The sequence below is a fragment of the Rhizobium sp. Nf11,1 genome (assembly GCF_050587665.1).
Lineage (GTDB): Bacteria > Pseudomonadota > Alphaproteobacteria > Rhizobiales > Rhizobiaceae > Rhizobium.
This window is the reverse complement of sequence record NZ_JBOBHU010000031.1, coordinates 1-57671: the sequence shown is the minus strand read 5'-3', so window position 1 is coordinate 57671 and position 57671 is coordinate 1. Positions and strand designations below refer to the sequence as shown.

The 57671-nt window shown below is 60.0% G+C and carries 48 protein-coding genes, 1 tRNA gene and 1 pseudogene (1 of these 50 running past the window's edge); 22 read left to right on the top strand and 28 right to left on the bottom strand.

Features of this window, described 5'->3' with window-relative positions:
* A protein-coding gene (gene metG, locus ACQ7C1_RS29430; protein ID WP_097599355.1) for a methionine--tRNA ligase crosses the window boundary here: on the bottom strand, positions 1-17 show its 5' end (the start). 1534 nt of this gene lie to the left of the window's left edge; only the first 17 of its 1551 coding nucleotides appear in the window; it begins with the start codon at positions 15-17; the stop codon falls past the left edge of the window.
* A gap of 231 nt (positions 18-248) precedes the next feature.
* On the opposite strand from metG, the gene ACQ7C1_RS29425 reads away from it, so the two are divergent.
* On the top strand, positions 249-1037 hold the full coding sequence (locus ACQ7C1_RS29425; protein WP_183706673.1) for a sulfite exporter TauE/SafE family protein: 789 nt from the start codon (positions 249-251) through the stop codon (positions 1035-1037).
* A 27-nt stretch (positions 1038-1064) separates the two neighbouring features.
* On the opposite strand, the gene ACQ7C1_RS29420 is transcribed toward ACQ7C1_RS29425, so the two are convergent.
* From ACQ7C1_RS29420 to ACQ7C1_RS29405, 4 genes are all read right to left on the bottom strand, one after another.
* Positions 1065-2087 carry a DNA polymerase III subunit delta' gene (locus ACQ7C1_RS29420; protein WP_430960845.1) on the bottom strand — a complete coding sequence of 341 codons (1023 nt, stop codon included), beginning with the start codon at positions 2085-2087 and terminating at the stop codon, positions 1065-1067.
* Positions 2080-2760 carry a dTMP kinase gene (tmk, locus tag ACQ7C1_RS29415; protein WP_430960844.1) on the bottom strand — a complete coding sequence of 227 codons (681 nt, stop codon included), beginning with the start codon at positions 2758-2760 and terminating at the stop codon, positions 2080-2082. Before tmk ends, ACQ7C1_RS29420 begins: the two co-directional genes overlap by 8 nt.
* Positions 2761-2975: 215 nt before the next feature.
* Positions 2976-4169, bottom strand: a complete 1194-nt coding sequence (locus ACQ7C1_RS29410) for a D-alanyl-D-alanine carboxypeptidase family protein (RefSeq protein ID WP_430960843.1) — start codon at positions 4167-4169, stop codon at positions 2976-2978.
* A 71-nt stretch (positions 4170-4240) separates the two neighbouring features.
* Positions 4241-5341 (bottom strand): septal ring lytic transglycosylase RlpA family protein, encoded by a 1101-nt coding sequence (locus ACQ7C1_RS29405; RefSeq protein WP_430960842.1) that lies wholly within the window; start codon positions 5339-5341, stop codon positions 4241-4243.
* 501 nt (positions 5342-5842) lie between these two features.
* On the opposite strand from ACQ7C1_RS29405, the gene ACQ7C1_RS29400 reads away from it, so the two are divergent.
* From ACQ7C1_RS29400 to ACQ7C1_RS29380, 5 genes are all read left to right on the top strand, one after another.
* Positions 5843-6664, top strand: coding sequence for an Ig-like domain-containing protein (locus tag ACQ7C1_RS29400; protein WP_430960841.1), 822 nt, complete (start codon positions 5843-5845; stop codon positions 6662-6664).
* A gap of 167 nt (positions 6665-6831) precedes the next feature.
* Positions 6832-6921: transfer RNA gene (locus tag ACQ7C1_RS29395), tRNA-Ser, on the top strand.
* A 316-nt stretch (positions 6922-7237) separates the two neighbouring features.
* Positions 7238-8638: a UvrD-helicase domain-containing protein gene (locus tag ACQ7C1_RS29390; protein ID WP_430960840.1), complete on the top strand. Its 1401-nt coding sequence runs from the start codon at positions 7238-7240 to the stop codon at positions 8636-8638.
* On the top strand, positions 8635-9276 hold the full coding sequence (locus ACQ7C1_RS29385) for a DarT ssDNA thymidine ADP-ribosyltransferase family protein (protein ID WP_430960839.1): 642 nt from the start codon (positions 8635-8637) through the stop codon (positions 9274-9276). The genes ACQ7C1_RS29390 and ACQ7C1_RS29385 overlap by 4 nt, the downstream gene beginning before the upstream one ends.
* On the top strand, positions 9273-10934 hold the full coding sequence (locus ACQ7C1_RS29380; RefSeq protein WP_430960838.1) for an ADP-ribosylglycohydrolase family protein: 1662 nt from the start codon (positions 9273-9275) through the stop codon (positions 10932-10934). The genes ACQ7C1_RS29385 and ACQ7C1_RS29380 overlap by 4 nt, the downstream gene beginning before the upstream one ends.
* A 378-nt stretch (positions 10935-11312) precedes the next feature.
* Here ACQ7C1_RS29380 and ACQ7C1_RS29375 read toward each other — a convergent pair whose 3' ends face one another.
* Together ACQ7C1_RS29375 and ACQ7C1_RS29370 are read right to left on the bottom strand one after the other, a co-directional pair.
* Positions 11313-12503 carry an IS481 family transposase gene (locus tag ACQ7C1_RS29375; RefSeq protein WP_430960837.1) on the bottom strand — a complete coding sequence of 397 codons (1191 nt, stop codon included), beginning with the start codon at positions 12501-12503 and terminating at the stop codon, positions 11313-11315.
* A 117-nt stretch (positions 12504-12620) separates the two neighbouring features.
* Positions 12621-13112, bottom strand: coding sequence for a RidA family protein (locus ACQ7C1_RS29370; RefSeq protein WP_430960836.1), 492 nt, complete (start codon positions 13110-13112; stop codon positions 12621-12623).
* 197 nt (positions 13113-13309) lie between these two features.
* Here ACQ7C1_RS29370 and ACQ7C1_RS29365 point away from each other — a divergent pair, with 197 nt between their 5' ends.
* Positions 13310-13996, top strand: coding sequence for a TetR/AcrR family transcriptional regulator (locus ACQ7C1_RS29365; protein WP_430960835.1), 687 nt, complete (start codon positions 13310-13312; stop codon positions 13994-13996).
* A 260-nt stretch (positions 13997-14256) separates the two neighbouring features.
* On the opposite strand, the gene ACQ7C1_RS29360 is transcribed toward ACQ7C1_RS29365, so the two are convergent.
* Positions 14257-15681: an MFS transporter gene (locus ACQ7C1_RS29360; RefSeq protein ID WP_430960834.1), complete on the bottom strand. Its 1425-nt coding sequence runs from the start codon at positions 15679-15681 to the stop codon at positions 14257-14259.
* 127 nt (positions 15682-15808) lie between these two features.
* On the opposite strand from ACQ7C1_RS29360, the gene ACQ7C1_RS29355 reads away from it, so the two are divergent.
* Positions 15809-16753 carry a LysR family transcriptional regulator gene (locus ACQ7C1_RS29355; RefSeq protein WP_430960833.1) on the top strand — a complete coding sequence of 315 codons (945 nt, stop codon included), beginning with the start codon at positions 15809-15811 and terminating at the stop codon, positions 16751-16753.
* Between the two features lie 50 nt (positions 16754-16803).
* Positions 16804-17028 (top strand): alkylphosphonate utilization protein, encoded by a 225-nt coding sequence (locus ACQ7C1_RS29350; RefSeq protein WP_184459645.1) that lies wholly within the window; start codon positions 16804-16806, stop codon positions 17026-17028.
* 37 nt (positions 17029-17065) lie between these two features.
* On the opposite strand, the gene ACQ7C1_RS29345 is transcribed toward ACQ7C1_RS29350, so the two are convergent.
* The 3 genes from ACQ7C1_RS29345 to ACQ7C1_RS29335 form a co-directional block, all read right to left on the bottom strand.
* Complete coding sequence (locus ACQ7C1_RS29345) at positions 17066-17872, bottom strand: transglutaminase-like domain-containing protein (RefSeq protein WP_430960832.1); 807 nt, start codon at positions 17870-17872, stop codon at positions 17066-17068.
* Positions 17873-18014: 142 nt separating this feature from the next.
* Positions 18015-18908, bottom strand: a complete 894-nt coding sequence (locus ACQ7C1_RS29340) for a transglutaminase family protein (protein WP_430960831.1) — start codon at positions 18906-18908, stop codon at positions 18015-18017.
* 485 nt (positions 18909-19393) lie between these two features.
* The gene (locus tag ACQ7C1_RS29335) at positions 19394-19552 is read right to left on the bottom strand and encodes an entericidin (RefSeq protein WP_085778213.1); all 159 of its coding nucleotides are present in this window, start codon (positions 19550-19552) and stop codon (positions 19394-19396) included.
* Positions 19553-20097: 545 nt separating this feature from the next.
* Between ACQ7C1_RS29335 and ACQ7C1_RS29330 the strand changes: the two genes are divergently transcribed.
* Positions 20098-20352, top strand: coding sequence for a GlsB/YeaQ/YmgE family stress response membrane protein (locus ACQ7C1_RS29330; protein WP_064802691.1), 255 nt, complete (start codon positions 20098-20100; stop codon positions 20350-20352).
* Between the two features lie 74 nt (positions 20353-20426).
* On the opposite strand, the gene ACQ7C1_RS29325 is transcribed toward ACQ7C1_RS29330, so the two are convergent.
* The gene (locus tag ACQ7C1_RS29325) at positions 20427-20708 is read right to left on the bottom strand and encodes a hypothetical protein (protein ID WP_085780070.1); all 282 of its coding nucleotides are present in this window, start codon (positions 20706-20708) and stop codon (positions 20427-20429) included.
* Between the two features lie 220 nt (positions 20709-20928).
* On the opposite strand from ACQ7C1_RS29325, the gene ACQ7C1_RS29320 reads away from it, so the two are divergent.
* From ACQ7C1_RS29320 to ACQ7C1_RS29300, 5 genes are read left to right on the top strand one after another with little or no spacing between them, the layout of a single operon-like run.
* Positions 20929-22821, top strand: a complete 1893-nt coding sequence (locus ACQ7C1_RS29320) for a SurA N-terminal domain-containing protein (RefSeq protein ID WP_430960830.1) — start codon at positions 20929-20931, stop codon at positions 22819-22821.
* A gap of 8 nt (positions 22822-22829) precedes the next feature.
* Positions 22830-23846, top strand: coding sequence for an anthranilate phosphoribosyltransferase (trpD, locus tag ACQ7C1_RS29315; protein ID WP_430960829.1), 1017 nt, complete (start codon positions 22830-22832; stop codon positions 23844-23846).
* Positions 23847-23855: 9 nt separating this feature from the next.
* The gene (gene trpC / locus ACQ7C1_RS29310; protein ID WP_430960828.1) at positions 23856-24668 is read left to right on the top strand and encodes an indole-3-glycerol phosphate synthase TrpC; all 813 of its coding nucleotides are present in this window, start codon (positions 23856-23858) and stop codon (positions 24666-24668) included.
* A gap of 1 nt (position 24669) precedes the next feature.
* Positions 24670-25167: a cyclic pyranopterin monophosphate synthase MoaC gene (gene moaC, locus ACQ7C1_RS29305; RefSeq protein WP_430960827.1), complete on the top strand. Its 498-nt coding sequence runs from the start codon at positions 24670-24672 to the stop codon at positions 25165-25167.
* Complete coding sequence (locus tag ACQ7C1_RS29300; protein WP_430960826.1) at positions 25164-26387, top strand: molybdopterin molybdotransferase MoeA; 1224 nt, start codon at positions 25164-25166, stop codon at positions 26385-26387. The genes moaC and ACQ7C1_RS29300 overlap by 4 nt, the downstream gene beginning before the upstream one ends.
* Positions 26388-26403: 16 nt before the next feature.
* Here the strand turns inward: ACQ7C1_RS29300 and ACQ7C1_RS29295 are convergent, their stop codons facing one another.
* From ACQ7C1_RS29295 to ACQ7C1_RS29275, 5 genes are all read right to left on the bottom strand, one after another.
* On the bottom strand, positions 26404-27063 hold the full coding sequence (locus tag ACQ7C1_RS29295) for a class I SAM-dependent methyltransferase (RefSeq protein WP_430960850.1): 660 nt from the start codon (positions 27061-27063) through the stop codon (positions 26404-26406).
* 42 nt (positions 27064-27105) lie between these two features.
* Entirely contained in the window at positions 27106-29052 is a 1947-nt protein-coding gene (locus tag ACQ7C1_RS29290) for a DEAD/DEAH box helicase (RefSeq protein ID WP_430960825.1), read from the bottom strand.
* A gap of 98 nt (positions 29053-29150) precedes the next feature.
* Positions 29151-31007 carry a CHASE2 domain-containing protein gene (locus ACQ7C1_RS29285; RefSeq protein WP_430960824.1) on the bottom strand — a complete coding sequence of 619 codons (1857 nt, stop codon included), beginning with the start codon at positions 31005-31007 and terminating at the stop codon, positions 29151-29153.
* 5 nt (positions 31008-31012) lie between these two features.
* On the bottom strand, positions 31013-31531 hold the full coding sequence (locus ACQ7C1_RS29280) for a FecR domain-containing protein (RefSeq protein ID WP_097599339.1): 519 nt from the start codon (positions 31529-31531) through the stop codon (positions 31013-31015).
* Between the two features lie 125 nt (positions 31532-31656).
* Complete coding sequence (locus ACQ7C1_RS29275; RefSeq protein ID WP_430960823.1) at positions 31657-32802, bottom strand: citrate synthase; 1146 nt, start codon at positions 32800-32802, stop codon at positions 31657-31659.
* Positions 32803-32885: 83 nt separating this feature from the next.
* Between ACQ7C1_RS29275 and ACQ7C1_RS29270 the strand changes: the two genes are divergently transcribed.
* On the top strand, positions 32886-33974 hold the full coding sequence (locus ACQ7C1_RS29270) for a citrate synthase/methylcitrate synthase (protein ID WP_221112452.1): 1089 nt from the start codon (positions 32886-32888) through the stop codon (positions 33972-33974).
* 59 nt (positions 33975-34033) lie between these two features.
* On the opposite strand, the gene ACQ7C1_RS29265 is transcribed toward ACQ7C1_RS29270, so the two are convergent.
* The 4 genes from ACQ7C1_RS29265 to ACQ7C1_RS29250 all read right to left on the bottom strand — a co-directional run bounded on the left by ACQ7C1_RS29265 (position 34034) and on the right by ACQ7C1_RS29250 (position 38254).
* Positions 34034-35662: a CTP synthase gene (locus ACQ7C1_RS29265; protein ID WP_004673124.1), complete on the bottom strand. Its 1629-nt coding sequence runs from the start codon at positions 35660-35662 to the stop codon at positions 34034-34036.
* 142 nt (positions 35663-35804) lie between these two features.
* On the bottom strand, positions 35805-36338 hold the full coding sequence (secG, locus tag ACQ7C1_RS29260) for a preprotein translocase subunit SecG (protein ID WP_430960822.1): 534 nt from the start codon (positions 36336-36338) through the stop codon (positions 35805-35807).
* A gap of 118 nt (positions 36339-36456) precedes the next feature.
* A complete protein-coding gene (tpiA, locus tag ACQ7C1_RS29255) occupies positions 36457-37227 on the bottom strand; it encodes a triose-phosphate isomerase (RefSeq protein ID WP_085778226.1) in 771 nt (256 codons plus the stop codon).
* Positions 37228-37354: 127 nt separating this feature from the next.
* Positions 37355-38254, bottom strand: coding sequence for an alpha/beta hydrolase (locus tag ACQ7C1_RS29250; protein ID WP_430960821.1), 900 nt, complete (start codon positions 38252-38254; stop codon positions 37355-37357).
* 220 nt (positions 38255-38474) lie between these two features.
* Here ACQ7C1_RS29250 and parE point away from each other — a divergent pair, with 220 nt between their 5' ends.
* From parE to ACQ7C1_RS29235, 3 genes are all read left to right on the top strand, one after another.
* A complete protein-coding gene (gene parE, locus ACQ7C1_RS29245) occupies positions 38475-40547 on the top strand; it encodes a DNA topoisomerase IV subunit B (RefSeq protein ID WP_085780072.1) in 2073 nt (690 codons plus the stop codon).
* A 607-nt stretch (positions 40548-41154) separates the two neighbouring features.
* Complete coding sequence (locus ACQ7C1_RS29240; protein ID WP_430960820.1) at positions 41155-43611, top strand: hypothetical protein; 2457 nt, start codon at positions 41155-41157, stop codon at positions 43609-43611.
* Positions 43592-43921: a hypothetical protein gene (locus tag ACQ7C1_RS29235; protein ID WP_430960819.1), complete on the top strand. Its 330-nt coding sequence runs from the start codon at positions 43592-43594 to the stop codon at positions 43919-43921. Before ACQ7C1_RS29240 ends, ACQ7C1_RS29235 begins: the two co-directional genes overlap by 20 nt.
* Here ACQ7C1_RS29235 and ACQ7C1_RS29230 read toward each other — a convergent pair.
* Positions 43887-44885, bottom strand: a complete 999-nt coding sequence (locus tag ACQ7C1_RS29230; RefSeq protein ID WP_430960818.1) for a hypothetical protein — start codon at positions 44883-44885, stop codon at positions 43887-43889. The two genes, ACQ7C1_RS29235 and ACQ7C1_RS29230, sit on opposite strands and share 35 nt — an antisense overlap.
* Positions 44886-45363: 478 nt before the next feature.
* The gene (locus ACQ7C1_RS29225) at positions 45364-46146 is read right to left on the bottom strand and encodes a hypothetical protein (protein ID WP_430960817.1); all 783 of its coding nucleotides are present in this window, start codon (positions 46144-46146) and stop codon (positions 45364-45366) included.
* 430 nt (positions 46147-46576) lie between these two features.
* On the opposite strand from ACQ7C1_RS29225, the gene ACQ7C1_RS29220 reads away from it, so the two are divergent.
* A complete protein-coding gene (locus tag ACQ7C1_RS29220) occupies positions 46577-47041 on the top strand; it encodes a hypothetical protein (protein WP_430960816.1) in 465 nt (154 codons plus the stop codon).
* Here the strand turns inward: ACQ7C1_RS29220 and ACQ7C1_RS29215 are convergent.
* From ACQ7C1_RS29215 to ACQ7C1_RS29205, 3 genes and pseudogenes are all read right to left on the bottom strand, one after another.
* A complete protein-coding gene (locus ACQ7C1_RS29215; protein ID WP_430960815.1) occupies positions 47038-47847 on the bottom strand; it encodes an IS1595 family transposase in 810 nt (269 codons plus the stop codon). The two genes, ACQ7C1_RS29220 and ACQ7C1_RS29215, sit on opposite strands and share 4 nt — an antisense overlap.
* A gap of 69 nt (positions 47848-47916) precedes the next feature.
* Positions 47917-48048, bottom strand: a pseudogene (locus tag ACQ7C1_RS29210) (transposase); the annotation flags it as partial.
* 281 nt (positions 48049-48329) lie between these two features.
* The gene (locus ACQ7C1_RS29205) at positions 48330-48704 is read right to left on the bottom strand and encodes a DUF4440 domain-containing protein (protein WP_430960814.1); all 375 of its coding nucleotides are present in this window, start codon (positions 48702-48704) and stop codon (positions 48330-48332) included.
* A gap of 606 nt (positions 48705-49310) precedes the next feature.
* Here ACQ7C1_RS29205 and ACQ7C1_RS29200 point away from each other — a divergent pair.
* Positions 49311-51881 (top strand): AAA family ATPase, encoded by a 2571-nt coding sequence (locus ACQ7C1_RS29200; RefSeq protein WP_430960813.1) that lies wholly within the window; start codon positions 49311-49313, stop codon positions 51879-51881.
* Between the two features lie 97 nt (positions 51882-51978).
* Here the strand turns inward: ACQ7C1_RS29200 and ACQ7C1_RS29195 are convergent, their stop codons facing one another.
* The gene (locus ACQ7C1_RS29195; RefSeq protein ID WP_430960812.1) at positions 51979-55446 is read right to left on the bottom strand and encodes an AAA family ATPase; all 3468 of its coding nucleotides are present in this window, start codon (positions 55444-55446) and stop codon (positions 51979-51981) included.
* A 3-nt stretch (positions 55447-55449) separates the two neighbouring features.
* The gene (locus ACQ7C1_RS29190) at positions 55450-56676 is read right to left on the bottom strand and encodes a metallophosphoesterase family protein (protein WP_430960811.1); all 1227 of its coding nucleotides are present in this window, start codon (positions 56674-56676) and stop codon (positions 55450-55452) included.
* 177 nt (positions 56677-56853) lie between these two features.
* On the opposite strand from ACQ7C1_RS29190, the gene ACQ7C1_RS29185 reads away from it, so the two are divergent.
* On the top strand, positions 56854-57671 hold an 818-nt coding region (locus tag ACQ7C1_RS29185; protein ID WP_430960810.1), incomplete at its 3' end, for a restriction endonuclease.

Below are 57671 nucleotides of genomic sequence, written 5' to 3'. Positions count from 1 at the left end.
GATGTCTTGTCTGTCATGGCGGCCAAGGTCCGGCTTATTTATCAATGGTCAGCCGCTCTTAGCGCATGTCACCGTCGAGCGAAACATCAAGTTTCGCTGCCGCCCATGAATTCCAGGACACGGGGTCGTGAGCTTGACTCCGTCTCGCACGCAATTTACCGGTCGTCAGAAAGAGAGGCGGGACCCAACGACGTGCCAGTTTTCACCCACCACAATCCCCGTGGCCGGGCGCCGTTGGAGGCGCTTGCTTGACATTCGAGCCTCTCTATTCGATTTCGGGACTGTTTGTCGGCGCCCTTGTCGGCATTACCGGCGTAGGCGGCGGTTCGCTGATGACACCCCTGCTGGTGCTGCTCTTCGGCGTCCATCCGGCAACTGCCGTCGGCACCGATCTTCTCTATGCTGCGATCACCAAGACAGCGGGCACCGCTGTTCACGGCGTGCATGGGCGCGTCAACTGGAAGATCGTCGGCAGCCTCGCCGCCGGCAGCGTCCCGGCCGCCTTGCTGATGCTCTGGTTGCTGGCAGGTGTCGATCGCAAGAGCATCGGCGTGACCAACACCATTACATCAGCCCTCGGTTGGCTTCTCGTCATGACCGCGATCATGCTGATCTTTCGCGGCCCGATACTTCAATTGGCGCGCCGCGCCATCGGCGAACGCGTGCCGCCGCGAGCGACGACCATTCTTGCCCTCACCGTCATTCTCGGATTCTGTCTCGGCGTGCTTGTCACCTTGACCTCTGTTGGCGCCGGTGCGCTTGGGGTGACGATCCTGCTCGTGCTCTATCCGAGGCTCGATGTGCGCGAAATCGTCGGCTCCGACATCGTCCACGCCGTACCCCTGACCCTGATCGGCGGCACCGGCTATTGGCTGATCGGCGAGATCGATTGGGCGATGCTCTTTGCCCTGCTCGTCGGCTCGATTCCCGGTATTATTCTGGGAAGCCTTCTGGCGCCGAAGCTGCACGAGCGCATCATTCGCATTGTCCTGGCCGTCACCCTTGCGCTCGTCGCGTGGAAGCTGCTGGCCGGCTGATCCGCCCAACCTTGGCTGAAACCTTGGCTAGAGTCTGGGCTGCTTGATGTCAGCGAGAATACTGATGATCGTCTGCTTGCGGTCGAGATTATAGGCGTCGGAAACGGTAAGCCGCTCGATAACCTCCGAGTAGAGCCGCGCCAGCCGTTCGGCCGCGGCGATCTGCCCATCGCCTGCCGCCGCGCGAGCGCGGCTCATGATGTCGTCGCCGACGTGGCTGACGAAAAAATCGAAAATCGTATCGCTTTCCTTGCCCGAAAGCGCCTCCGCCAGCCGGTGCATCGCCTTGCGGGCGGATGGTCCCTCGGCGGAAAGCACCTCGTCATAACCGGCGATGATTTCGCTGCCGCCATAGTTCAACAGTTTCAAGGCTTCGCCGACGCTGCCCTTGGCCGCCGAAAGCACGCTGCCCTCGCCTGCTATGCCGAGATGGGCAAGGGCCGCCACGAGTGCCTCGTCGGGAAGCGGCGCCAGTTTCAGCGGCAGGCAGCGTGAGCGGATCGTCGGCAGCAGCCGGCCCGGCGCGTGCGAAAGCACCAGGAACAGCGCCCGCTTCGGCGGCTCCTCGAGGATCTTCAGAATGGCGTTGGCCGCATTGCGGTTCATGTCGTCGGCCGGATCGATGATGACGATTCGCCAGTTGCCGGTGCCCGAGGTCTGCGAGAAGAACTTGCCGGCGCGGCGCACCTCGTCGACGGTGATCGCCGATTTCACCCTGCCCGTCTTTTCGTCCACCGGCCGGGCGAGATGCAGGAGATTATGCGAGGCGCCGGAGGCGATCTGCCGGCTAACGGCCGAGGCAGGATCCGGATCGCCGATCTTCTCCGGCGCCGCATCGGGATCGGGATGCGAGAGGACGTGGTTGGCGAAGCGGAAGGCGAGCGTCGCCTTGCCGATGCCCTCCGGCCCTTCGATCAGGACGGCGTGGTGACCCTTGCCGGATCGGTAGGACTGGGCAAGGAAGGATTCCGCCTCCTCATGGCCAAACAGCCTGGTATTTTCGGCGGGCCAGATAGCGCCGTCCAGCAGTCCCGGCCGATCTTCACTCATAATGGGCGGCTTCCGGCATCCGCGCGCGATCTGCGGGCGACATCAGCCGCTTGACGATCGCCAGGATTTCGGCGGCGATCGCCTCTTCCGTCTGCATGGCATCGACCACGTGGCAGCGCGCCGGCTCGCGGGCGGCGATATCGAGAAAGGCCTCGCGCCGCTTTTCGTGCGTTTCGAGCCGCTCCTTCTCGAAGCGATCCGGACCGTCCGAAGCGCTGCGCTTCTGCGCCCGCTCCAGGCCGACCTTTGCGGGAATATCCAATATCAAGGTGCAATCCGGCATGACGCCGTTGATGGCGACGCGCTGCAGTGTCTCGATGAAATCGGGCTCAAGATTGCCGGTGATGCCCTGGTAGACACGGGAAGAATCCATGAAACGGTCGCAGAGCACGATCTTGCCGGCGGCAAGGGCTGGCCGGATCACCTCTTCGACATGGTCGTTGCGCGCCGCTGCGAAGAGGATAGCCTCCATCCGCGTCCCGAAGGCCTCGGCAGCGCCCGACAACAGCACATGGCGCACGGCCTCCGCGCCCGGCGATCCGCCCGGTTCCCGCGTCACCAGCACCTCGTGACCTTCGCCCTTCAGCGCCTCGGCGAGGCGGCGGATCTGCGTGGATTTTCCCGCGCCTTCCCCGCCTTCAAATGTAACGAACAGTCCCGTACCGGATGACAATGACAACTTCCCGCATTCCGGACGCCGCACGCACGCGCGCCCCGCCTCTTCTATCTATCCGAAGACATCGGGAAGGAAAACCTTTCGCGGCGGCGACATAATCACCTTCCCCGCAAATTGTATCAGAAGGTCAGGCATTCAAGTCTGGAGCATGGCTGTGCAGCAACGGCACGCGGGAAAAGAAGAGCTGTGAGCAAGAGCCTCATCCCGGGCGTTCAGCCGGGGGCGGACTTGTCCCAGAGCCAGGAGAAGAACAGCGATTCGCCGAGTTCCAGCACTGCGTCGACCGCCCGGCTGCTGAGTGAGCCCTCCCCGACCGCCTGCGCGGTATAGAGCGGCACTTCCCTAAGCAGCCGGCTACCGGCGAAAATCTTGAGCGTGCCGGCCTGATAATCCGGCTTCACCGGCGCCGTCAGCGGCCAGTGATAGACGATGCGCGCCGAAAGCCGGTCGGGGTTGCTGATCGGAATATAGACACTGACCGGCACCTTGGCGACGAGATCGACGGTGCGCGCCGAGCCGCCATAGACGCTGGCTGCGCCGATCACTTCATGCTCGGTGAAGATCTGACGGCTCTCGAAGGCAGTCAGCCCCCATTCGAGCACGCGCTTGGCCTCCTCCGTTCGCTCTTTGTCGGACGCGATGCCGGCAAGCGCCAGAAACAGCCGCCGGCCGTCGCGCTGGACCGACGCGACGATCGAGTAGCCTTCTCCCTCGGCAAAGCCGGTCGCAAGCCCGTCGGCGCCGAGATCGAGCCCGAGCAGCGGATTGCGGTTGCGCTGGAAGATCTTGTTCCATTCGAAATCCAGCTGCGCGAAATAGGGATAGAGATTGGGATAGGATTGCTGAAGCGCAGCGGCCAACGTCACCATCTCGCGCGCCGTCACCTTGCTCTTGCCGTCCGGAAGGCCGGTGGAATTGCCGAACACCGCCTTCTCCATGCCGAGTTCGCGGGCTCGGCGGGTCATCGACTGAGCGAATTGCTCCTCGCTTCCGGCCATCCCCTCGGCCAGGATGATGCAGCTGTCATTGGCGCCCTGGATCGCGACGCCCTTGATGAGATCCTCGACGCGCACGCGTGATTTGAGGGCCGCAAACATCGTTGCCGTCCTCGACGGCGCGCCGCCGGTGCGCCAGGCATATTCGGAAACGGGATATTCGGTATCGAGCGTGATCTGGCCCTTGGTCACGGCATCGAAGACCAGATCCATCGTCATCAGCTTGGCGAGCGAAGCCGGCGAAAAGCTCTGATCCTCATTCTTGGCGAGAAGCACCGTGCCGGTGGAGGCCTCGATCATATAGGCCTGCGCCGCCTTGGTGGCGAAACCGGCTGCGCCCCCGTCGGCGGCATGTGCGCTGGCGGCGAGCGGCATCAGGCATGCAAGCAGACGAAGCACAGGCCTCAGCATCGCAATTCCCATCGGTCAACGGCGTTTTTGAGAAGGTTAGAGCGCGGCGAAATTCGATGCAATCGCCATGCTCAACGCGCTGCCGATTTTGCCTGCTGGCGCCTGGCCGAGGCAAGGATGGAAGCCTGCGTCAGCCCGTCATTGCGCACCATCACCGCGTCGAAGGCGAGATCGACCGTTACTGTCTTCACCGCTTCGTTCTGATAGCCAAGCGCGAGGGAGCCCTGCGAACCGCCATAGGGCCGCTCATAAGGCATGGGACCGAACTCCGGCAGCACCACCATCTGATCGAAGGCCGGCGAGGCAGCGGGGGAAGGAGCCGACGGCGCCACCAGAACATGGGCGGCCGGCGCAAGGCCGGGCGCCGCATTGTAGCGCGCGCTCGGCGTCGAGCCGGCATAGGAGGTCGCCGACATCGGCACCGGCACATTCGCCGGCGTCTCGTAGTCTTCGGCGTTCTGCAACTGATCGCGGGTGATCTTGCGGCTGTTGGAGGCGACCATCACGCCGGTTGCGATCTGCCCTTCCGGATTGATGCCGGGAATGCGGCTGCCCTTCGGCACGTAGGAGGCCATCAGATAGGGCATGTCATGGCCGTCCATGCGGGCGCGGCCGACATATTGCACGCGCACCTTGCCGGTGCCGCTGTGCTGCAGATCCAGCATGTCGGCCGTCTTGTTGGAGAGGTCGATGATGCGGCCTTCGTGATAAGGGCCGCGGTCGTTGACACGCACGACGATGGAGGAGCCGTTCTCGAGATTGGTGACGCGGGCATAGCTCGGCAGCGGGAACGTCGGATGCGCGGCAGATAGGTGCATCTGGTCGTAAACTTCGCCATTCGCCGTCAGCCGTCCGTGAAAGGCGGAGCCGTACCATGAGGCGACGCCGACCTTGTTATAGGCGAAGTCTTCTTTCGGATAGTACCACTTGCCCTTCACCTCATAGGGGTTGCCGACCATGTAGCGGCCGCCGCCCTTCGGGATATTGTTGCCGGTGGCGACGCGGGGGCTGGCCTTAACGCCATATTCGGATTCGGAAAAATATTCCTTGCCGTGGGCTCTTTTCTTCGGCACGGCCTGTGTCGTGCCGCACGCCGCAACCGTCGCACACATCGCCGATATCGCTAGCCACCGTGCTGTCGTTGCGATAGACGCCCCGTATTCCAGTTTCATGTGCCCCACGCCGCTCAAAGATCGTTATGGTTAAGGAACTCTGCCCCATCCTGGGTCAACAACGCCTTATCCCCGCCCGCCTAACGAGACTTTAATCTTGCTGAGTTCGTGGCAAATTTGCGAACGATTTCGCTGCGATAGCGATAATTCTAATAAATATGGTTTATAAATTGCTAACTGGAAGCTCTCCCGTTGTTGCAATCAGAGCCGAAATCGGTGTGCCGATGCGGGCCACATGGTAAACGTCGGCCTGCTTTCAAAGTCCGAGCGGTACCGGATTGAGACACCGGCACGCGCAACAGCTGCTCTTCCGACGTTGGTTACAACCGGAACCTTCCTCCCAGGGTAGCATACCAGCTGTTCCTCTCCGATATACGTGTCCCCACGGCGCCAGCATCTGGCGCCACTCCCTTACCGCGTGTAGTTTGTTGCTTGACTCAAAGTGGAGTAGAAAGTTTATTTGCGGCGTCCTTTCCACGCTCATCTTTAGGGAGACGAGCCATGGCAAATCACAAACCAATAGTGCCTGACGTGAAGGTCCACGACTACGCACCAGCGGAGGCCATCGAAGGAAACCTTCTCGACAACGCCTCGGACTCCGACGGCGATCTGCTTCAGGTTCAGTTCGTCAACGGAATGAGAATTCCCAACAAGGCGGGCGAGCCGGGATATCTTACCATCGAGGGTGAGCACGGAACGCTGACGATTTGGAGCAACGGCAGCTATAGTTACACGGTCAATGATCCGAGCGCGCTTGAACCCGGCGGGATCTTCGGCGAGAATTTTTCATTTAAGATCTCCGATGGAAAGGGCGGCACCGACGTCGCTAATCTCAACATCGGCGTCCACACTCCTCCGCAAGGACAGTATTCCATCGATTTCGAGAATGCTCCCACCGAATATCCCGGGCTGCCTGACATCGCCTCCGGCTATGCAGGATTCAAATTTGGCGACAAACTCGATGGCAACCTTTGGGCGGTCGCCGAATCCGGCGGCAACGAGTACGTCGTCACCAATCCCTATAATCCGTTTTTCGAACGCGTTGACGGCAAGCTCTTCACCATCGAGGGCGTCGATGTCGCAACCAATTTCGACCCCGCCTATGAAGGTGTCGACGCCCTCGTAACCTTCGAGGGTTATATCGGCGGCGACAAGGTGAGTGAGATGTCGCTGACGGTCTACGGAGACACCATTGCCGATGGTCAGCATATCTCGCTGGCCGCCTTGGGAGCGGTCGATTTTGTCCGCTTCGATATTCAGCCCGATGTCGAGCCGACGGGCTTTCCGCAACTCGCATTCGACAACTTCACCGTCCTGGTCTGACGGCGGCAGAGAGAAGCGGCTGTCAAAGCCGCTTCTCTGCAGAACAAGTTGACGCTGCCATCAAAGCTGCTAAAAAGCCGGCCTGTGAGTCATGGGCAGCGATCGGCAGAAACCACCGATCCTCCGGAAAGACCGAAACGGAATTTCCTCAGGCTTCCCAAATACTTGGAAGAGTGTCCGAGTGGTTTAAGGAACCGGTCTTGAAAACCGGCGTGCGGGAAACCGTACCGTGGGTTCGAATCCCACCTCTTCCGCCATAAATATTTGAAAATGTTTATCAAAATCTGTTGATGCTGGTTGCCTGCTAAAGAGGGTTCTCGGCAACAATATCAACATTTACTGCAACAATGTTGCAACTGCATATCTGTTGCAAATCATGATGTTTCCCGCAGGGCGTCGACTCCGAGCATCTAAGCTGAAAATCCCATGCTTCGAGAGTTCTAACGGACAGAAATAAGGCAGCTCAAGCATCTCCGGGTAGTGCGCACTTGTTTTTTGCAATCAGATTGCGACTCAGTGCCGCTCCCATTTAAGCTCACCTCCGCTTGACTGGGGCAAATTCGGGAGCGGGTCTTGAGGGTTCTACGGCGTATCCGGCCAACACCGGAACAAATCACTGTAATACGGCGCATACAGACCGGTACATCCTTAATTCGCGGAGCAGCAGGCAGTGGAAAAACTTCCACCGCGTTGACGGCACTGCGAGCAGCGACCGGTACAGTCGTAAACCAGTTGCGTAACGAAGGATCGTTGCCAGCGCATGTATTGGTCCTGACCTACTACAACACGCTAAAGGGCTACATCGCTGCTGTCATTCGAGAGGAAATGGCCGATTACGCCGACAGCGTCCTAATTTACGTCCTCACCTTCGACAAATGGGCATACGACACCCTCGGAATTAATGGGCCGCTCGAACTTGAGCGTTGCGAGGTTGAGCTTCGCCGTCTAGCTAGGCCGTTTCCTCGCGATACAAGCTTCATCCTGGATGAAGTGAATTACATTCTTGGACGGTTCCTTCCCGGGAACCTGGATGACTATTTGACCCGTCCGCGCACAGGTAGGGGGAACTCGCCGCAGATGGACGGAGCTATGCGAACTAGGCTTCTTGATGAGGTTGTGCGACCATACCTGCATTGGAAGCAGGTTAACAACATCCAGGATTTCCATGACATTGCAGTCCTGATGTCTCAGCATGCACCCGATTTCCTGTTTGATGTTGTGGTGGTCGACGAAGCGCAGGATTTCTCAGCAAATCAACTGCGAGCGATAATGAGGCATTGTGCTCCAAATGCCACGATTACTATCGTCACTGACAACGCGCAGCGCATTTATCCCAGGGGAACCTCGTGGGCTGAGGCAGGTGTGACTGTGACGGCTCAGCGCAGCTTTCGACTAACAGTGAATTATCGCAACACCAAAGAGATTGCAAAGCTGGCTGCGGCCGTTGCGGCTGGACTTCCAATGGATGACGATGCCAGTCTTCCTGATCCGGAGAGTTGCGTCGAAAGCGGTAATCTTCCAGTTCTGCTCAAAGGTCTCTACCGCGAACAAGTCGAATGGTCGTTGAAGCGTCTGGCGGATATCGACCTTGAGACCGAAACTGTTGGTTTCCTGCATCTTAAGGGTGGCAAGTATTTTGACTTTCTGAGGCAACAGCTTCGCTTGAGACGCTTAGCATTTTGTGAGCTTCAGGGCTCCAGAGCGTGGCCAGAAGATGAAGCTAATATCGGTCTCTGCACTTTTCACAGCGCCAAGGGATTAGAGTTCGATCACCTTTTTCTGCTCGGCCTAGCTCAGCAAGATGCAAGCTATGGAGAAGAGCCGGATGATGAAGGATTTGAGGCGCTTCGAAGATTGGTCGCTATGGGTATTGGTCGCGCTAGAAAGACAGTGGTTTTAGGTGTCAAACCTTCGGAGGCCTTGTCGCTGGTGGACGATATCGAAGCAAACCTAGTTCAGGAGATTGAGCTATGACCGTCGAGGAAATAGTTGCCGCAAGATCAATCACAGAGGTCGTTCATTTCACAACCAATCACGGGTGCTTGGGGACACTATACACTGAGCATTTGCAATCGCGGAAGAGGCTTCAGAATGACAAGATGGTCAAATATCTATTCGCTCCAAACGCCAACCTCAGAAAAGACCCGACCTACGTCGACTATGTGAGTCTTTCTGTCAGTCACATAAACACCGACTTCTTTCAGGTAAGTTCTCAGTCATGGCACAGAGATGAACCAATATTTTGGTGCGTACTCTCTTTTTCTCCGGATATACTCTCGCATGAAGGAGTAGTGTTTTCTAGTACAAACAATATCTATCCCAGTGTCATTCGTGGTGTTGGTGCACCGGGACTGGAAGTTCTGTTCGCCAATAAGGTTGCTGGAAGGTACGGCAGCATAACAAATAGATCAACCCGGTTGCCCGCGTCATATCCCACTGACTTTCAGGCGGAAGCACTTTATCCGAGAAAAATTTCAACGGACTTCCTCCAGCGGATTTATGTTGCTAACACTGCGGACCAGTCCGAGATCATCGGATTTTTGAAAGCTACATTCCATCGAGATGTCGACGTAGTGGTATCTCCAGAAAAATTTGGTGCACGACCTATATGAGCGAGATCAGAGAAAATCGAATAAGATCGTCCGCTGTATGGGCAGCCTACGGCGACGCACTGGGTTTCATGACTGAATTGGCCGACGAGGGGCGGGTTGCACATCGAACTGGCCAATCAAAGGTAACGCGCACAGTTCCGTGGCGCAGAAAGCTCGGTAGCAAGATCGGGGTGTTTGTCGACTTCCCAGCAGGCTCTTATTCCGATGACACGCAGCTTCGCTTGGCAACTTCCCGCGCAGTACGGGGAGACGGTTCTTTCGACGTGGCAGCCTTTTCAAAAGTGGAACTGCCCGCATGGATGAACTACGCGCTTGGAGCAGGCATTGCCAGCCGCGAGGCGGCTTCGAGCTTGGCGCGAACATCCGCCACTTGGTATTCGAATTTCTTCGACAACAAACGAGCAAACTATATCAAGGCCGGTGGAAACGGCGGGGCAATGCGTATCCAACCCCACGTATGGGCAGCTAGAGATATTGACAACCTCCCGCGAATTCTTTCGGACGTCATAAAGAACACCATCTGCACGCACGGTCATCCACGCGCGATTGTAGGCGCATGTTTTCATGCCTTGAGCTTAGCGAAGGCGATGAAGGTTGGACGGCCTCTTCGTATGAATGAACTGATGGACGAGCTTGGAGAACTTACGAATATTGCATCCATTATAGATAGCGATGCCGACCTCAGGCTCTTTTGGGTTGGGCAGTGGCTTGATCAACTCGGCTCGTCCCTTGAGGCCGTGATCAACAGGACAGTGAAAGAAATCGCTGATGATCTCGCACTCCTGCAAGGGATAGGAGACACGGAAATCGAGGTTGCATACATGCGAGCCTTGAATTCCTTGGGCGGATTTAGTCCGGAATCCCGTGGTTCCGGGACGAAAACTGCTGTTCTTGCTGCGTATCTGGCATCACTATGTGAGCATGCTGGTCCCGAGGAGGCGGTGATTGCGGCAGCAAATGCACTGGGATCGGACACAGATTCGATTGCGACGATGGCTGGTGCAATCCTCGGTGCTTGTACCGATGCCCCTCTGCGGCACCCACTCCAAGACGCTGATTACATTTCCTTCGAGGCATCCCGCCTAGCTCGCCGCTCGGACCAAACGGCACAGAGGAGCTTTGGCTATCCCGATTTGCGCTCCTGGAAGCCTGAACGCGTAGCTCTGGACGCGGTACTCAGGACTGACGAAGGTCTTATCCTGAACGGCATTGCCAGGGCGGAGCTTGTTGGGCGGTCTCAAATTCCTGAATCAGACGGCGTTTTCGTGAGTTGGTTACGCCTAAGTTTTGGTCAAACCATTCTCGCCAGGATTAGAGAAGTGCCTCCCTACGTAGATGACATTAGCAAGCGAGTGGTTGTGAATCGGCCTTCACAACCTCAAGCCAGACAATCAGGAGAACCTGCGATGCCTGATTTGTTCTCTAATCGCACAGATAAAAGGTCTGACCGGAAAGGGTCAGCGGCAGGTGATCTGTCTTCGAAAAGTCTCAACGAGCTACTTCAAACGATCATCAACTCGAACTTCGACCCCGAATTAATTGGGAGGGCTCTTCTTGCTCAGGCGCGTCCAGAGCAGGAGGATTTCGTAGAACGGGGAATCGCACTTACGGCAAACGTCATGACTGCATTCCGCGCCAGACGAAAGCGGACCAATTAACTCAGCTCCTTAAACGCACCAACGACCGGCCTAAAAAAGCCAGATATAAGCTTGTTGCTTTCAAGACTCCTTGCGACCATCAACAACGATTGTCGCGAGGATTACCAATGAAGCCAAGCTTAATCACACAAACAGAAAGGGATGATCGCAAGAAGCGTCGAACTGAACGTTTCCACCGCTGGCTGGAAGACCTCCGCCGCCGCCATCTACAGGCAGAGCGTGACCGTCAAAGGAAATGGCTGCTTTTCCTGCTCTAATCAAGGCATTAAAACCGGTCTTGAAAACCGGCGTGCGGGAAACCGTACCGTGGGTTCGATTCCCTTCACCCGCTCCAGCTGCTCGTTTGTCCGTACCGAAGACATAGGTAACGAAACGTACCTAAGACACAGGTGACAACCTCGTGCCGAACGGGTTGTCGATAGTTTGCAAGGTTCTCTGTTCCAAGTCGATATATCCGAGATCATACTGCATGAAGCTGACGAGCCAAATGCCGTTGTCGACCTCCTTGATGCCGAGTTTCTGTCCTGCCATGACTGTGGAGATATTGATCTTCTTGCGATGCATGCAGATGCGTCCGCAATTGGTGACCAACACCTCGCGATCGTGGAACGGGTAGTCGATCTCGGGCAGGCCCGTATAGAGGCGGTTTGATGGCCGATAAATCTCTGCCGGGCGCCTCATTTCCAATGCCTCATGCGGGCGTTCCTGGTTGAATTCGCTGATGAAGTCATCGAAGCGTGCCTGCTGCTGGAGGAAGGTTCTGCCGGGCGGGCGGGTGGCCTCTTTCTTCAGGGTCAGATGCATGCGCTCGTGGCGTCCGTTCTGCTGTGGATGGCCTGGCTTGATGCGCTCGATGACGATGCCGAGCCTCAGCCACCACACCGATAGCTTCGACAGGTTGTAGAGCCCGTTGGGACTGGCAAAGGGCAAGCCGTTGTCGGAGCGAATGGCGGCGGGCAGGCCCCGCTCGGCAAAGAGCCTGCGGAAAACCTCGAAGACGCCATGCTCCCGGGTCGATTCGAAGGCCTCGCAGCAGAGAAGATAGCGTGATGCCTGGTCGGTAACCGTCAACGGGTAACAGTAGTGTCCGTTGCCGAGCTTGAACTCGCCCTTGAAATCGACGCACCAGAGATCGTTGGGAAGACGAGCTTCGCCAAGCACCGTTCCCACGGCCTTGTTCGCCTGGTTCCTCTTGCGGGCCCGTCTCACAAGGCCGTGTCGGTCGAGCACGGCATGCACGGTGCTTGTGGCGGGAATGCGCACATCGCCTGCAAGCCGTTCGACCAGAAGCTCCCGGATCTTGCGCGCTCCCCAGTGCGGCTTTTCCCTCTTCAGCCGCACGATCATCGCCGTGACCGGCTCCGCGAGCTGATTGGCCTGACGGACCGGTCGGCGCGACCGGTCCGTCAGGGCTTCAAGCCCTTCGTCCTTGTAACGGTTGAAGATCTTGTAACCAGTCTTGCGCGAGATGCCGAACCCCTGGCACACATCCCTCATACCCTCGCCCTCAAGCAATCCGGCGACAAATCGAAGACGTTCCTCCATGACCGAAATCTCTCTCCACGGCATCAACACCTCCCGCTTCAAAACGGAAAGTGTTACCCATGTCTCCGGTACAAAACGTCACCTATCTCTCAAGTCGGGCAATTTTCTCCATCAGACCAGCCGGCGGATCAGTCGCAGCCCCTATTCAAGCATGACGACGGCTTCGACTTCGAACAGCATCGGATCGATTGCAAGTTTGGGAACGGGGACAAGGGTCTGCGCCGGGAGTGCGTCGCCGAACATTTCTTTGACGTTCCTGGTCAGCACCTCGAGCTTGGACATATCGTGATCAACCACGAAGATCGTCAGCTTGGCGACCTGATCCGGCCTTGCGCCGAGGCCGTCGAGGGCGCTGCGCAAGTTTGCGTAGGCCTGCTTCACCTGAACGGCGAAGTCCGGCGACAAGGCTCCCATCCTGTCCTGGCCACCCTGTCCGGAGATATAGGCCAAACGGGCGCCGCGGGGGACGATCACTGCCGTGCTATAGCCATTCGGCGTCGGATCGTAGAGGTTTTTTGGATTGACGACAGTCAGCTTGAGGTCACCCTCATTCGCCGCCGTCGTCGCGTTGGGAATTCCTGTGGTCATGATGATCAGCCCTCCGATGAGCAGATGTTTGATTGCGTGTGACATGATGTTCTTTCGGCCGTGAGGACTGCGAGGAACGACCCTCACCGCCTGCTGGATTGCGCTGTTAACTCTTTGGCAAGTGAGAATCGTACAAAGTACGACTTCATCGCATCGTACATTGTACGAGTCAACTGGCGAGGATCGACATCCGTCGCTTCGCCGGCTTAAATCGATGTCCCGATCTTTTTTAGGAAAGACACATGGCAGCCAAACGCGACGGCACTCAGAGTAAACGGCCTCACCGGAAAGCTGCCCCGGTCCCCTCCGTACAGGAACCGCCTCTTTCGCTCGGACGGATTGTAGCAACCGCGGTCGAACTGCTGGATGCCGAAGGCGTTGAGGGATTGAAGATGCGTCGGCTGGCCGATCGCCTCGGCTCGGGCGCGATGAGCCTCTATTGGCACGTCGCCAACAAAGAGGAGGTTTTTGATCTCGCGCTCGACTCGGTGCTCGAATATCGCGGACCGTCGCAAATAATCGAATCGCCGGATTGGCGTCAGGCGGTCTTTCATATGCTTGAAGACTGGCGCGCCAGCATGCTACGCCATCCCTGGTCGGCATCGCTGCTGCCGCGCCGGGCACTCGGCCCGAACATCCTCGGTCGTCTGGAACTGCTGGGCAGGGTCTTATCCAGAGCCGGTGTCGAGGAGGCGGATTTGAACGGCGCGATATGGTCGCTCTGGAACTATGTGATGGGCGCGACCATCACTCGTGCGAACTTCGACCTTTCGGACGAAGACATGTTCGCCGGGCAGCAGCGCCTTGCTCATCTCAGCGCAGAATACCCGACGATCGAGCGTGCTCGTCTGTTGTTGGACAATGATTGGGACGGCGTTTTCAGGAAAGGTCTGGGCTTCCTGCTTGACGGGCTTGTTCCGAGCCGATGAACAAGGGCTCGGCTCCCGAGCTGATCAGCACGCTCGGTCAGAAAACCTCCGTTCACGACAGCATCGAGTATATCAGCGCACCGATGGAACCCCAGAAAACAACCGGCGTCAGTATCATCCCCACAACGAAGATTTTGGTCACCGCTAAACTCCGCAAATTCGTTCCACCGCGAAAACCTATTGCAGCGACCGAGGGTTTGGTATCGGCATGAAGTCCGGGTCGGATCGGACCTTGGTCTCAGTGTCGACGGCGCTCTGCTTCAGCGGCCGCGGCGGTAAGTCACGGCGGCGATGGCGAGTGCCGCAGCAATCAACATGGCTGCGGCGGCAAAGGTGATCTGCATTCCTGAGTGAATGGCCTCGGGGCCTGCCACGGCGACATTCGATGTTCCCGATGCTCGCGCGAATACCGCGCCCATGACTGAGGCGCCGGTAATCAGCCCGAGATTGCGCGACAGGTTGAGCGCGCCCGAGATGACGCCGCGCTGGTCAGGGCAGACATCCGCCATAACGGCGGTGTTGTTGGCCGCCTGGAACAGCTGATAGCCGGGCGTCAGTATGGCGATGGCGGCGATGTAGCCGGCCATTCCGGGAAGCACGGCAAGTGCGATGGCGCCGGCCGCCATGGCGACGAGGCCTGTGGCGATCACGAATGGCGTGTCCAGACGATCGACCAGGCGGCCGGCCGGGACTCCAGCAAGGATGGAGATGACGGGGCCGATCGACATCACGGCGCCAACGGTGGCCTCGCTGAGCCCGAGCGCACGGGAGAGATAAAACGGGCCGACCACCAGCGTTGCCATCATCACCGTCGAGACGAGCGCGTTCATGACCAGGCTGGCGCTCAGCACCGGATTGCGAAACACCGCCGGCCGGATCAGCGGGGAAGCGGCTTTCCTCTCGGCGAAGACGAAGAGACCGGCCCCGAAAAAAGCCGCCGCCAGCAGGAAGAGATTCAGCAATCCAAAGCTGCTCGGCCCGGTCGTCATCGCCAGCGCATAGGCCGAAAGGGCCAAGGCAAGCAGCAAGGTGCCTGCCATGTCGAAACCGGCGCGCTCCGTTTTCCCCATGTTGACGTCGGCGGGCAGAAAACAATAGGCAAGAGTGAAGGCAACGATGCCGAGCGGCACGTTGACGAGAAAGATCGCCGGCCAGCCGAACCCGGCAATCAGAGCGCCGCCCAGCGACGGGCCGAGAGCGGTGCCGATCGCCGACATGGTTGCGAGCAGCCCCATGGCGCTGCCCGTCCTAGCCTTCGGCACCGTTTCGCCGACAAAAGCCATGGTGAGGGCCATCATGATGGCCGCGCTAAGTCCCTGCAGCGCCCGCGCGGCGATCATCAGCCAGAGCGCGGGCGCAAACCCGCAGAGGACGGAGGCCAGCGTAAACAGCAGGATGCCAATGAGCAGAAGCCGCCTGCGGCCAGTCATGTCGCCAAGCCGCCCGACGCTGACGATCAGGGTGGTGATGGCAAGAAGATAGGCCAGCACGATCCACTGCACCTCCTGGAAGGAGCCGCCGAATGCCTGCGCCAGGGCCGGCAGACCAATGTTGGCGATGCTGGTGCCGAGTGACGGCAAGAGCATGGAGAGGCAAAGACTGGCGAGTCCCCAGCGGACGGAATAGGGGCGTTCGGCGACTGCCTCGCCCTGTTCTGCAATGATCGGCTTCAACAGGACCTCCATGTTCACCCTCCTGGAAAAGGAGCCATCGAACCCTAGTCCCGCAACTGGCCTGGCGGAATGCGCAGCATTTGCACTTCATTCATGCGTCTGGCGCCATATCACTTGGAAATTATGTTATACCGCATGCATGTCGACTCCTGACCTCAACCTGCTCGTCACCCTTGATGTCTTGCTCGCCGAAGGCAGCGTCGCCCGTGCGGCCGAGAGGCTGCGGCTCAGCCCGTCGGCCATGAGCCGAGCGCTGGCGCGATTGCGCGAGGCCACGGGCGATCCGCTGCTGGTGCGCGCCGGCCGCGGCCTGGTTCCAACACCCCGGGCGCTCGAACTGGGCGAGCGGGTCGGCCGCATCGTCGAGGATGCTCGGGCGGTTCTGCGTCCTGGCGAAGCGCTTGATCTCGGCAGGCTCGTCCGGACATTCACGCTGCGCTCCAGCGAAGGTTTTGCCGAGAGTTTCGGCCCCGATCTGATCGCTCGCCTCGGCAAGCAAGCGCCTGGCGTGCGGCTGCGCTTCATGCAGAAACCGGACAAGGACAGCGCGCCGTTGCGTGACGCAAGCGTCGATCTGGAAACTGGTGTCGTCGACGAGACGATGGGACCGGAGGTGCGGGCGCAGGCCCTGTTCCGCGACCGCTTCATCGGCGTCGTGCGCACAGGCCATCCGCTTTGCGGTGATGAGATCACGCCCTCCCGTTACGCGGCCGGCCGCCATATCGCCGTCTCGCGGCGCGGGTTCGACAAAGGAGCGATCGATGAGGCTCTGAATACGCTCGGGCTGGAACGGCAGGTCGCTACCATCGTCGGCGGCTTTTCCACGGCGCTGGCGCTCGCCCGCGCCTCGGATCTGGTCGCCAGCGTTCCTGAACGGCACACGGCAGCCTTGCGGGCGGGAATGCACAGTTTCCCCCTACCCGTTCCAACTCCGGAGCTCACGGTTTCATTGCTTTGGCACCCGAGGATGGATGCCGATCCCGCACACCGCTGGCTGCGCAGCTGTGTTCGTGAGGTCTGTTCAGCCGCGGATCGGGGGCAGGAGAACGAGAATCAGACGGGACGGGACGGGACCGGTGATTGACTCTCCCCTGTCGTCGTGTTTTCCCCCTCGCATCATCAAGCGAGGACATCATGGCCGAAGACATTATCGTAAAGGACAGCAACGGAACCCAGCTTCACGACGGCGATTCCGTGACGTTGATCAAAGACCTCAAGGTCAAGGGCACCTCTGAGACGCTGAAGCGTGGAACCTTGGTCAAAGGCATTCGTCTGACCGACAATCCTGGCGAGATCGAGTGCAACACCAAGCAGGTCAAAGGCCTCGTGCTGAAAACGGAGTTCCTGAAGAAGGCGTAAGATCTACCTACGGCGGCCGTTGGTCCGTGGCTGCAACTTACGGCACTTCCTCGGTGATTACTTCGAAGCGGGAAAGCATCGCCGGGCCGAAAGCCGTCGAAATCGCGACGTCGGTCGCATCCCGGCCTGTTGCCATCAGAATTCTGCCGATACGCGGGGTGTTGTGCCGCGCATCGACCGTATGCCAGTGCCCGCCGAGAAAGACCTCGAACCACGCACTGAAATCCATTGGATTCGGATCGGCAGGAACGCCGATATCACCGAGATAACCGGTGCAGTATCTGGCAGGAATATTCATGCATCGACAGAGCGCGATGGCGAGATGGGCGAAGTCGCGGCAGACGCCGCTCTTATCGGTGAAGCCCCCATGCGCGGTTCTGAGAACGTCGGCCTTCTGATAATCGAAGGTGATGTGGTCATGCACGAAATCGCAGATCGCCTGCACGCGCGCCCAGCCGAGCGGCGTTGATGAAAAGGTCGCCCAGGCGAAATCCGAAAGCCTGTCTGTGTCGCAGTAACGGCTGCCGAGCAGGAAGACGAGCACCTCGTCGGGCAGATCCTTGATTGCGTGCTGCACTGCCTGTACGGGAACGATGTCGGCTTGCCCCGTGTCATAGATCTCGAACTCGGTGGAAATCGTCGTCAGCCCCGGCGGAGCGACAATCCGGCTGCAGGCATTGCCGAAGCTGTCGGTATATTCCCACGCCTCGATCGGCCGGTCGAATGTCAGGACCTGCTCGCTTAGAAGATCGGCGCGACGGGAGGGATGAATGTTGAGGACCAGCAGCATCGGCGTCGGCTGTATGCATTTATAGCCCAGATGAAACCCGGCGCGTATCTTCATTGTGGCTTCCTCGTCCCTCCCGGCATGGGCGGAGGTGAGTATGGAACGTCGATCGCGCCGCCCGGTTCCCGCGATATGCCTCGCACCTTCCCGGGCAAAGCACCTTGGCCCAGGCAATTCACCATGCCCCGCCACTGCATCATTACCCCTCGGCAACCCACGGCTGTCGCGTGGTCACGTTGACCTGCACCGTCATGTCCTCGAAATCTGAGCCCTGCCCGTCGTAACTGCCGCTCAAAGGAACAGCCTGGCGCGGGTCGCGGGCAACGGCCACGCGAATAAGGTCGCGGTTGCCGACGATGCCGTTGGTTGGATCGAACTCGGCCCAGCCGGCCCCGGGAAGATAGACTTGGCACCATGCATGGGTGGAACCGCCGCCGAGCACCGTGGAGCCGTCCCGGTCGGGGACGTAGACATAGCCGGTGACGAACCGCGCCGCGAGGCCTAGCGAGCGTACCGCCTCCATCATCAGAAGCGCGAAATCCCGGCAGGTGCCGGAGCGAAGGTGCAAGGTCTGCAGCGGCGTTTGCGTTCCATGTTCCTGGCGGCGTGCATAGACAAAGCTTTCGCGAATGGCATAACACAGCGTCATCAGCAGGTGCCCGGTCTCCGTCGGGTGCCCCAGGCGCACGAACTGGCGCGCCCAGCGGCCGACCTCATCGCCCGAATCGGGATAATGGCGCTGCATCGCCGGCGCGAGATCGGCGATTTCGTCCTTGTCGTAGGAGAAAGGATAGGTCAGCGCCGCCTCGTCGATCCGAATGTCCGGGGCGAGCTGCGGCGTATGATCGAGTGTGATCCAGGTTTCGAAACGAAGCTCCACCGACGGCCGGGAAAAATCGACGAGCGCCACGCAATTGCCGAAAACATCGTGGATCCAGCGCACATGACTTTGCTCCGGATAGGTGGTCAGCGACGCCTCGATCAGCCGCTGGTCGAAACTGTCGCGCGGCCGGAACATCAGGCGATGCTCGCCGAAATCGACCTCCCGGCGGTAACGATAGGAAGTGATGTGGCGGACGGAGAAAATCGTCATGGGCTAGCGTCGGCTGATTTGTTCACGTTGCTGCTCCTACAGCGCCGCGCGTCTTATCAGACGCCGCAAGCGCCCTGCTCCTTTCCCTGCTCATCCCGATTTCTTGTCATATAAGCAGGTTCGAAAGATTGCTATTGTACCTTCACCGATCGACGGCAGAGCCGTCCAACCTGAGAGGATAACATGCATATCATCTGGGACGTTCTGACGCTTCTGCTGACCATCGGTTCGCTCTATGGCGGTCGCGAATACCGGATTATTCGCGCCCGTGCCCGCGCTCAGAATTGGGGCAACTTCTGACCCGATCCTGACGCGCTGCCGGAACGGTCGCGGCTACGTCGAATGACGTACGGCGGCCCCTTAAGGAAATGCTGTATCAGTCGGGACGGTTTTGGTCCGTCCATTCTCTCTGTTATGCTAAGCCCGCCTCACCCCAGGCGGGCTTTTTTCATGCAAGATTTGCTGCGTGTCGCCGGCAGCCGCCATTACTTCTTGGCGCCGGCCGAAAGCACCCGATGGGTCGCATTATCCATTGCGTGGCTCGCCTCCTGTCCATCCTTCTTCAGCCCGTATGCGGTATTGCCGCAGCCGGCGAGCGTAAGCAGGCAGAGGCAGCAGGCGATAGCGATTGCAGCTTTTGGCATCGAGGTTTTCCCTGATTGAACGAACCCCCGGAAAAATGACGCAGTCCGAGCCAAAATCAATCCGCCGGCGGCCAGACATAACTCAGCACCTGCGCCGAATTGATGCATCCGACGGCTCCCTGTTCCGTCGAGAAACGGATTACTTCAGCCAAAACTCTCCGAAACGTAGAATTGCCGGACGGGAATCGAACGCGCATACCATTTATCCGTGTCTTTCAGAATGATATCCGCAAACAACTGCGGGATCACGCTTGGAATTTATCATTTTACTTAAATATCTCACTTAACCAATTGTTAGTAATAACCTTGCGTATCACGCGCTTCGGCTTATGCTTTACTCAAAACGGGAGAGGAGAGAATGTTTAGCAAAAGCCTGATCATGCCTTTCGGCTTCGCAATTCTTGCGCTAAGCGGCCTAATGTTCCAACTCGTCGCGTACCTGCTGGAAACCCCGGTCACCGTGCTGCATCCCTAAGTTCCTCCAGGAGTGGAACTTTCCTTTGTTTCATGCATTCTTGCGAGTTGTTTCACCAGGAGGGATCACTATGGAAAACGCAGGCGTGGGTTGGATTGCGGCCATCATCATCGGCGGCATTGCCGGATGGCTGGCAGAAAAAGTCATGAGCAGCAATATGGGCGTGCTCATGAACATATTGCTCGGCATCGTCGGCGCGATCGTCGCCAACTGGATCTTGGGTCTGTTGCACATCCAGCCGTTGGCGGGGTGGCTTGGTTACCTGATCACCGGCTTCATCGGTGCCTGCATTCTGATCTTCATCGGCCGCGCCATCCGCCGCTGACTTGCATTACTGGCAGACATGACTAAAAGCCGGGCGCTCCATGCGTCCGGCTTTTTCTGTCCGGAATTCAGTGTTCAGCGGCGGCTCAGCAGGCCGAAAAGATAGGCTACGCCTGCCGTTACCGCGAGCGCCATGATCGGTTCTTCGCGAACCTTGTCGCGCAGCCGTTCCGTCATCAGCGAAGCTTCGTCCGTAACCACCGACTTTGCCCCCTGCCCCAGCGCCCGCACACTGTCCGTCAATCTGGAGAGATCTTCACGGAGTGCCGTAACCTGTGCCGACAGATCGTCTGCTGCGATATCCGCCTTGACGCGCGCAGCGGTGGATTCGGCGGAAGCGGTTTTCAATTCTGCCATGGTCTGCTCCTGTTTCATGGGATGCCGCTTCAACGAAATGGCGGCCTGAAAGGTTCCGCCGGCAGCCGATCTTTTGTTCGCCATCAACGCCTTGCGTCGCGCTTGCGGCCATGCGCAGCTTTTCGCGTGACAACCCTTCATTTCCTGTCGGCTTTGTTTTAAGGAACGTCGAATGTCTGCCCGTGCGCGGGTCAATAAATACTGCGAGGTTTGCGTTTCCATGTTCCATCTTCTGAGAAGAGCTGCTCAGACCTGGGTTGCCAAGCTGCTCCTGCTTCTCCTGGTGGCCTCCTTCGGCATCTGGGGCATATCGCGCGAGCTGATATCTGGCGGCAGCAGCACCACGGTCGTGACCGTCGGCGATCAGAAGGTGGGGGTGAACGAGTTCCACCTTGCCTATCAGCGTCAGGTGGCAAGCATCGGCCAGCAGTTCGGCATGCGCCTCACGCCCGAGCAGGCCCGCGCCTTCGGAATTGAGCAGCAGGTGCTGTCACAGCTCGTTGCCGGCGCCTCGCTCGACCAGCTCGCCGAGGATATGAACCTCGGCCTGTCCGAGGATCGTCTCGCCCAGCTGATTGCCGACGACCCGGCCTTCAAGGCTGTCAACGGCCAGTTCGATCGCGAGCTGTTCGTTTCGCGCCTGCGCAATGCGGGCATCCGCCAGGACGATTACATCAGGGAGCGAAGCAGGGTCGCCGTCCGCAGCCAGATCGTCGATGCCGTTTCCAACGGCTTTACCGCGCCGAAGACGCTGATCGACGCACTGAAGCTTTATGGCGATGAAAGCCGCAGCATAGACTACCTTTTGCTGACCAACGCCAATATCGAGCCGATCAAGGCGCCCGCCGACGACGTGCTGGCGAGCTGGTTCGAAGGCGTCAAGCAACGCTACCGCGCACCGGAATACCGCAAGCTCATCTATCTCAAGCTGCAGCCGGCCGATATCGCCGATGCCGCGACCGTTACCGACGACCAAATCCGCGAAGCTTTCGAGAAGGGTAAGGACAGTTATCGCACGCCGGAAAGCCGGACGATCGAACAGCTGACCTTCACCAGCAAGGATCTCGCCACCGCCGCCGAAACGGCGCTGAAGGGCGGCACCAGCTTCGACCAGCTGGTCACCGACCAGGGCAAGACGGCAAGCGACGTGCTGCTCGGCGAGTTCACCAAGGACAAGGTTCCCGACCAGGCCGTCGCCGATGCCGCTTTTGCGGTGTCGAAGGATGGCGGCACGACGCCTGTCGTCGACGGCTCGTTCGGCCCGGTCATCCTGCGCATCACCAACATCAAGCCGGAAACGGTCAAGAACTTCGACGAGGTGAAGGAAGACATCCGCAAGCAGCTGGCGCTTTCCAACGCTTCTCAGGAAGTGATCAATGTTCATGACCGTATCGAGGATATGCGCGCCGGCGGCGCGACGCTCGAGGATATCGCCGGTCAGCTGAAGCTCAAGGCGGTGACCGTCGACGCCGTCGATGCGACCGGTGCCGACAAGGACGGCAAAGAGGTCAAGGATCTTCCTGCCAAGCAGCAGCTGCTCGGCGAAGCCTTCAAGACCGACGTCGGCGTCGATGCCTCGCCACTTCCGATCGGCAATGACGGCTATGTCTGGTTCAACGTCCGCGAAATCACGCCGGACCGGGACCGCCCGATTGCAGAGGTGCGCGAGAAAGCCGTCGAGGACTGGACAGCAGAGCAGCAGAAGGCCGAACTCGCCAAGAAGGCCGATGAATCGAAGGCCCAGGCGCAAAAGGGCACCGCCCTTGCGGACATTGCAGCGCCGCTCGGCATTGCCGTCGAAAGCAAGAGCGGTATCACACGCTCCACCGATGATCCGGTTCTCGGACGCGCCGCTGTCAAGGCCGCTTTCTCCGGCCCTGTCGATACGGTTGCGAGCGCGGTCGGCGCCGATCCCTCGACGCAGATCCTGATGAAGGTCACCGAGGTCAACAGCCAGCCGACCGGCGACGTGCTGAACAACCGCGACGCCCAGCTCACCGCCATGGCCAATGCCGCCGGCGATGATATTCTCGACCAGATGGTCAACCTGCTGCAGACACAGTATGGGGCTTCGATCAACCAGACGCTCGCCGAACAGGCGGCGGTCCGCTAGGAGGTTTTATGACCGATCTGAAGCCGTTCCTGGCCAAGGCCGCAAGCCGCGAGCCGCTGACGCGTGACGAGGCCCGTGCCGCCTTCGAGATCCTGATGTCTGGCCAGGCGACGCCCTCGCAGATCGGCGGCTTCCTGATGGCGCTGCGCGTCCGTGGCGAAACCGTCGACGAGATCGTCGGCGCCGTCACCACCATGCGGTCGAAAATGCTGACCGTCGAAGCGCCGGCCGATGCCATCGACATCGTCGGCACCGGCGGCGATGCCAGCGGCACCTATAATATCTCGACGCTGGCTGCACTGATCGTCGCCGGTGCCGGTGTGCCCGTCGCCAAGCACGGCAACCGAGCACTGAGCTCGAAATCGGGCGCAGCAGACAATCTGGCAGCTCTCGGCGTCAATATCGATGTTGGTCCCGAGATCATCACGCGCTGCATCGCGGATGCGGGGGTCGGCTTCATGTTCGCCCAGCTGCATCATTCCGCCATGCGCCACGTCGGCCCCTCGCGCGTCGAACTTGGCACGCGCACCATCTTCAACCTGCTCGGGCCGCTTTCCAACCCAGCCGGCGTCCGCCGCCAGCTGCTTGGCGTCTTCTCGCCGCAATGGCTGGTGGCGCTTGCGGAAGTCATGCGCGATCTCGGTTCCGAATGCGTCTGGGTGGTGCATGGCGATGGCCTCGACGAAATCACCACGACCGGCGTCACCAAGGTGGCGGCGCTCGAAGGCGGCAAGATCCGTACCTTCGAGCTGTCGCCCGCCGATTTCGGCGTCAGCCCCTGCACGCTCGCCGACATCAAGGGCGGTGATGGCGTCGCCAATGCCGCAGCGCTTCGCGAAGTGCTCGGCGGCGCCAAGAATGCCTATCGCGATGTCTCGCTCGCCAATGCGGCCGCTTCGCTCGTCATCGCGGGCAAAGCCGAGACGATCCGCGACGGCATGGCGCTGGCCGCGCATTCGCTTGATAGCGGCGCCACGGCGCTCGCCCTCGACAAACTCATCGCCGTTTCCAACGATATCGATTAGGATTGGCCGATGACCGATATCCTGAAAAAGATCGAACTCTATAAGCGCGAGGAAATAGCCGCCGCCAAAGCCGCGGTGTCGCTCGCCGATTTGAAGGCAATGCAGGCCGATCAGTCAGCGCCTCGCGGATTTCATCGGGCGCTCCTTGCCAAGCGTGAGGCTGGCCAGTTCGGTCTCATTGCCGAGATCAAGAAGGCAAGCCCATCCAAGGGCCTAATCCGCCCGGACTTCGATCCGCCGGCGCTGGCAAAAGCCTATGAAGCCGGCGGCGCCGCCTGCCTTTCCGTGCTGACCGACACGCCGAGCTTTCAGGGCGCACCGGAATTCCTGACGGCGGCCCGAGCCGCCTGCGCGCTGCCCGCCCTGCGCAAGGATTTCATGTTCGAGACCTATCAGGTCCACGAGGCGCGCGCCTGGGGGGCCGATTGCATTCTGCTGATCATGGCGTCGCTGAGCGATGACGATGCAGAGCGTCTGCAGGACGAAGCTTTTTCGCTCGGCATGGACGTGCTGGTCGAGGTTCACGACGCGCCGGAAATGGAGCGGGCGCTGAAGCTCTCTTCGCCGCTTATCGGCATCAACAACCGCAACCTGCGGACCTTCGAAGTCAGCCTGACGGTCAGCGAGACGCTTGCCTCCATGGTCCCCGGTGATCGGCTCCTCGTCGGAGAAAGCGGCATCTTCACCCATGCCGATTGCCAGCGCCTGCAGGCCGTCGACATCAATACCTTCCTTGTCGGCGAGAGCCTGATGCGCAAGGACGACGTGGCGGCGGCCACCCGCGCGCTGCTCTTCGACGAAGCCGCCATCGCGGCCGAATGATATGAGCGGCGCAAAGCCCGGTCTGACCCATATCGATGCCTCCGGCGAGGCGCATATGGTCGATGTCTCCGACAAGGCCGAGACGGTGCGCATCGCCACGGCCGAGGGTCATGTGAAGATGGCGCCGGAAACTCTTGCGCTCATCCGTCAGGGCAACGCCAAGAAGGGTGATGTCATCGGCACGGCGCGCCTTGCAGGCATCATGGCGGCAAAACGCACCGCCGATCTCATCCCGCTCTGCCATCCGCTGATGCTGACCAAGGTCACGGTCGAAATCGAGGAAGATGCCGCCCTGCCCGGCCTGCGCGTCACCGCCACCGCCAAGCTGACCGGCAAGACCGGTGTTGAGATGGAGGCGCTGACCGCCGTCTCGGTCGCCTGTCTGACGATCTATGACATGGCCAAGGCCGCCGACAAGGCTATGGAGATCGGCGCCATCAGGCTGCTCGAAAAGTCCGGCGGCAAATCAGGCGATTTCCGTCATCCGGAGGCAAGATGAACCTTCTCCCGATCGCCGACGCCTTGGACCGCCTGCTCTCCCGCGCCAAGCCCGTCGCTGCGTCGGAGGCGCTGCCGCTGGCCGAGGCTGAAGGCCGCGTTCTGGCGGTTGATCTTACCGCGCGCCTGACCCAGCCGCCCTTCAATGCCTCGGCCATGGATGGCTATGCGCTGCGCCGCGAGGACGCACCGGAGGCGGGTGCTGAACTGAAGGTCATCGGCACGTCGTCCGCCGGCCACGGCTTCGACGGAAGCGTCGGCCAGGGAGAGGCCGTGCGTATCTTCACCGGCGCGCCTGTTCCGCCGGGCGCCGATAGCGTCCTGCTGCAGGAGGATGCGGAGAAGATCGACGGCGGCATCAGAACCAGGTTCCCGGTGCGGCTAGGCCAGCATGTGCGCCCCCGCGGTCAGGATTTCGCCGAAGGCGAAGCGGTGCTGCCTGCCGGCACCGTGCTCGATTTCTCCCGGCTGACGGTCGCGGCCGGCATGAACCGGCCCGATGTCGAGGTTCTCAAGCGCCCGCTGATTGCCATCCTGGCAACCGGCGACGAATTGCTGCCGCCCGGAAGCACGCCCGGACCTTCGCAGATCATCGCCTCCAATACCTTCGGTATCGCAGCCCTGGCCCGCAATGCCGGCGCCGATGTGCTCGATCTCGGAATCGTGCCCGACGACAAGGCAAAAATCACCGCAGCGGTCGATAAGGCCCGGGATGCCAAGGCCGATGTCATCGTCACGCTCGGCGGCGCGTCGGTCGGCGATCATGATCTGGTGCAGGCCACACTTATCGAAGCCGGGATGCAGCTCGATTTCTGGCGCATCGCCATGCGCCCCGGCAAACCGCTGATGGTCGGCAGCTTCGGCGAAACCCATGTGCTCGGCCTGCCCGGCAATCCGGTTTCAAGCCTCGTCTGTTCGCTGCTGTTCCTCGAGCCACTGATTCGCAAGCTCGCCTCCCTGCCGCCGGTACGGCGTGAGACGACGGTGGAGGCTGCCGTCACACTGCGCGCCAATGATCACCGGCAGGACTATATCAGAGCGAAACTTACGAAGTCCGTTTCCGGAAACTGGCTCGCCGATCCCTTCGGCAAGCAGGATTCCTCGATGATGAAGGTGTTCGCGCAAGCCGACTGTCTCATTATCCGTCCGCCGCACGCGCCGGAACTCCCGGCCGGAGCACACTGCCCGGTCATGCTGCTGCGGCCGGATCTTCTCGTATAGTCTCGCCTCTTCCCGATCAGGAGAGCGAAAAAACGCCCGCTTGCACCGCGCTACTGCTGGCAGTCGCGCCGAAGTCCGCAACCGCCTGTGTCGAGATTCGCCTGAGTTCTCGATCCGGCAAATAGGCTCGCTCGGGATCGCCGACCAGCACCTCTATGCCGCTTGCCCGGCAAAGCCGCAAAAAGGCCAATACACGCAGGGCAAGCGAGGGATCATAGAAAAGATCGCCGACCACGATCAGATCAGTCGCTTCCGGTGGCGGCGCATCGAGGATATCGGCGGCGACCGCCGAGATGGTCACGCCGTTGATTGCTGCGTTGAGACCGATTGCTGCAATGGCATTGGCATCGACATCGACCGCCATCACCATCGCTGCTCCAGCCTTCGCCGCCGCGATGGCCACCAGCCCGGAGCCGGCACCGAGATCGAGGACGCGGCGGCCGGCGACCTTTTCCGGGCAGTCGAGCAGATGGCGGGCAAGCACGACGCCGCCGGCCCAGGGATAGGCCCAGTACGGCGGCGGATCGGCCTCTCCGCGGTCGGCAAGCCGCCAGAGGCCGCTCGCAGGCCCGGCCGAGTGGAGCAGGATCTCGGGGATAGACGGGACCGCCGCTATCGGCAGATTGGCCTTGATGAAGGCGGCCGGATCGACACGAAATATGCCGGAGTGTTTCATCGTCATCTGATCCTGCTGGTCAAGAATCCTGCGCGATAGAAATCAGCCCGGCTTTTTCTTCGAGAATTTGCCTTTCGCTCCGCCTTTGCCTTCATATTTGCCGCCATCGAATTTGGGCTTGTCATATCTGGGCTTGTCGAATTTCGCGCCATCGTAGCCGGGCTTGCTTGCCTTCTTGCTCCAGGGCTTGGCGTCGCGCCGTTCTCCGCCGCCATTGTCGGCTGCCGCATAGCCGCCGCTCGAACCCTTGCCGAACTTTTTCTTCGGCCGTTCGTCACGGAACGCCTCGCCAGGCCGTTCGTCACGGGCCTTGTCGGCATAAGGTTTCGGCGACGACGCGCGGCTGAAATCCGGCGTGCCGGCAAGCCTCGTCACGCGGATACCGCGTTCGAGCGCCTTGTTCGGTCCGATGGCGTTCAGGAAGCTCTCGGCGCTCGCTGCCGCAATCTCCACATAGGTTTCCTCGGGCTGCATCTTGATCGCGCCGATCTCGCGCTTCGTGACGTTGCCGTTGCGGCAGAGCATCGGGATCAGCCAGCGCGGCTCGGCATTCTGCTTGCGCCCGACCGAGACCGAGAACCAGACGCTCGGGCCGAAATCTTCGCGCGGTCCCTTTTGCGCCGGCTCGAAGGGGGCGGCATTGTCGCGGCGCTTACGGCTGCGATCGTCTTGAACGGTAACCTCGATCAGATCTTCCGGCGCCGAATGATTGGTGCGGTAAAGGCGCAGGAAAGCGGCGGCGAGCTTTTCGGCGCCATGGCTGGAAAGCAGTTGCTGCACCAGTCCCCGCTCTTCCTCCTGCGGCGCGTCGTGGAAGATCGGATCGGCAAGCAGCCGCTCGTCGTCGCGTTCGCTCACCTCCTCGGCCGACGGCGGCCGCGCCCAGGCCGCCGAAATGCCGGCATTCTCCAGCAGGCGTTCCGCCTTGCGCCGGGCATTCAGCGGCACGATCATGGCGCTGATGCCCTTGCGACCGGCCCGGCCGGTGCGGCCGCTGCGATGCAGCAGCGTTTCCGGATTGGTCGGCAGGTCGGCATGGATGACGAGGTCGAGACCCGGCAGGTCAATGCCGCGGGCGGCGACGTCGGTTGCGATGCAGACGCGGGCGCGCCCGTCTCGCATCGCCTGCAGCGCGTGGCTGCGCTCGTTCTGCGTCAGCTCACCGGACAGCGCTACCACGGAAAAATTGCGGTTATTGAAGCGCGCGGTCAGATGATTGACGGCGGCGCGCGTCGAACAGAACACGATGGCGTTGGTCGCCTCGTAATAGCGCAACACGTTGATGATCGCGTTCTCGCGGTCGCTCGGGGCCACGACAAGCGCTCGATATTCGATATCGACATGCTGCTTCTCCTCGGCCGCGGTGCTGATCCGCACGGCATCGCGCTGGTAGCTCTTGGCGAGCTTGGCGATCGCCGCCGGCACCGTCGCCGAAAACATCAGCGTGCGGCGCTCGTCCGGCGCCGAGTCGAGAATGAATTCCAGATCCTCGCGGAAGCCGAGATCGAGCATCTCGTCGGCCTCGTCGAGCACGGCGGCCTTCAGCTCCGACATGTCGAGTGCATGGCGGCGGATATGATCGCAGAGCCGGCCGGGTGTGCCGACGACGATATGGGCGCCGCGCTCGAGCGACCGGCGCTCGCTGCGGATGTCCATGCCGCCGACGCAGCTTGATATCACCGCACCGGTCATCTCATAAAGCCATTCGAGTTCGCGCTTCACCTGCAGGGCAAGCTCGCGCGTCGGCGCGATGACGAGGGCGAGCGGCGCTCCGGCGTTGCCGAAGCGTTCGCTGCCGTCGAGCAGCGTCGGCGCCAGCGCCAATCCGAAGGCGACAGTCTTGCCGGAGCCGGTCTGGGCCGAGACGAGTGCGTCCGAAGCGGCAAGCGCCGGATCGAGCATCGCCTGCTGTACCGGGGTAAGTTCGGCGTAACCGCGTTTCTGCAACGCCTTGGCGATCGCCGGAACGACGCCGTTGAATTCTGTCATGAGTTCGATCTTTCGGAGCTTTCAGGCGCGAAATGCGCCATGGCCGGAGCCAGCCGGCGGGATATTGGCGCCGTTCCTAGCCGCTCCCGCAGCGATTGTCAAAGCGTGCGGCTGCGCCACAGCCAGGCATCGATATGGCTTGCCCTGCCGCGCAGTTCGGTTTCCAGCGGCCCTTCGATCCGGCCTGATTTGAGGAGCACGCTGTCCGGGCCTGCGGCGCCGACGATTTCGGCGCTGAGCGCCAGCTCGACGCCATGACGGGCGGCGACCTCCATCAGGCGGCTTCCGACGTTCACCGTATCGCCCGCCGCCGTGATCTGTTGCCTGTCGCCGGTGCCGAGCCGAGAGGCGACGATCGGCCCACAATGGGCGCCAACCTTGAAACCGATGTTCTTCCCGGCAAAGCCCCCCTGCGTCCGAAGCCAGGCGCGGGTGCGCTCGCAGAGCCTGACCGCGCAGGCGATGGCCCGGGCGGCATCGTCGTCGGCGACTTCCGGCAGGCCAAACAGGATCATCGCCCCGTCGCCCATGAAGCTGGTGATGGCGCCGCCGTGGGCCCGTGCCTCCTCATCGATGATTTCGAAGAAACCGCTTAGCATTTCGCTCACCCTGACCGGCCCGAGGGTTTCGCTGAGGCCGGTGAAGCCCGAGAGATCGATGAAGACGACGGCCGCGTTCTGGCGCACCGGGGCGGCGAGGAAGTTCGGATGGCGCGCCAGCCATTCTCCAAGACCGGGCGCCTCGATGCGCTGCAGCAGCGCGCTCTGCTCGGCGAAATGGCGGGCGCGGCCGCGGTCGAGCCAGAGCTCGGCTGCGCCGAAGATCAGCACTGGCGGCAACGCTGCGGCGATCGGCAGGGCGGCACTCAGCCAATAACCATGCGCAAACGCCGCCAGATTGAGCATTGCCCAGACGACCAGCACCAGCACTATGATTGCATAGCCCGCAGCACTTCGCCGCCAGGCGGTCAGCGAAATCAGCATGATCGCCAGCCCGACGGCGATGGCGGCATCGATCAGCCTGATCCTGTGGTTGCGCACCATGCCGTCGCCAGTGACGAGATGGGTGATCGCGGTCGACATCACCTCGACGCCCGGCATCACGGGATCGAAGGGCGTCGGGAAGACGTCGCCGCCACCGGTGACGGTCGAGCCGATGACGACGATGCGGCCGGTGACCGCGTCCGCCGCAAGCTTGCCGTCAAGCGCGTCGGCGGCGCTTGACGTGGCGATGCTGCCGCGCCGGCCATAGAAGGTCACCGGCAGGCGCTGGCCGATATCCGTGGGAATGCGCAATGCTCCGAGCATGATCGCATCGCGTTCGATGCTGGGATCGACACCGAGCGCCACCGAGGCGGCTCGCAGCGGAAAAGCCGGATCCAACCGGTCTGCGGCGCGCGAGATCAGTGGAATGAAACGAGGCGTGCCGGTCTGGTCGGTGGCGACATTGACGACACCGACCGCGGCCGCGCTGGCAAAGCGCGGAAGCGGCAAGAGAAGCTGATCTGCTTCAGGGATGGCGGCAAGCGGATCGTCTGCCAAGTCGGTAACCCGCTGCCGGCTCTGCACAAAGGTGGCCGCCGCCGCAATCACGCTCGGTCCCTCTCCAAGGGCAGCGGTCAGTGCTGCATCGCCCTCCTCCGGTCCCGGATCGACGAGGAGGATGTCGAGAGCCAGTGCCTTCGGCTTCAAAGCGTTGATTGCATTGACCAGACGCGCCAGTGTCGCCCGGTCGAGCGGATAGCCGTGGGCCGCCGCCGTACGGTCGTCGATTGCGACGATCGAGACGACGGGAGGCGGCGCCTTCGCTCCGACGACGATGCTGCGAATGTCGGCGAGCGAGGCCTCCATCCGGTCGAGAAAGCCTATCCCGCCATTGAGATTGAGATAGCCGAGCGCCGCGCTCCAAAGACCGGCCAGCAGCAGCGCGATCATGGTCAGCAGGCGATGACTCATGGCATTTATTGGCCGAGGCGGGCAAGAAGGGCGGCGACACGGGGCGCGGGCCAGCGGCGCACGACCAGCGGTTCGGTTCCGCTGCTAACATCGACGCCCTCGCCCGGAGACAACACCACCGGCTCGCCGGCAGGCCGGCGGACGGCCACGCTGCCTCTGACGACAAGGACCGAGGTCTTGCCGCCCGCGACGTCGACAGCCCATTGCGTGCCGCGCACGGCAGCGATCGCCTGCGGTGTCACCACCTGGAAACCACCCGCATGCTGACTGCCGTCGACATCGACGAGGATGGCCTTGCGTCGCAGCGAGGCCGAATCGGGACTGCCGTCGCGATTGCGGTCGGAGAGTTGGAAAGACGCGCCGGCCTCCGCGGTCACCTTGACGCCACCAGGGCAACTGAGCGTCTGGCGGGCGCCGCCATCGCGCGAGATCGCGCAGCCCGCAGATTGCGCGAGTACCGCGCCCTGCGGAATGAGGCCGGCAGCGAGCCCGGCGGCAAACAGCTTGAGAAACGTTATATTCATGGAAAGCCCCCGTGACCGGGCGGAACTGCATCTGCGAAAGCGCCCGCCAACCGTCTTCTTCCATACGAGGCATGATAGCCGAATTCGGATATTTCAATAGGCGAAAAAAAGCGAACCGCGCATCCTCAAGTGCTGCTCTTCATATCGGGCGCCGGTCCGGTATAACGTGCCCGTGGCCGGATCAATTCGCCGCTTTCGATCTGCTCCATCGCATGCGCGAGCCAGCCGGTGCAGCGTGCAAGCGAAAAAATGACGATCGGCGCCTCTCTCGGCAGATCGAAGGCTGCCGCCATCGCGGCAAGCGCGAAATCGACATTGACCTTTTCCCCGACGATCTCCTCGCCCCTATCCCTGACCTCGGCGAACTCAGGTGGCAGTGAAAATTGCGAAAGCAGCGCCAACGCTCTGATATCTCCGTCCGGATAAAGCGGATGACCGAAGGCGGATAAGCGATTGCCCTGGGCAAGGGTGCGGCGGATGGCCTGCGCCGGACCGAGGGCGCAGGTTGCCTCGATCAATGCATCCACGCTCTGCCAGGCGGCGCCGTGCAGCGGTCCCGTCAGCGTCGCCAAGCCGGAAATTACGGCGGCCGATAGCGCCGCACCCGATGAGGCCGTGACTCGTGCAGCAAAGGCCGAGGCGTTGAGTTCATGATCGGCAAGCAGCACCAACGCGCGACGCAGGCATTCGCCGGCCTCCGGCCGCTGCCAGCTTGCCGCAAGCCTGAGATGCAGCGGCCGGTCCGAAGCGCCTGGTGCCAACGCATCTGCGATCGTGGCGAGAATTCCGTGCGCCTCGCGCCGGAGTGCCGCCGGCGAGCGGCCAAGCGACGGCAGGTCCGATGTCACCCGCCCGGCAAGCGCCAGGAACGCGGCCTGAAGCGATGGAGAGCCATGCGTGGTCGCGGTCGAGGAGGCAGGCGTCTCCGCTCCATTCCACAGCAATGCCGCGGTCTGCTCCAGCGTCGCCGTCTCGGCGAAACCGGCCACATCCTTCCCACGATAGAAAAGGCGTCCGCCCGTCACGGTGGAGATTGCCGAGGAAAGTACGGGATCGCCCCAGCGGATCGTCTCGGCCGCCACTATTTCGGCCTTGCGGCGGCCGGCATGGCGATCTGCAAGCCGCCGCACGTCGGCAGCGTGATAGAGGCTGCGGCGCGGATCGGCGGGATCGGGCTTGGCGCGGATGCGCCCTCGGCTGACATTGGCGTAGAGCGTCTGCGGTTTGGTCTTCAGCGCCTGCAGCGCCTCGTGGGTGGTCAACCACGGCATCACAGCCTCACATTGATCAATTGCGTCAAGATTGACGTCAATAAGACTAGGTCGGATCATTCGAGCCGTAAAGGAGAACCCACATGAAAAACGGGCTGGAAGATGTTATTGCCGCCGAAACGCAGCTGTCGGATGTCGATGGCGAAGCGGGTCGACTGATCATCCGCGGCGTATCGCTGGATCATCTGGTCGCAGGCGGCACCTATGAGCGCGTCGCTGCACTGCTGCTCGACGGCCTGATGGAGCGAAGCTTCGATGAGGTGCTCTTACGCGATTGGCTGGCACAGGCACGAACGAAGGTTTTCGCCCATATCAAAGCCGCCGACGCCGCCTTGATCGCCTTGCCGCCGGTCGATGCGATGCGGGCACTGTTAGCCCGGCTGCCCGATGGCGAGGATTTCGACATCGCGCTCAGCCTTCTGGCAGCGCCGGCGGTCTTCCTGCCGGCGATTCTCAGGCTGCAGCGCGGGCAGAAACCGATCGCGCCCGACGCCTCGCTGCCGCAAGCGGCCGATATCCTGCGCATGCTGATCGGACGATTGCCGACCAGAGAGCAGACGGCGGCACTCGACGCCTATCTCGTGACGATATCAGATCATGGGCTCAACGCCTCGACCTTCGCATCGCGGGTCATCGCCTCGACCCAGGCTGGCCTCACCTCTTCGGTTCTGGCGGCGTTGAGCGCGCTGAAGGGGCCGCTGCATGGCGGCGCGCCCGGTCCCGTCCTCGATATGCTGGATGCGGTGGGAACGCCGGATAATGCCGGCACATGGCTCGCCGATGCACTCGATCGCGGCGAAAGGCTGATGGGCTTCGGCCACCGCATCTACCGCGTCCGCGATCCCCGCGCCGATGCGCTGAAAGGCGCGCTGACGCCTTTGATCTCGTCAGGCCAGGTCGACAGCGCCCGCGTCGAACTCGCCGAGGCGGTGGAAGCCGCCGCATTGGCGATCCTGAAAGCGCGCAAGCCCAACCGGCGGCTCGAGGTCAATGTCGAATTCTATACCGCGCTGCTGCTTGAAGCGCTGGGCTTCCCGCGCCAGGCCTTCACCGGCGTCTTTGCGATCGGCCGCACTGTGGGGTGGCTGGCGCATGCTCGCGAACAGGCGCTCGACGGCCGGCTGATCCGCCCGCGTTCGGTCTATATCGGGCCGCTGCCGACCGCTGCCTGAAAATAGAATGGCTGATTGACGAGATCGCGCGATAGCCGCGCGATCTGGCGCCGCAGTCGTCAGACGAGACGGCTCTGCTCGGTTGCTGCTTCGATGAAGCTTGCAAACAGCGGATGCGGATCGAGCGGCCGGCTCTTCAGTTCGGGATGGTATTGCACGCCGATGAACCAGGGATGATCGGGATATTCGATCGTCTCCGGCAGCACGCCATCCGGCGACATGCCGGAGAAGACGAGGCCGCAGCTCTCGAGCCGGTCCTTGTAGTCGATATTGACCTCGTACCGGTGGCGATGACGCTCGGAAATATCCGTCGAGCCGTAGATCTCCGAGATCTTCGTGCCCTTCTTCAGCGCCGCCTTGTAGGCGCCGAGGCGCATGGTGCCGCCGAGATCGCCGGCCGCCGTGCGCTTCTGCAGCTCGTTGCCCTTGACCCACTCTGTCATCAGGCCGACCACCGGCTCCTTCGCCGGGCCGAACTCGGTCGACGACGCGTCCGGCACATCAGCGAGATTGCGCGCCGCCTCGATGACGGCCATCTGCATGCCGAAGCAGATGCCGAAATAAGGCACCTTGCGCTCGCGGGCGAAGCGCGCCGCATGGATCTTGCCCTCGGAGCCGCGCTCGCCGAAGCCACCGGGCACCAGGATGCCATGCACCTTTTCGAGATAAGGTGCGGGATCTTCCTTTTCGAAGACCTCCGACTCGATCCATTCGAGCTTGACCTTGACCCGATTGGCGATGCCGCCGTGATGCAGCGCCTCGATCAGCGACTTATAGGCATCCTTCAGACCGGTATATTTGCCGACGATCGCGATCGTCACCTCGCCTTCCGGCGTACGGATGCGGTTGCAGACCTCTTCCCACTGGTCGAGGCGCGGCTTCGGCGCCGGCTCGATGCCGAAAGCCGCGAGCACTTCGTCGTCGAGGCCTTCCTTGTGGTAGGCCATCGGCACGTCGTAGATGTTGGCCACATCGAGCGCCTGGATGACGGCCGACGGACGCACGTTGCAGAACAGCGAGAGCTTGCGGCGCTCGGCTTCCGGAATTTCGCGGTCGGCGCGCACCAGCAGGATATCGGGGTGAATGCCAAGCGCCTGCAGCTCCTTCACCGAATGCTGGGTCGGCTTGGTCTTGAGCTCGCCGGCGGCCGGAATGTAAGGCATCAGCGTCAGATGCACGTAGACGGCGGTGCCGCGCGGCAGGTCGTTGCCGAGCTGGCGGATTGCCTCCATGAAGGGCATCGCCTCGATGTCGCCGACCGTGCCGCCGATCTCGCAGATGACGAAGTCGTAATCCTTATTGCCCTCGGTGACGAAATCCTTGATCTCGTTGGTGACGTGCGGAATGACCTGCACCGTCGCGCCGAGATAGTCGCCGCGCCGTTCCTTGTCGATGATGTTCTTGTAGATGCGGCCGGTGGTGATGTTGTCCGTCTTGGTTGCCGAACGGCCTGTGAAGCGCTCGTAGTGGCCAAGATCGAGATCGGTTTCCGCGCCGTCGTCGGTGACGAAGACCTCGCCGTGCTGGGTCGGGCTCATCGTGCCCGGGTCCACGTTCAGATAGGGGTCGAGCTTGCGAAGCCGCACCCGATATCCACGGGCCTGCAGCAACGCTCCGAGAGCCGCGGCCGCAATTCCTTTTCCGAGAGAGGAAACCACGCCGCCAGTGATGAATACGTATCGCGCCATGGGATTCACCGGATACCTTTTCAAAAACGATTCCACCAGCCCAAAAATTCTTTTCCAGAATTTTCGGAGCCTGACCGGGAATCTGCACAAAAGAAAACCGGCAGACCCGAGGGCCTGCCGGCGGTTTATGTCGAAGCCCGGTTTACTGTCCCGTCGGGACGCCGGAGGGCTGAGCCGGTGCCGGCGTGGCCGGGGCTGCGGGCGTTGCCGGCGCAGTCGTGGATGGGTCAGTTGCTGCCGGAGCAGTCGTCGAAGGAGCGGTGGCTGCCGGAGCCTCTGCTGCGGGAGCTTGCGCGGCCGGAGCCTGTTGTGCGGGCGCAGCCGCACCGCTGCTCGGAACGCCGTTGCCGGCCGGCTGGTTCGCCGGGGGCTGTGTGCCGCCGCCGAGCGAATCGAGAATGCCGTTGCCCTGGCCGCTCGTCGCGGGGATGCGGTTGAGGATGTCGCTCGGACGGCCCTCGTAGCGCGTCAATATGCCGAGACCGAGCGAGGTGAGGAAGAACAGGGTCGCCAGGATCGCGGTTGTGCGGGTCAGCGCATTGGCCGTGCCGCGGGCCGACATGAAGCCCGAACCGCCGCCGATGCCGAGGCCGCCGCCTTCCGAGCGCTGGATGAGCACGACGCCGACGAGGGCGAGCACGATCATGAGATGGATGACAATCAATACTGTCTGCATGGGTCCAGTCCTGCCCGCCTGGAGACGGACATAAGTAAGAATTCTGGCGGCTCTTTACATGAGGCTCTCGCCTATTCCAAGCCCTTCTGCCGGAATAAACCGACCTATGAACAACGCGTCAGGCGAGCAGCGCCTCATAGGCCCGGTAGATGGCGAGGAAGTCGGCGGCTTTCAAGCTCGCTCCACCGATCAGCGCGCCGTCGACGTTGGCGATGCCCAGCAGTTCCCCGGCATTGGCGGGTTTAACCGAGCCGCCATAGAGAAGCCGCATCTTGCGGCCTTCATCGCCGAAGCGAGAGACGAGCTCCGCACGCATGAAGGCATGCGCCTTTTCGACATCGCCTGATGTCGGCGTTACCCCGGTGCCGATCGCCCAGATCGGCTCGTACGCGATGACTGTGTTCTCGGCGGTTGCGGCATCGGGAACCGAGGCGGAAAGCTGGCGCTTGATGACGTCGAGTTCCTGCCCGGCCCGGCGCTCGGCCGCCGTCTCGCCGATGCAGATGATCGCTGTGAGCTCGGCGGCGAAAGCCGCTTCCGCCTTGGCGCGCACCAGATGGTCTGTCTCTGCATGGTCGGTGCGACGTTCGGAATGGCCGACGATCACATAGGTGCCGAAGCTATCGGCGATCATCTCGGCCGAGATGTCGCCGGTATGCGCGCCCGACGGCTTCTGGTGGCAGTCCTGCGCGCCGATCGCAAGCGGACTGTCGGTGCAGAGCGCGGTTGCTACGTAGAGCAGCGTCGTCGGCGGGCAGATCAGCGCCTCGACCTTGTCGGCGAGCGGCGGGCGAACGCCCTCGGCGATCGCCTTGATCTGATCGAGCGAGGCACGCGTGCCGTTCATTTTCCAGTTTCCCGCTACCAGCGGGCGCACGTCAGGTGTCATGCCGGCCTTCCAAAAACTTCATATCCCCGGCCGCATTATCAAAAGCTTGCGGCAAAGAAAAGCATCATGCCCCTGACGTAACGGGAATCTCCGCGATCTCGAGCATATTTCTGCCGGAAAACGCCCGTTAAGCCGCAAGGATCCAGTTCAAGACCCTGCGCCAGTCGATCATCCGGATCGGCGTTCCGTGATTGCCGGTCTGAAACAGCGTGAAGTGCGTCGGATATTTTGCCTTGTGCAGGCTTTCGAACAGCGCCTGCTGATCGGCGGCGGCATAGACCGGGTCGCGGCTGCCATGCGCGAACCAGAGCGGTAGTTTCGCCTTGTAAAACGCGCTCCTGGTGAAATCGGGATCGGTGACACCGCTCATGACGAGCATGCCCTTCAGCCGCTTGACGCTGTCGCCGTCACGCGCAATGCCCCAGCAAATCTGGCTGCCCATCGAGGCGCAGGAAAGGACGATGGGCCGGCCCGGTGATTGCGCGCTGGCATAACGGATCAGGCCTTCGATCGCGGCAACGCCGTTGCTGTCGAAACTCCTGACTGTCGGCGAATAATAGACGCCGCCATTACCGGCGACGAGGTTCTTCAGCCGGTTGAAATTGCCGCCGAAGCTGTAATCATTGGCCCCGAGTCGGCGGTCGCCATCGCGTCCGTGGATGAAAATCACCGTGAAGGCAGCATTCTGGGCTGGTCCCACCCTGGTGACATCGAGCCTGACGCCGTCGAGTGAGAGGGTTTCGTCCGCCTGGGCCTTGCGGATGGCGAGAGACACATATTTCTGCTGCGCCCGCTTCTCCGGGATCTGGTCGCGGTCGTTGATATCGCGCATCTCGTCGTAATCGATAACCTCGGAGGCGCCACCGTCGCTCGTCTGGAGCACAGTCTGCTTCGAAAACAGATCGTCCTTGAAAGGCGGCAGGGTGTCGGCCGCCCGCGCCGGTCCGCCGGCGGAAAGAACGGCTGCTGACAAGAAAAAGGCCGCAATTGCTGATATAACGGTATAATCACTTGTGGACATTCGCATGCGGATGGTTTCCTGAAGCCTGCCGCCGCTTGCCATTCCGCGCCCGGCAACGCAAATCATGTGTCAAAACCCCGCCAATCCGGCGGTGTCGCGTCTCGCGGCGCTTTCTGGCAGAATCTGCCTGATTCGCAAACGTGACATGAAATGCGGTGATTTTGGGTCGGCGGCGGATGCAAGCGCCAAGCCACGCCCAAGACAGGACGAAGATCTGAACGGCTCCATGGACGACAGCAACGACCTCTTTTCCGGACTGCCCCTTTCTGAAAAACGCGAGGAGGCGCAGAAGCCTGCGGCCGCGCCCGAGCGTGCGCCGGCGGCTGCACAGCCCGTCTCTCCCCGTCCCGCCTCCGTCGCCTCCAACGCGGATGATTACGGCGCCTCGTCGATCCGCGTTCTCGAGGGCCTCGAGCCGGTGCGCATGCGCCCGGGCATGTATATCGGCGGCACCGACGAAAAGGCGCTGCATCACCTCTTCGCCGAAGTCATCGACAATGCGATGGACGAAGCGGTCGCCGGACACGCCAATTTCATCGAAGTGCATCTCGATTTGCAGGGTTATCTGACCGTCACCGACAACGGCCGCGGTATTCCGGTCGAGAACCATCCGCAGGTCCCGGGCAAGTCGACGCTCGAAGTCATCATGACCAAACTGCATGCCGGCGGCAAATTCGACGGCAAGGCCTACGAGACCTCGGGCGGCCTGCACGGCGTCGGCGTCTCGGTCGTCAATGCCCTCTCCGACTTCCTCGAAGTCGAGGTGGCGCGCAACCGCAAGCTCTACCGCCAGCGCTTTTCCCGCGGCCTGCCGCAAGGCGGGCTCGAAGAACTGGGCGACGTCCACAATCGACGCGGCACGCGCGTGCGCTTCCATCCCGACCCCCAGATCTTTGGGGAGCACATGAAGTTCGAAGCCGCCCGCGTCTTTCGCATGGCGCGCTCCAAGGCCTACCTCTTCGGCGGCGTCGAGATCCGCTGGAGCTGCGAGCCTGGCGTACTGCCCGAAGGGTCTGAGGTGCCCGACAAGGCGACATTCCATTTCCCCGGCGGTCTCAAGGACTATCTCCAGGCGACGATGGGAAAGGAATTCACCGTCACCCGCGAAATCTTCGCCGGCAAGACCGAGAAGGCCAGCGGCCACGGTTCGATGGAATGGGCGATCACCTGGTATGGAGGCGATCCGCAGGTGCATTCCTACTGCAACACCATCCCGACCCCCGAAGGCGGCACGCATGAGGCAGGCCTGCGCATCGCACTGACTAAGGGCCTGAAGGCCTATGCCGAGCTGACGCAGAACAAGCGCGCTGCCCAGATCACCACCGACGACGTGATGATCTCGGCCGTCGGCATGCTGTCGGTCTTCATCCGCGAGCCGGAATTCGTCGGCCAGACCAAGGACAAGCTTGCGACGGTCGAGGCCCAGCGCATCGTCGAGAACGCGCTGCGCGATCCCTTCGACCACTATCTTGCCGACAATCCGAACGAGGCGGCCAAGCTGCTCGACTGGGTGATCGAGCGCGCCGAGGAGCGCCTGCGCCGGCGCAAGGAAAAGGAAGTCAACCGCAAGACGGCGGTGCGCAAGCTGCGCCTGCCCGGCAAGCTCGCCGATTGCTCTCAGAATACCGCAGAGGGCGCCGAACTCTTCATCGTCGAGGGCGATTCGGCGGGCGGTTCAGCCAAGCAGGCGCGCAACCGCGCCAATCAGGCGATCCTTCCGCTGCGCGGCAAGATCCTCAACGTCGCCAGCGCCGGCCGCGAGAAGTTCGGCGCCAACCAGCAGCTCGCCGATCTCATCCAGGCGCTCGGCTGCGGCACGCGCTCGAAATACCGTCAGGAAGATCTGCGCTACGAGCGCATCATCGTCATGACCGATGCCGATGTCGACGGCGCTCACATTGCCTCGCTGCTCATCACCTTCTTTTATCAGGAAATGCCGGAATTGGTGCGTGGCGGTCATCTCTTCCTCGCCGTGCCGCCGCTCTACAAGATCACCCAAGGAGCGAAATCCGCCTATGCCCGCGACGACAATCATCGCGCCGAGCTGATGCAGACGGAATTCAAGGGCAAGGCCAAGGTCGAGATCAGCCGTTTCAAAGGTCTCGGCGAAATGATGCCAGCCCAGCTCAAGGAAACCACCATGGACCCAGCCAAGCGCACCCTGCTCCGGGTGCTGATCGACGAGGTGGACTTCGAAGGCACCCGCAGCGCCGTCGACGATCTGATGGGCACCAAGCCGGAGGCCCGCTTCCGCTTCATCCAGGAGCGTGCCGCCTTCGCCGAAAACCTTGATATTTAATTGCGAAATCCAAGCTAGTTTTGGCCAAATACTCTTGAAATTGGCCATTCTTGAAGCCGAAACTGGCCAACTGCATAAAACACAATTCCAGGCATCGCAGAGTGCCTGGAATTGTGCATTGAAGGCGAGCCGAGGTTCTCGGCTGTCAGTGGTGGCAACAAGTGCAAAACTCGCGAGGTTCATCATCCGCGCACGTTGTTCATGCGAAGTTCGAGGTTCCCTGTTCAGATCTGTCAGGATACGGCTGGTGTCGCGAAAGGTAAGTGATGCCACAGTTCGTATTTCCCGTGGCCAAGTTGTGGCACCTTAAGCAGCCGAGTGTTTTCCCCTTGATCGGAGGCTATTCTTTCCAAGAGAACGAATCAGTACGCCGAAGGCCTAACTTTTCGATGGTCAACAACGGCATAGTGGACGCGATGCCGATCAACAGGAAAGAGCCTTCTGCCTATCGCGATGTAGGCCGCCTCCACGCGTGCCAGACCGGTGCCCGGGGTGGAGGATAGGGCATTCGCGCTGCGTATTATTGTGGGGATTAGCCGGGCTCGGAACTTGACGTAGGAGTGCAACGCAGCGTCTTCTGCCCGGATACGTCGGAGAGAGCATCACCGTGGCCACGCCTGCAGAAATCGTCGAGGCTCACAAGTCCATTCGTCTGGACGACGCGAGTGAGTCTGACACACGGCTGAAAGTCATAAACGACATCCTCTACGATGTTCTAGGGTGGACACATTCGGATGTTCATACTGAAGAGCGTGTATCCGAAGATGGCTCGACAACCTGGGCAGACTACGTTCTCAGAACCGGAATGACGGCCATTGTCATCGAAGCCAAGAAGGTCGGAGTCCCTTTTTCTGAGGTGCCGGACGCTCGCCGCGCAAATCTGCGTGGGAAGCTTGTCACGGGCGAAACCGGAGCTGCGATCATTCAGGCTCGAGACTATGCGAGGAAGCTATCGATCCCTTTCGCCTGCGTGACCAACGGAGACAAGTGGATTGTCTTCCCCGCGACACGCGTTGATCAGGTGGCGTTCAGTGAGTCCTCGGCGATCATCTTCCCTAGCCTGAAGTCAGCACTCGAGACGGACTTCGCGGAATTCCACGATCTCCTTTCTCGCCAAGCGGTGATAAAGGGCAATCTGGAAAGCGAACTCCTGGGACGACTTGAAAATCAGATCGAGGACCGTCGCCTCAACCGCTTCTTCACGACGAGCTTTTCCAAAATCAGCCGGCACAGCCTCTTCCCACTCATAGAGGATGCAATCACCACAGCATTCAGCGAGGACATCGTTACAACTAGCACCGACTTGCTGGAAAAGTGCTACGTGCGCACCCCAGAGCGCATACGGTTTGATACCCGGATCGGGATGCATATTGCTCGTCGCGACAATGTGACCAATCGTGCCGCTTTTCGCCCATTGAAATCGGAGCAAGGGATCAAGGTTAGTGGGCTGATCGCGGAAGCGGCAACTCGCGCTCGTCCGATCGCAATCCTTGTGTTGGGGCAGGTCGGAGCCGGAAAAACGACCTTTCTCGAGTTTACGCGACGAGTGAGCTCCGATGATGTATTCGCGGTTGATAATGCGCGTCCCTACCCCCATTGGATGAGGATCGACTTCAAACCGTTCACGCGGGGTGAATCGCCGATCACATTCATCCTCGAACAGATAAAGCAATTGATCGCGGCGGATCCTTTCCTATCGAGTTATGATCGGTGCATTCAACACGCATACAAGACAGAGATTGATGCGCTTTTCCGAGGGCCGCTTTTCCTATTAGCCAACGATGAGGGCGAGAGAAAGCGGCGCGTCTCTGATCTCTTAATGACGGACTATACGGCGACCCGGCCGTACGTCGAAAAAATCATCCGCTATGCGGCTGAACGTGCGCCCGTTTTCGTAACGATCGACAACATCGACCAGGTCGAGAATGACGGTGATCAGGCTGCAGTCTTTGCAGATGCGATGGCGTTTGCACAGACAACGAAGATCAATTTGATCTGCTCTATGCGCGAGGCAACGTTTGTCAACAATCGGACGAACCCTCTGTTTGATGCATTTGACTTTGATCCGATCGTCATTGACCCACCAAACATCCAGGCTGTGCTTTCGAAACGTTTTTTCGTCGCGCGCCAGCTTCTTGAAGGACAGACAGGACGCTTTACAGCCGAAAACGGGGCCGAGGTTCAGGTCGCCAGCCTGTCTACCGTAATTGATCTGGTTCAGACCTCGGTACTGGGAACGGAACTCGGGAACCTCATCGAAGTCCTCGCCACGTCCGATATACGCCACGCCTTGAGAATGACGCGCGAGTTTCTTCAGTCGGGTTGGACAGCATCTGGGAAGGCACTGCGTATATACCAAACGACTGGAAAGTACGTGATGCCTCAACATGAAGCATTGCGTGCGATTATGCTTGGGAACCAGCAGGTGTACTACGAAGAGTTTTCGGTCATCGGAAACCCTTTCGACGCCAAGCTGGCAAAGACCGAAGCGCAGCTCATGCGCTTGTACATCCTCAGTGCGATCGTCGCGTTCAGTGCAAACCGGTCGTTCCGGTATCTCGAAGGGACAGAGATCCAAAGATGTCTTCGTGAACTGGGCTATGGGGACAATATCGCCCTCAAGGTTATCGAAGACCTTTGCAAGATGCGTTTCCTGCACACTGTCTCGCATTCACCGCCGTCTTTCGAAGCCAGCTTCATCGTCAGCCGTCTCGGAGGATACATAATCCGACATTTTATCGGGGACATGATGTTCCTCGAGAACGCGATGATGGACACGTTCATCTCGGATCGACAGACGTGGGACAGTCTGAAGGGATTGACTACTGCCATCTACGCGGAGCGCGATACCCTGAAGAGGATGTCGTTGAGGAAACGGCGCGTACAGGAGTTCTTCGACTACATGAAGCAACTCTATGAGCCACTCAAGAACGATAGCGTAAGACGAGGACTCCCAAAGGAGTGGTGCTCGAATCCCCTGGAAGAGATCGAGAGCGAATTTCAGCGGAGGCTGACTAGAGCGATGTCCTCTGCCCAGCGCAACTATGGCGAGGTACGCCCATAGCGGCACACTCTCGCTTGCGTCGACTTTCGTCGTTCCGGAAAAGACCAAGAGGGGAGCGTTCAGTCCACAGGCGCTGACAGGCTTCTATAGATCGCTGTCTGAACCAATTGCGCTGATCGACGTCCTTAGCGTCGGCGACAGCCGTTTCCCAGTCCGCTATCGAGTTCGCAATGGTAAGCAGGACTGCGACGGTTCAGCCACCGTCACCACGGTGACGCGCGGTGGGCGCGACTTCATCCACGCGATCCGTGCGGAGAACGGCTGCGAATCGGCGGTCACCGTTGCGAGCTGGAATGCGGTACCCAGATGACGAGATCCTGAGGATTATACTCGGCAAAAATCTTCAGTCTGGGATCTTCATGGGGCGTTGCCCGGAGACGCTCCAGGACGGGTTGCGGCAACGCTCGACCGTTCGACAGGTCAAAGCTGACATTCGGGACATCGCCATCGATGCCGAAATCCATGGCATGAGATCGCCAATCCATCCATACGTCCCGTGATGCAGCAATGAAGTAATGCATATGACGGATCGCCACCACGCCATCAACGTTCGGAAAGGTTAGAGCCTGGCCGTCCGGACGCTTTGCGAACGAGTTCGGCGTGAGTAGCCCGGTGCCCTGGTTCACGAGGGTCGAGATCGGTTCGTAGATGTGATCGTCCCACACGATCACCAGCAGGCTCGCGGTATTGGGATCAACGCGAAACCCCGCAAACTTCCTCTCGGCATCTCTGAGGAAGTCCAGGATTGGATTGTCGCGTGGGAGTGTCACCCCGCCTTCGGCAGAAGCTCCTGCCAATTCGCGCGACAATCCACCGCGGTAAGGCAACTGCGTCCGGTTGTGTGCCCGATTCCGGATGTGTTGCAACAGCGATGGCGTCTTGACCTCGACAACGAGCCTGCCCGTAGGTGTAGTCACGAGAAGTTCCGGCCGCGGGCCGCCAGCTATCGCCGATGGTTCATGCTCGAATGTCGTCCCCATGGGCCATGACGCGGAGACGATACGCTCGATCACGAGTATCTCGCTAAGCTTCTGCAAGAGCTGCTCGTAGTGCGGTTCGTGACGGTCCCGGCCGCCAATGGAGGATAGTTCGCGCAGCAGGTCCGTTCCGATATCGGGCGCGGCACGGTCGATGCTCGCACAAGCCCGCAGGATGCTGGCTGCGAACAGATGGTGAGGAACTGTGATGAATTGATGCTGGAACCAATGGAATCCAGTCTTCATCATCGTTTCCATGGATAGTTCAACTAGGCGGTCGTATTCGTCTTCTGTCACAGATCATCCCTCCCCAGGCAGAAGTCCATTTAGGAGATGGCAAAGGCTCGCGCAGTTCGTTCGTGACGGCTGGGCGTGAACGCGGCACATATGAGGCTCGCCGATTTTCGCACGCGTGCCCTACTTCAAAATATCGGAGTCCATGGCCCGCAGCAGGCACTCCTCGCAGCTATTCTGGAATAGGGTCGTTCTGTAATAGCGGCTGTATTCGTCAATGGATCGACGACCCGCATTCACCTCCTCATGCGTTACGGGATCCTCAGGAGGTACCTTTGTGGCCAATGCCATGCGGTAGAGAGCTGCCGGGAACGACAACACTGAGGTTCCGTTCTCCATGTAGAACCCACCCGTGTCGACGGGATTCCCATGTAGGTAGTCGTTCCGGAGCTTGTAGAGGCGGTGATATAGCAGTTCGGCGAGGGTATGATCTTCCGGCGCCTTCCTTCCGGTTTTAATCGGGTAGACGACCTCTTCGAGCTTACCGCGACGCCACTCGATCTCGCTTGAGGACTTTTGCCTCGTCGGCGCGCTCGCTGCCGCCTGGATGAACAAGGATTTCGAACGCGCTGACCCAGAGCGCGATCACCCGACCCCAGTCGAATAGCGTCTCCACGATGCTTGTGGTTGGAACCTGCATGGCGGCGGTCGCCATGTTCAGCGACCTCAGGATTGAACGTGGCTCCCATTCATCCTGTTCGTCGATGAACTGCCGTTCCCACAACCTGTAGAGTCCTTTGAACAGACCCTCATGAACGTGGCCGTTATCGATCCGGTGGATAGGGACAGCGGGCGAAGCAAGACCGCGGAAGTCCTTCAAACGGTGAATCGCGGACAACGCAGGCGTTATAGCGTGTAGCCTATCCTCGCGATCGGAAATCATCCAAGGATAATTGTCGAACGAGCTCGAATAAAACGGGCCGCGGTTGTTATGGGAAAGGACGCTGACCACGCGAACGTCAAGAACGACAGAGGCGACTACGATGTCTCTGAAGCTGGCGATCGCATGCGAAAGCGGCTTGCCCTCGTATTCACTGCTGATCACGATCAAGCTCGGCCGTATGGCTTCGCCGTGGCTTCCGGTGAAACTATCAAGGAATCCTTTCAGGTGCTGATTTGTCTCGATGCAAGTTCGGTAGCGGGAATCGGTTGAACCGATGAGCGCGATGTGCGCACCACCGAGCCTTGTCGTGTGGACATCGACGCTCGGAAGAACGGCGATAGGCCGCCACGTAACCGCAGTTATCGCTTCTGTCTTGCTCATCGCAATACCTTTGACTGCACAACCAGAGAGAGGCAAAGCGCGAGTCTTCGAATACTGTCAATGGCCGACCATTGATCAGGGTTGTTGGTTCCGGTACCCGGATCGCGGACGTCCCTGTCACCGTATGGCATCGCCTTGCCGTCAAGGGCGCATGCTCCGACCCAGGCGCAAACCACCGCGTCAAGGGTATCCCTCGGGGCCTTTAGCTCGTAGCCACGGACATTCGGCAGCGGGAGCGGCAGCGCGTCGCTGACGCCTTCGATTTCGCCATTTGCAGCTCAATGATGCGCGTCCAAGTCAGCAGCAAATTCGCTCGACGGTTCTGTGGGACTGACATTGGGCCAGTATTTTCCGGCATTATGGAGCAAGTGCCACAAGATTCCGATGAAGTCTGATGCTATCTCCTGAGGGTACCTCGGGAGTGTTGCGTATGGTGGAACTCAAAGACGAATTGAAAGCGAAGTTGGTCGAGATCGACGGCAAGATGGAAGAGCTGCGGCGCGAGATCGTCGTCCTCGCAGCTCAGAAATCCGCATTCGAGACGGTGATCAGGGTTTACGATCCCGGTTTCGAACTGGCTGCGCCGCCTTCGAAGGCACGCCGCGCCTCGTCCCGAGAAACGGCGAGCGGTCGCGTCACCGAACTTCTCAAGGGCAAGAACAACCGTCACATCGTGCTCGACATCCTGCGCCGCTTAGGAAAGCCGACGACAACGGCTGAAATCGCCGAGCGGTTCGCGAGCGAGGCCGACCTTGGGAGCGAAGCAGTACGGGTGGAATCCGCCCTTACGAGCAGGTTCTCCGCAACGCTGAACGGTTTGGTGAAGCAGGGACTGGTTCGACAGGCAGGCACCGCGGAGGATGGCCGTCGCCACCTCTGGGAGATCAGCCGCTAGTCTGGCGGTTCGCCTTGGAGCCAAACCTGGTCAAGGATGTTCTGGGCAGCACATTGCCAATACCCGCAGAGGTTTCGCGACGTAGGCCTTGAGGTGATCGTCCGAAGGAGATCGGCGAACTGCCAGCGCAGGCCCATGTAGCGCGTGTCCTCCTTCCACGACAGCATCGCCATGTACCAGTCGAGGTATTTCGTCGAGAAGCGGTGGTTGATGCCCTTGTAAGCCTTTTCGACACGGCTGAAGAAGCTTTCGATCACGTTCGAGTTCGTACCGTCGTCCTCCTGGTATTGAAGGCTGTGGTTCACGCGGGTCAACTGGACAAGACCGATGAGATCATCGTACGCCTTGTGCTCGTCAGCGATGAGGAGCGCCTTCGGATCGACATGCTTGGCGACGGCCGCCCAGGCATCCTTGCCGTTCTCGTCCATGATCACCCGCGTGAGAGTGCGGTTCGGAGCGTGTCGGTTCGCCTCCCTCAGCGCCAGGACGCACATGCGCTTGCCGTTCTGGTTCTCTTTCTTCCGCCCGTCCTTTCGCTCTTCCTTCTTGTTGGCCTTGCGGAGGACGCCGCCGACGTACTTCCCGTCAATCTGCACGATGCCTTGAAGCTTAACCGTTTTTCGGCGGAGGCCGACGGCCTCACGGAGCTTCTGCAACAGGACATAAGCGGTCTTGTACTGGACGTTGAGCTTGCGGCTCAGATGGAGCACCGCCATGCCCTTGGCGGTCGTGATCTCCTCCCAGATCGCCATGATGATCTTCTTGAACGATAGTTTCCGGTTGGCGAAGACAGTCCCGGATGTCACCGAGAACTCGGCGCGGCATTCCGGCTCCGAGCATCGGAAGCGTCGCCGCCGGATGTTATATGGCTCCAGGCATCCGCAGCGCGGGCAATACGGATTGCCACCGTTGTCGGCCCAGCGGAAGTCGACGAAGAGACCGTAGGCGTCGTCCTCGGTGAGAGACCAGACCTTTTCTGGATCGAGATCGCGGCCATCCGGGCGCAGTAGCGGATGCTGTCCGAATCCGTCTTTCGGGTCAGGCCAGGCGCAACGGTCGTATTTCGAACCTCCGGTCTCCAGCGGAGAAGGGGTCGTAGGTGTTCGGCCTCAGGATGGCGGTTGGCTTTTGCAACATGTTCAGAATTCCGTTCGATACGCGAGACATAAGCGGACAGCTCCGTCGCGAGAGACGGAAGCAAAGGGGTCAGCGCTCTATTCGTATCGATCTGAACATGCAGGACCCATACCAGGCCCTCAACCGAGAGTCGAGTCATCTAAGGCGGCGTTTACGACCTGACCGTACCTTGATGGAAGAACATCTGCCACTTGAGCCCGTCATACTTCCAGACGGAGCTTCGCAGCACACAGCGCTTTGACCCATCCAGATACGAGCGCTCCGTCTCATAGGTCAGAAGCACAGCGTCGTTCGAGATAGGCTTCAGGGCGTAGTTCGCTGTTCGAAGGTCGCCTTCATCGGTACCACTCTCCTGCGCGAGAAGATCGATGATGGCTGTTCGGTCGTATACGCTCCCAGATGCTCCGAATTCCACAAACCCATCGGCGAGCAACGTTTCGACGGCTTCCCTGGAACGCCTTATCTCTGGGCGGTGAAGGGCTTCTTCGAGAGACTGGATTTCCTCAAGGCTCGGAACGCTGGTCAATGCTGGCACCTCGTTAGGGATACCGTTTGAATGTACCTGTGATCTCACCTTATGCAACCGTCGTCCCTGCGGTTCGCCGGTTTGTGGCACTTGCTCCATAATGCCGGTATTTTCGAGCCTTGGATTGCTTGTGTGGCAGCCCACGAGCGGCGGCAGCGACTAGATAAGTGCCGGATGCGGGTAGCCGAAAGGCTGCCACCTTGAGCGCCATAGCTCACCTTGTTTGCCCCTACGCACCGATAGCCGTCCAGTATGCAAGCCCGGCGCCTTGCGTTGGGAAGATGTCGAGCCAGTCGTGATCCCGCGCCCTTGGCTCTTCAGGCACCAGAAAAGGCCGAGGCCGAGATCGATCGGATCATGGCCAGGGACGACACAACTGCCTGGACGAATTGAGGTGCCTGACCTTTTTCAGCCCGCTTCCACAATTTCCACGCTCGCTTCACGCCTTGCAATTTTACTTTACCGCGAATCTGCATATCGTCTCACAATCATCAATGAAGTGGCCGTGAGGGCGTGTTGGCGAAGACTCTCTTGGAATGGTCAAGCGACCAGGATCGTTGGACACGTGACAGCTTGAGGCGTGTCGCCGCCGCATCGGACTACGCCGTGAGCGACGATGATCTGGTGGCAATCAGAAAGAATGTCATCGCCGCAGCCCGATCGAGCGAGGAGTTGGTCGAAGGCGAATGCCTCGATGGAGGCCATCTGGGAATATCTTCAAACGAAACGCGTCGTACCGCGATCCTCCAGTTGGGTCCGGTCGAGAACATCGATCGCCTCGCCCCAAATCAACAGCTTCGTTTCGCGCCCGCTGGGATCACTCTCGTGTACGGCGAAAACGGGAGCGGCAAAAGCGGCTACACCCGTATCGCGAAAAGGCTATGCCGGAGCCTTGCGGCTGAAGATCTGCGAGGCAACGTGTTCGCCGAAAGCGGCAATGCTCGGAAGGTGACGGTGCGCTACCGAGTGGGAGATGACGAGCCCATAGTCTTGGAGTGGGATCCGCAGACTGCTTCTCCAGGAGTGCTGCAACAGATTTCCGTTTTCGACAGCGGCAATGCCCGCCTTTACGTTGATAATAAGAACAGGGTTGCGTATCTTCCCAAAGAGATTGCGATCCTCGAGCATCATGGCGAGATCTGCCAGCGTCTCTCGCAAGGATTCGCGATGGACGAAAAGACGTCCATCACACGAATCTCGGTGCCTTTTTCCACTGGCTACTCGCCCGGAAGCTCCGTGAGCGCGATGCTCGCTCGGCTTGATCCCACTACGACTGACCTGCCGAAGTCCGACGAATTGAACACCCTCGCCGAGTTGTCGGATACGGAACGGGGCGAGCTCGTGGATCTTGAGCGCGAGTTGGCAACAGACCAGGTGGCAATGGCAGCCGCTCGGCGGCGGATGGTCGCGCTGCTAGGAAGGATCGACGAAGTCCTTGTAGGTCTCGAAGAGGCATTGTCCAATGAATTTCAGGTCAAGCTTGCCGCCGCCAGAGCAGCCTGCATTGAGGCGGATAAAGCGGTTCGGTTGTCAGCAACGGAGAGGTTCGCCAACGAGCCGTTCAAGAACACTGGGACAGATGCGTGGCAAATCCTCTTCGAGGCTGCGAGAGCGTTCGCCGTGTCCTCCGGCGAGCAATCGGATGAGGGCCTTCCTGCAGTCGAAGGTGATCTCTGCCTTCTCTGCCAGGAACCGCTTAGTGAGGCGGGCGCATCGAGGATTGGTCGTTTCAACGACTTCATCAGCAGCGAGGCGTCGCGCTTGGCGCAGGAGACGAGGAAGCAGCTTGAGGAATTGCTTGGAGCCTTGAGAAACCTAGCGATTCCTTCCGATCACGTCATTTCCGAGAACTTTGCCACCTATGCAGAACTCGACGGAGCCCGCGCAGGCGTGGCGGCGCGTCTCGTTGATGCCGTGCGCGACCTGGGAACGCGTCGGGACGCACTGGCGTCGGGTGTTGCCGAGATACCGGCACTTCATGATCTTTCGGAGCTTTTGGGGATTGTCCGTAACGATTACCGTCAGCTTGAGGCCGAAGCGGAAGATCTGACACAATCGGCAACCCATGCCATGAGGCTGGACGAGAAGCGCGCGCGACTGGCAGATCTGCGTGACCGGACCACGTTCGCAGCCAATCTTCCATCGATGCTACAGCGCCGCGATGACCTATCAGCACTGCAGTGCATTCGGCGTTGCCTGCAGCTCGTGAACACGCGTGCGGTTTCCACTCAGATTACTGCTCTCCGAAAGGAACTGGTGACTGCCGAATTCAACAAGCGTATCCAGAGCGAGATCGAAGTTCTTGATCTTCAGCACATACCCTTCCAGCTCCAGGAAACGAGCTCGGGCGGTCAGAACCTCTTCTCGATCGGCCTAAAGGGCGTCAAGCACGTCAAGAATAATCAGATTCTGTCGGAAGGCGAACAACGAGCCCTCGCCCTGGCATGCTTCCTCGCCGAAATCGGGGACGACCGCGAGAAGTACGGAATGATCATCGACGATCCGGTGTCGTCTCTCGATCACATACGGATGCGTCGAGTTGCCAGGCGCTTGGTTGCCGAGGCAGCGAAAGGTCGACAGGTAGTCCTCTTCACGCACAACATTGTATTCTTCAACGAGATCGTTTCCGAGGCCGCCAGGGTCGGCGAACGGACTCCGCTTGTTAAGACTGTCATTCGAAAGACGGACGCTGCCGGATTTGGCGTCATTGAGGAAGACAGGGAGCCTTGGATCGCCGACCTGAACGTTCGAATCGCCGACCTCAGACAGCGCGCGAAGGCGAATGCAGCTTTGACGGACTACGATACCGATAGTTATCGCAGATTGGTCAAGGACTTCTATTCGGATCTTCGGGAAACTTGGGAACGTGCTGTCGAGGAGCTTGTCTTAAACAGGACGGTGGTCCGTTTCGTTCCCGATGTGATGACTCAACGGCTTAGGGAAGTAGGGGTCGACGACAACGATTATAAAACGATCTTCCATGCGATGAAGCAGGTCTCAGAGCGCTCAGGTCATGACATGTCCTACGGACGTGACATACCGGCGCCAAGGCCGAACGACATGGCCGACGATCTCAAGCTGCTCGAAGAATTCTGCGCCTCCTATAAGACGAAAAAGAAGCTCCTGGCCGCTTCAAGGGAAAAGCTTGAGGCTCCCGTCAAGGCACTCCTAGAATGAACGCCAGTTCCGAGAAGCCTGCGTCGATATCAAGATCTCTGGTAGGCGATCTCGATGCGTTGTTGCAGATCAACTGCAACGTTGTTGGTCCTACAGATCAATAGCCTGACGCGGCAGCGACGCGCTCGAATCTGATGATATCAACGTCACGTCCCAGTAGCTCGGATGCGATTTCGACGACCTTGCCCTCGTGTGTGAACAGGATTGGCTGGAACGCCTCCCCTCCTGATGCCAGAGTTCGCAATCCGGAAGCCTTGCGCTCGTCATCGAACGACTGAAAAACATCGTCTGTTATGAAAGGCAGTGGCTCGTTGCGGCTGCAGAAGTCCTCGATGAAGGCCAACCGGAAGGCGAGGTAAAGCTGATCTGCGGATCCTTCGCTCAGCGCTTTCGTCGGGAGCCGCTCGCCGTCGGCTCGTTCTGCCTTGAGCCTTATCGCATCCTGATCGTCGAATTCCTGCACCAACCGAACGAAGGAGCCGTTCGTCAAGGTGGAGAAGTACTCGCTTGCGCGCGCGAGCAGCGGATCCGCCTGTGACTCTCTATAGCGTTCCAAAGAGGTGGATAGCAGTTTCGAGGCGAGCCTCAGAACAGCCCACTGACGGGCCAGATCCTTTGTCTCTTGTTCTGCAGATGCCTTGTCGAAAGCAGCCTGCTCCGCGCTCATTCCTGTTTCAAGCGACTCTTTTGTCGATGCCAGTTCAGCGAGTCTTCCCTTGAGCTTGCCGAACATGTCGAACTGTTGAGTATCCTCGGCCACCAGCGCCTCGATCTCCAAATCGGCGGCGACGCGCTCGAAGTCGTTCAGTTTCACCCGGATGTCTTGTTCGCTGATGCCTCTCGAATGAAGCGACAGCCTCCGCCGACTGTCGTCGAGCTTCTCGACCACGGCACGACGCCTTCCGAGACGCTCGAGAAGTGTCTTGCCGTCCATCTCCAAATTCAGGCGAGCCAACTGAGCCGCTACATCCTGACTGATCGACTTGCGTTCTTCGGCTATCTGGTGAAGCTCACCGGATACTCGCTCCCGGGAGGCAGCGAGATGTCGGTCACGATCCTCGGCGGATTGTGCGTCGGTCATTCGCTTATGGAGGATATCAACAGCGAGCAGCGGAGCAAGTCTGGAAAGATCGTCGCCGATCGATTTGCATACTCTCAACAGCTTCTCCTCGAATTGCTCGATGTTGCGTGTCATGCCGTCCACCCGACGCTGCCTGTTCTGTCTTTCGGCATAGCAGCGTGGGATTTCTTTCCAGACTTGGATTGCCGCTTCCGCCATCTCCAGGGTTGGAGCATTATCGAGCCCGAAAGCAACGCATGTTTCAGCGAATTGGGATTGCCACTCATCAACTTTCGTAGCCAAGGCAGCAATCTTGCGCTCACCGTCAGCAATGTCCCTCTCGAGTGTCTCCTGCCGGGCGCGCACCATACGCCTCTCATCCCATGCCTTCGCCAGTTCGGCCAGCTTTGCCTCCACTAGCCTGACATTCGACGAAATCGGACCGGCAAGCGTGGCATTGAGCCCGATAGCGGTTGCGATGCTCGCGAGTTCAGATGTGACTTGGAGATTCCGGCTTTGAAGAATGCGAAGCTGATCTTCCAAGTCCCGGGCGCTCTCCCGCCTCTTGGCGATGGCATCGATGCTGCGGAGCCATTTGCCCATCAGATCGATATCGAGAACAGGAATTCCTGCATGATCGAAAAGTCGCGAAAACGCGGCCAGTACACCATCCTGGTGATCCCGTGCGACATCGAGTTCAAGCTCTCCGGCACCAATGGCACTATCGATTCGTGCCAACCTGAGCGTTAGCTCCGAGTGGTGGGCGGTTCGCTCAGCTTGCGAAAGTGCACCGTCCGACAGCTTGTCCGCCTCGCGAACGAGCCTGGGCAATGCATCGTCCCAGAGCTTGCCGGTTTGAAGTCCCACAATGGCCTCATCACGAACAGCCCGCGCCTCTTCGATCATCGAACGCGTAATGAGGTGCCGATCATCTTCGAGGTCCGAGATGAGCTGTGTTACGTCCTCACGCTCCACGCGCCGCTCTGCCTGCTTTTCCCGGGCACGTTTCAGACGGTCGAAAGCTGCAACAAGATTCGGGCGATGTTTCTCCAACTCAACTTCGTCAGGAAGAGGAAGCTTGAGAACGCTTTCGATATCCTCGACCGGAGGAGCCAGGCGAGCCTTCGCCTCGCCAATATCCTGGTATGCCCTTGCTAGCGCGGTGTCGATCTCGTCAATCCGTTCCATCGATCGGATATCTGGCTGGAGGGCATCAAGGCGTTCCTGCAGAGCCCTGACATCCTGAAGCGTACCGACGTTTTCGGTTCGCTGCATGCGGGTGAACTCCGACCTCTGGTCTTCCAGGCGCTGCCGCAGGCTCGTCTCGACGCGTTTCAGCTCGTTGCCATCGCGGATAAGACCGTTGAGACGATTGATTTGAGCATCGGTTGGCTGCGACTGGATGAGTGTTTCGACCGAACCCCTGTGACCCGCTCTTCGACCGAGACCGGCAAGCTCAAGATCGAAATCCGCCACCTCTGCGCGGACTCTCGCGAAATCGGCCTTCGCTTGAGAATACGCCACTTTTTCCGTGAGGAGTTCGTGGATTAAGTCGCGCTGCTTCAAAACGGCAGGATCGAGCTGCAGTGCCTCAAACTCGCCCCGAATGCGCTCGCTCGTCTCGAGGGAGGCAGCCTGTCGTGTGGCAAGTTGCTGGAGCCGCTCCAGTTGTTTTTCAAGCTGTTGCTCGATTTCCTTCGGAACTGCAGCGATCTCGTCAAATTCCGCCAGTCCGGCCAACTCGACATCGACATCGGTCAGAAGCGGTTCCAGCGTCCGTAGGTTCTGTAGAAGATCAAGACGCGTTTTCGTTCGTAGACGGGCATGCGCCAGCTCTTCCAACTGGTGCTCGACCTCACGGATTTCATCAGAAAGGCGCTTCCAGTCGGGCGAACGGAGTTCATGAACCTTCTCGGACTGCCGCGCAGCCTCGTGACGATCGAGCGCCTGATAGAAGGCCCGGTCCTTCGACTTTCGCTGAGAGAAGATCGCGTCAGCCTCACCGTCCAAGCTCTTACGCAACTGAGTGAGCCCCGTTAGTCCGGACGCGGCCGAGAACAGGAGGCGGCCGATTTCGCCATCGCCTGTCGCCATCTCCTCGCCCCCTTGACGGAGTCTGGTGGAATCCATTCCGAACGCCTTTTCAAAGACTGACCGGTTCACCCCGCCGATAAAGGGAGAAAGAATATCATCCGCGAGAGCTGTCTCTTGTTCCGAGTTGGAGACCAACGTAGCTTTGCGGCCTTTCCTGCGCCGGAAATCTATCGATCCTCCGTCGCGTCGGGTCAGGCTCGCGCCAACTCTGAGAATAGAGGGCTCGAACTTGTGCAGTCCTGCGACCTCGTTCTGAAAGCCGAACAAGAGGTCGGATAGGGCACGCAGCATGGTGGACTTGCCCGCCTCGTTCGGCCCGTAAACGATGTGCAACTTGGCATCCGGCCGAAATGGGATGGATCGGTCCGAAAGTGATCCGTAGCGGAGAAGATCAAGCCTATCGAAGCGCATGGTTCAGCCCGCTACCGCCATGCGTGCCAGAAGCAGTTCCCGGGCCTCTTTCAGCAGTTCCAGATTGGTCGCCCCAAGCGGACTGTCGTTGGCGGCGAGTCCCCCTGGCATTTTCGGCAAGATTTCCTTCAATATCTCATCGACATGGATGGCGTCATCCCCATGAGCCTCTAGCGCTTTGAGAAGTTCAACTCCCGCAAAGGAGTTCTCAGCGGCGGCCAGCGTTGGGACGAGCCGCAACTCTAGTTTTTCGATCCAGATGTCACTATAGGCCCGCTGACAGGCAGCCAGCACCTCGTCATGCCATTGCGCTCGATCACGCGCCAAGTCGTCATAGAACGCACAGGTCCCAGAAATCTGGATGCGTGCGGCAACTGGCTTGCCGTCGAACTCCGCTAACATCCGGGTCGCTTCTTCCTCGATCCGCTTCAATACATCCACATCGAGGTCTCGCTCGCTGATTTCGATGCCGATTGAGATGAATCGGGCACTGTCCACGATAAGGCGATCAACGGTCGCAATGCCATCATCAACAGTGACAAGCACTGCACCCTTTGCGCCTTGCTCCCGGATGCTTCGACCTTGGAGATTACCCGGGAAGACAGCCAGAGGATCGGAAGCAATTATCTCAAATTCATGGACATGACCCAGCGCCCAATAATCGTAAGCGCGCGAGCGCATATCGTCGATCGAGCACGGCGCATAGGCTTCATGGCCTTCGCGCCCCGTCATCGAGGTATGCAGAACCCCTATGTTAAACCAGCCTGCGATTGCCGAAGGATAGCCGATGGCTAGATTTTCGTATGCCGCCCGGTCTGAAAAACCCTGTCCATGGAGAGCAATCTTCTTTTCCTCGATGAGGAAGGTAGCGGGCTTGCTCGTTGTAAATTCGTGCACGTTGGCGGGCAGCCTGATCGTCTTGGTAATCACGCTGGCAGCATCGTGGTTTCCACGTAGCAGGTAGACTGGAATTCCCGCCCGCTGCAGCCGCCCCATTTCGCGGTTGAAGAACAGACCAACCTTGTTGTCCTTCCAGTCCCCGTCATAGACGTCTCCTGCAATAACCACGAAGTCGACGGCGAGTTCGACCGCACGGCTGACCAGCAGCGTTAAAGCCTGCCTGGTCGCCCTCGAGAAGAGCGCAGCGAGCTGTTCATCCTTTACCGAGAGGCCTCGGAAAGGGCTCCCTAGATGAAGGTCAGCGGCATGAATGAATCTGAACCAGGTCACGTCTCTTCTCTGTGTGGTGCTTCATGCTCTACTTTAACGCGTCCATTCTCCGCGGGTAGCCAAATAGAAGCGTTCTCCACATGGTTTCGATGGTAGTGGGGCCCGCAGAGTTAGCTATTCCGAAAGCAGAACCGACTACTAATCCGCGCATCCGCTGAAACTTTGCCGCTGGTTGCCATGTCTCTCCGTCCTACTGCAGAAATCAGAAAGCCGACTAACGGCGATCGATTCGAAATTCAATGTCGCGAGCTCTTCGCTCTGCACTACAAGCACCCAGAAATGAAAATCAGTCCTCCGAGCAAGCAGTTCGGCGTCGATATCTTCGGCTATCGGGATGGGGATTTGGACAGGCCCATTGGCATCCAGTGCAAGGCCACAGCCAATCTGACGGAGCGAAAAATTCGCGAAGAATTCAGAAAGGTTCTCCAATTCGATATTCGCCTCACTCAATGGGTCGTCGCTACGACCTCGGACAGCAGAAGCGCCTTTCAGAGCCTTGCACGTGCATTGACTGAGGAGTCGAGTCCGGATCCGAGACGTCGGATTGAAGTCATCATACACGACTGGCGCGAGATGCAGCTTCTGATCGTCGCCAATCCAACCTGTCTCGATTGGTTTGATCCTCTTTTCTCGCCATTCCTCGCTGAGCTTAAGGAAGGCATCTTTACGCGCCTAGATCGTATCGAGGCTCGCTTGGGCCGACATCTCTCACATGATAAACCTGTACCGTTTGAGCCGAACGATACGTTGTTCTCCTCTCTCGTGCCTATTGGCCTAAGCGGCAAGCCGGAATCTATTCCAGTCGTTTTTGATCAACATGCGTTTTTCTACGCACACCTTTTCCCGGTAGCGCCTACGAAATCCATTGGCCCTACGGCAATCTCGAACCACATCGGCGGCGCGTATTACGAAGCTCCGCCCTCAGGTCACGAGGCTTGGCCCGTGAGGGGAATCGGAGACTACACTCTAATCGCAAGGAATAGTCCCAGGAGCTC

Excerpts from the sequence above, each read along its gene's own strand:
- ACQ7C1_RS29420 (WP_430960845.1), bottom strand. The coding sequence starts at position 2,087 with ATGAGTGAAGATCGGCCGGGACTGCTGGACGGCGCTATCTGGCCCGCC.
- ACQ7C1_RS29410 (WP_430960843.1), bottom strand. The coding sequence starts at position 4,169 with ATGCTGAGGCCTGTGCTTCGTCTGCTTGCATGCCTGATGCCGCTCGCC.
- ACQ7C1_RS29405 (WP_430960842.1), bottom strand. The coding sequence starts at position 5,341 with ATGAAACTGGAATACGGGGCGTCTATCGCAACGACAGCACGGTGGCTA.
- ACQ7C1_RS29400 (WP_430960841.1), top strand. The coding sequence starts at position 5,843 with ATGGCAAATCACAAACCAATAGTGCCTGACGTGAAGGTCCACGACTAC.
- ACQ7C1_RS29385 (WP_430960839.1), top strand. The coding sequence starts at position 8,635 with ATGACCGTCGAGGAAATAGTTGCCGCAAGATCAATCACAGAGGTCGTT.
- ACQ7C1_RS29380 (WP_430960838.1), top strand. The coding sequence starts at position 9,273 with ATGAGCGAGATCAGAGAAAATCGAATAAGATCGTCCGCTGTATGGGCA.
- ACQ7C1_RS29375 (WP_430960837.1), bottom strand. The coding sequence starts at position 12,503 with ATGCCGTGGAGAGAGATTTCGGTCATGGAGGAACGTCTTCGATTTGTC.
- ACQ7C1_RS29370 (WP_430960836.1), bottom strand. The coding sequence starts at position 13,112 with ATGTCACACGCAATCAAACATCTGCTCATCGGAGGGCTGATCATCATG.
- ACQ7C1_RS29365 (WP_430960835.1), top strand. The coding sequence starts at position 13,310 with ATGGCAGCCAAACGCGACGGCACTCAGAGTAAACGGCCTCACCGGAAA.
- ACQ7C1_RS29360 (WP_430960834.1), bottom strand. The coding sequence starts at position 15,681 with ATGGAGGTCCTGTTGAAGCCGATCATTGCAGAACAGGGCGAGGCAGTC.
- ACQ7C1_RS29355 (WP_430960833.1), top strand. The coding sequence starts at position 15,809 with ATGTCGACTCCTGACCTCAACCTGCTCGTCACCCTTGATGTCTTGCTC.
- ACQ7C1_RS29350 (WP_184459645.1), top strand. The coding sequence starts at position 16,804 with ATGGCCGAAGACATTATCGTAAAGGACAGCAACGGAACCCAGCTTCAC.
- ACQ7C1_RS29345 (WP_430960832.1), bottom strand. The coding sequence starts at position 17,872 with ATGAAGATACGCGCCGGGTTTCATCTGGGCTATAAATGCATACAGCCG.
- ACQ7C1_RS29340 (WP_430960831.1), bottom strand. The coding sequence starts at position 18,908 with ATGACGATTTTCTCCGTCCGCCACATCACTTCCTATCGTTACCGCCGG.
- ACQ7C1_RS29335 (WP_085778213.1), bottom strand. The coding sequence starts at position 19,552 with ATGCCAAAAGCTGCAATCGCTATCGCCTGCTGCCTCTGCCTGCTTACG.
- ACQ7C1_RS29330 (WP_064802691.1), top strand. The coding sequence starts at position 20,098 with ATGGAAAACGCAGGCGTGGGTTGGATTGCGGCCATCATCATCGGCGGC.
- ACQ7C1_RS29325 (WP_085780070.1), bottom strand. The coding sequence starts at position 20,708 with ATGGCAGAATTGAAAACCGCTTCCGCCGAATCCACCGCTGCGCGCGTC.
- ACQ7C1_RS29320 (WP_430960830.1), top strand. The coding sequence starts at position 20,929 with ATGTTCCATCTTCTGAGAAGAGCTGCTCAGACCTGGGTTGCCAAGCTG.
- trpD (WP_430960829.1), top strand. The coding sequence starts at position 22,830 with ATGACCGATCTGAAGCCGTTCCTGGCCAAGGCCGCAAGCCGCGAGCCG.
- trpC (WP_430960828.1), top strand. The coding sequence starts at position 23,856 with ATGACCGATATCCTGAAAAAGATCGAACTCTATAAGCGCGAGGAAATA.
- moaC (WP_430960827.1), top strand. The coding sequence starts at position 24,670 with ATGAGCGGCGCAAAGCCCGGTCTGACCCATATCGATGCCTCCGGCGAG.
- ACQ7C1_RS29300 (WP_430960826.1), top strand. The coding sequence starts at position 25,164 with ATGAACCTTCTCCCGATCGCCGACGCCTTGGACCGCCTGCTCTCCCGC.
- ACQ7C1_RS29295 (WP_430960850.1), bottom strand. The coding sequence starts at position 27,063 with ATGAAACACTCCGGCATATTTCGTGTCGATCCGGCCGCCTTCATCAAG.
- ACQ7C1_RS29290 (WP_430960825.1), bottom strand. The coding sequence starts at position 29,052 with ATGACAGAATTCAACGGCGTCGTTCCGGCGATCGCCAAGGCGTTGCAG.
- ACQ7C1_RS29285 (WP_430960824.1), bottom strand. The coding sequence starts at position 31,007 with ATGAGTCATCGCCTGCTGACCATGATCGCGCTGCTGCTGGCCGGTCTT.
- ACQ7C1_RS29280 (WP_097599339.1), bottom strand. The coding sequence starts at position 31,531 with ATGAATATAACGTTTCTCAAGCTGTTTGCCGCCGGGCTCGCTGCCGGC.
- ACQ7C1_RS29275 (WP_430960823.1), bottom strand. The coding sequence starts at position 32,802 with ATGCCGTGGTTGACCACCCACGAGGCGCTGCAGGCGCTGAAGACCAAA.
- ACQ7C1_RS29270 (WP_221112452.1), top strand. The coding sequence starts at position 32,886 with ATGAAAAACGGGCTGGAAGATGTTATTGCCGCCGAAACGCAGCTGTCG.
- ACQ7C1_RS29265 (WP_004673124.1), bottom strand. The coding sequence starts at position 35,662 with ATGGCGCGATACGTATTCATCACTGGCGGCGTGGTTTCCTCTCTCGGA.
- secG (WP_430960822.1), bottom strand. The coding sequence starts at position 36,338 with ATGCAGACAGTATTGATTGTCATCCATCTCATGATCGTGCTCGCCCTC.
- tpiA (WP_085778226.1), bottom strand. The coding sequence starts at position 37,227 with ATGACACCTGACGTGCGCCCGCTGGTAGCGGGAAACTGGAAAATGAAC.
- ACQ7C1_RS29250 (WP_430960821.1), bottom strand. The coding sequence starts at position 38,254 with ATGCGAATGTCCACAAGTGATTATACCGTTATATCAGCAATTGCGGCC.
- parE (WP_085780072.1), top strand. The coding sequence starts at position 38,475 with ATGGACGACAGCAACGACCTCTTTTCCGGACTGCCCCTTTCTGAAAAA.
- ACQ7C1_RS29235 (WP_430960819.1), top strand. The coding sequence starts at position 43,592 with ATGGCGAGGTACGCCCATAGCGGCACACTCTCGCTTGCGTCGACTTTC.
- ACQ7C1_RS29225 (WP_430960817.1), bottom strand. The coding sequence starts at position 46,146 with ATGAGCAAGACAGAAGCGATAACTGCGGTTACGTGGCGGCCTATCGCC.
- ACQ7C1_RS29220 (WP_430960816.1), top strand. The coding sequence starts at position 46,577 with ATGGTGGAACTCAAAGACGAATTGAAAGCGAAGTTGGTCGAGATCGAC.
- ACQ7C1_RS29195 (WP_430960812.1), bottom strand. The coding sequence starts at position 55,446 with ATGCGCTTCGATAGGCTTGATCTTCTCCGCTACGGATCACTTTCGGAC.